Source organism: Pannonibacter sp. XCT-53 (genome assembly GCF_009915765.1).
In the GTDB taxonomy this organism is placed as follows: Bacteria; Pseudomonadota; Alphaproteobacteria; order Rhizobiales; family Stappiaceae; genus Pannonibacter; species Pannonibacter tanglangensis.
This window is the reverse complement of the sequence record NZ_JAABLQ010000001.1, coordinates 3170324-3226560: the sequence shown is the minus strand read 5'-3', so window position 1 is coordinate 3226560 and position 56237 is coordinate 3170324. Positions and strand designations below refer to the sequence as shown.

Here is a 56237-nt window from a genome sequence, read left to right as displayed (position 1 = left end):
GGTCATAGCCGTAACCGCCGGTCGGCGTGTCGATGTCGCCGGCATAGGCGAACCAGAGCTTGGGCTGGGCGGAGGACGGAGAGCTGGTCACGGCAGGATCCCGGAGAGAAGGCAGGCAGGGCCGCACTCTCCACGACGCGGGCCGGAAGGTAAAGCCCGTTGGGCCGGACGCCGGTCTTGCGGCCTGCGGACTGGCCTTTTGACTGGCCTGACGACTGGCCCGAGCGGCCATGAAAAACCCCGCCGGTGGCGGGGTCACTGCAGGTGGTGGCTCTCGACGGTTTGGAGCCGCGGCATCCGGCGTGTCGCGCCGGGCGCGGGGGAGCGCCCCGGCCGGTCAGGCGGCGTTGGACGACGCCAGCGGCTGGGTGAGCAGGGCAAAGGCTGCCTCCGCATCTTCCGCGGAGCGCAGGCCCGCCGCAATCTTCGGGTCGCGCAGCTGGCGGGCAATGCGGGCGAGGGCCTTGAGGTGGTCAGCGCCGGCGCCTTCCGGCGCCAGCAGCAGGAAGATCAGGTCGACCGGCTGGTCGTCGAGCGAATCGAAATCGATCGGCTTGTCCATGCGGGCAAAGACGCCGACGAGACGGGTGAGCTTGATCAGCTTGCCATGCGGGATGGCGACGCCATGGCCGACGCCGGTGGAGCCCAGCCTTTCGCGCTGCAGCAGCGTGTCGAAGACTTCCCGCTCGGTGAGGCCGGTCAGTTCGGCAGCCTTGGCCGCCAGCTCCTGGATCGCCTGCTTCTTGCTGTTGGCCTTCAGCCCGACGACGACCGCGTCCCGCTTAATCAGATCGCTCAGATCCATCTTCTTTTTCCGTTGCTCCCGAACCGGGTTCCGGCGGCCTTAAGCTGCCAGAACCCGTCGCTGTCGGGAAGAGGTCAGCCTAGCTGACTGTCTTCTGTCCAACCAGTGCCGGATCGATCCAACCAATGTTGCCGTCCGGGCGCCGGTACACCACGTTGACGCCGCCATTGGCAGCGTTCTTGAACACCACAACCGGTGCTTCGGACAGGTCCAGCTCCATGACGGCCATGCCGACGGTGAGCGTCTTGATCCTGGCCGAGGTCTCGGCGATCACCAGCGGACTGAAATCCGCCGGCACTTCTTCCTCCTCCTCGGGCGAGGCCAGCACGTAGGAGGCGGCCTCGTAAACGTCGCGGCTGGCGCCGTTCGCGCCATTGTGAGCCTTCAGCTTGCGCTTGTAGCGGCGCAGGCGCTTCTCGATGCGATCCGCAGCGCGGTCGAAGCTCGCGCGCGGCTCGGGGTCCTCGCCGGACACCTGAAGAACGATGCCCGTATCCAGATGGATCGAGCACTCGGTCCGAAAACCGGATCCCTCCCGGCTCACCGTCACGTGGCCATTGAAGCCGCCGTCGAAATACTTCGACAAGGCGTCAGCTATCCGGTCGTTGACGTGGTCGCGCATGGCCGATCCGACGTCGACGTTTTTTCCCGAAATCCGCAATGTCATGGGGACCTCTACCTGTTCATGGACCGAATTGCAGTCGGTGGCCCGACTCTCGGGGCACCAGGTGCCCCGGACGTACCAGCATGAACCACTCGGCGTTCCGGCGCCATACCCCATGACCAACGGTTTCGCGGGCGGTGCTATAGGCTTCGCCCATCCGAAAGTCAATCACTGCGGCATGGCACCACCCGCCATGTGGAGCGGCTGCCTACGCAAATGATTATATAGGAACGCCTTGTCGCTGTTTCAGAAAAGAATGTCGCTGCGCCGTGTTAAGGCTAAAGCCGGCTTACCGGCCTCCACGTTTTTCGCGGCGTCGCTGCACCGAGGAAGAAATGCGGAGGGCTTCGCGATACTTGGCGACGGTGCGCCGGGCGATGTCGATGCCTTCGTCCTTCAGCATCTTCACCAGTGTATCATCCGACAGGATGTCGTCGGGGGACTCGGCGTCGATGAGCTGCTTGATCCGATGCCGGACAGCCTCGGCCGAATGGGCATCACCGCCCTCGGTGGCCGCGATGGCGGAGGAGAAGAAGTACTTCAGCTCGAAGATGCCCCGCGGCGTCGCCATGTACTTGTTGGACGTGACCCGGCTGATCGTCGATTCATGCATGCCGACCGCCTCGGCCACAGTCTTGAGATTGAGCGGTCGCAGATGCTCGATCCCGTAGGTGAGGAAGCCGTCCTGCTGGCGCACGATCTCGGTCGAGACCTTGAGGATCGTCTTGGCCCGCTGGTCGAGGCTCTTGACCAGCCAGTTCGCGGTCTGGAGGCAATCGGTCAGATAGCTGCGCTCGGTGTCGTTGCGCGCCGTGCGCGTGATGCTGGCATAATAGGTCTGGTTGACCAGGACCCTCGGCAGGGTGTCGCTGTTCAGCTCCACCGTCCAGCCGCCGTCCGCCGCGCGCCGCACGAACACATCGGGCACGACCGGCTGCACCAGCGCGGAGCCGTAGGCACGGCCCGGCTTCGGGTCGAGCGCGCGGATCTCGGCGATCATGTCGGCAAGGTCCTCGTCATCGACCCCGCAGAGGCGCTTCAGCGCCGCCAGATCACGCCGCGCCAGCAGGTCGATGTTGTCGATCAGCGTCGCCATGGCCGGGTCGAAGCGGTTGCGTTCCTTCAGCTGCAGCGTCAGGCATTCGGCGAGGGTCCGGGCAAACACGCCGGACGGCTCGAAGGTCTGCAGCACCGCCAGCACGGCCTCGACGCGCGCCACCGGCACGCCGAGCTGTCCCGCCGCCTCGTCGAGCGCCTGGACCAGATAGCCGTTCTCGTCGAGACTGTTGATCAGATGCTGCCCGATCAGCTTGTCGGCCGGATCGGCGAAGGCGAGGTTCATCTGCCCGGTCAGGATCTGCCCGAGCGATTCCTCGGCGGCGACAAAGGCCTCGAGATTGTAGTCCTCGCTGACGCCACCGCCGGAACGCCCCGAATCGGCGGCATAGGCGAGTGCGGTCTCGGGCGCCGGGGCCACGCCGCTCTCGTCCGGAAACACGTTGCCGAGATCGGTGTCCATGCTCGAGGCAATGGTCTCGGCGCTGCTGTCCAGCTGGTTCTTCATCCAGTCGCCGGCCTCGCCGCCGTCGCCGGCAAAGCTTTCCGCCTCGCCCTGGGACGGCGCATCCGGCAGCAGATCGGTGGCGGCCTCTGCCGCGCCCGAAGGCTCGCCGTCGCCCCGCTCGAGCAGCGGGTTGCGCTCAAGCTCCGCATCGACATAGGCGGCCAGATCGAGATTTGAGAACTGAAGCAGCTTGATCGCCTGCATCAGCTGCGGCGTCATGATGAGCGACTGGCTCTGCCGCATCTCAAGCTTGGTCGAGAGTGCCATGGGCGCGTCGCGTGTCCTGCCGGTTCAGCGCATCGGTCCTGCGGGACCGGGGTGCGTCTGCCTGATCTCCATCCTCCCGGGCCGGCCTGATCGGAACGGATCACCCTGGCACGGCCCAGCCGATCACGGATCAGCGGTCAACTGGTCCGTTTCTTGCTTTCCATGCCTGCTTATAGCGCAGCCGGACCGCTTCCATCAAAGCGTAAATTGTTCGCCAAGGTAAAGACGGCGGACATCCGGGTCGGCGACGATCTCGTACGGCGTGCCCTCGGTCAGCACCTCGCCGGCCGCAATGATGTAGGCGCGGTCAATCAGGCCAAGGGTTTCGCGGACATTGTGGTCGGTGATCAGCACGCCGATGCCGCGTTGGGTGAGGTGCCGGACCAGCTGCTGGATATCCCCAACCGCGATCGGGTCGATGCCGGCGAAGGGCTCGTCCAGCAGCATGAAGGAGGGCCGGCTGGCCAGCGCCCGGGCAATCTCGACACGCCGCCGCTCGCCGCCCGACAGCGCGATCGAGGGCGACTTGCGCAGGTGGGTCAGGCCGAACTCTGCCAGCAGCTCGTCGAGATCCGCCTCGCGCTGCTGCCGGTCGGGTTCGACCACTTCCAGCACCGCGCGGATGTTGTCCTCGACGCTGAGCCCGCGAAAGATCGAGGCTTCCTGCGGCAGGTAGCCGATGCCGAGGCGGGCCCGCCGGTACATCGGCAGGCTGGTGATGTCGAAGCCATCCAGCGTGATCGAGCCCTGGTCGGGACGGATCAGGCCGGTGATCATGTAGAAGACGGTCGTCTTGCCGGCGCCGTTGGGCCCGAGAAGGCCCACGGCCTCGCCCGGATGCACCGTCAGCGACACGTACTTGACGACCCGGCGCTTGCGGTAGCTCTTGCCGATGCCCTCGACCGCGAGTGCGCCGTTGCCCTCAAGCGGGGCCTCCTCGAGATCCCGTGCGGATCCGGAGCCGAAGGAAAAGGGCAACCACTTCAAGCGCTGACGTCCCGATAAAACATGGTGACAGGGTCACGAACGCGTCGGCCGGCCCGGCGGGCCCGCCGGAACGTCCGACGGCATCCGGGCTCGGGGGCTCAGTTGCCCGTGCCGGTGCCCTGACCGTTGAGGCTGTTCGGCTGGATCAGGACCTTGACGCGGCCGGACCGCGGCGCCTCGAGATCGGCCTTGCCGGTCTCCAGGTTGATGGTCAGCTTGTTGCCGACCACCACGTTCGGTCCCTGGCTCAGGACGACCTGCTGGCCGGTCATGACCATGATCTTGCGGGTCATGTCGAAGCTGGCCTCGTCGCCGGTTGCCGTCTGGTCCTTCGACGAGATGTAGACCCGGCCGTTGGCCTCCAGGCGCATGATGCGCTGCTGCACGCCGCCGTCCGCCTTGCCGTCGTAGAAGACGCGCAGCTTCTGGGTCTTCATCCGGGTCTCGCCCTGCGACACCAGCACGTCGCCCGAGAAGGTTGCGCTGTTGGTCTTGTCCTCGACCTGCAGCTCCTGGGCCTCGATCTGGATCGGCTCCTTGTCGTTGTCTCCGAACCCGGCAAAGGCGTTTGAAAAGGTCTGCGCGGCTGCGAGCCCGGGAGCCAGAGCAACGAGCGCTGCGGCAGCGAACAGGGAAAGGCCCCTCATCTTCAGTTCTCCGTATCCACGGCGCCCATTCTGGTGGCACCCGGTCGTAACGTCATCTTGATACCATCGGTAAAGCGGACGACACCATTATCCTGATCATATGTGAATTTTCCTGCACTGATGTCGCCCTGCGTCGACCGGACGACCAGCGGATCGGACGTCCGCACCTCGCCGGTCTTCAGGTCGACCTCCACGGAGGAAAATTCCGCATCGTAGTCGCCGCTCCAGTCCAGCTTGATGCCATCCTTGAGAAGCAGCGTCTCGGCACCGTTGTTGTAGGTGCCCCTGTTGGCGGTGATCGCGGCCCGTTCGCCCTCGCCCATCACGATCTCGGCCGTGATCGTCTCGAGATCGATGATACGCGGATCGGTGATGCGCTGGATCGCCCGTTCGGCCGAGACCTTGTAGGAGCGGTCGCCGTCGTGGCCGGACAGCTCCGGCCGGTCCATCACCAGCCCTTCCGTGGTCAGCATCACGTTGCCGATCCCGAGGCTGGTCAGGACGTTGAACAGCACGATCAGCCCGGCCATCACCGCAAGCACGGCCACGCCCAGCACCGGAAAGAGGATGCGAAGGATCCGCACGCGCGTCGTGTGCCGACGCGCATCGCCGCGCGCCCGGGACAGCCGCGCGCCCGCTACATCCTCCCACGCGTCTGAGCTCAAGAGCTGCCTCGCCGGTATGGCCCGTCCCACCAAGGGCCGCTGGATCAAAACTGAACGCCGGACGTCCCCAAGCCCAGCTGCGCTTCCCATATGGGTTGCGCGGCAAACAGAATAAAGTGGCAGGGATCATCCTGCCAATCCTGCCGGTTTTCCGGGGCAGGGCCGTCTTGGTGCCGGCGGAGGTCCGCCGGGCCCGGGGGGACGCACCTGCCCGGGTGCCTTCCGTCAATCGCCGGCCCGTCGGCGCAGGCCTGGCTGCCCGTTCCCCCCGGCTTGCCCGGCCAGGCGGAGAGGGCGGTCGTGCCGGACCTGTCCGGCCCGGTCAGCTGTGCGCGAAGATGTCTTCCTCGTCCCAGCCGATCAGGTCCAGACGGGCCCGGGTCGGCAGGAAATCGAAGCAGGCATTGGCAAAGCCGGTGCGTTCCTCGCGCTCCAGCATCCCCTGAAGCTGCCGCATCAGGGCGTGCAGGTAAAGGACGTCCGATGCGGCATAGGCAAGCTGAGCATCCGTGAGCGTCTCGGCCGCCCAGTCGGAGCTCTGCTGCTGCTTCGACAGCTCGACACCCAGCAGCTCGCGCGTGATGTCCTTCAGCCCGTGCCGGTCGGTGTAGGTGCGCACCAGCTTCGAGGCGATCTTGGTGCAGAACACCGGCGCGACCTCGATGCCGAGATAGTGATGCAGCACCGCGAGGTCGAAGCGGGCGAAATGGAAGATCTTGGTCACGCCCGGGTCGGAAAACAGCCGCTGCAGATGCGGCGCGCTGGTCTGCCCGCGGGCGATCTGGACGACATCGGCCGAGCCGTCGCCGGGCGACAGCTGCACCACGCACAGACGGTCGCGGTGCGGATTGAGCCCGAGGGTTTCCGTGTCCACCGCCACGGCCGTGACCCCCTGATAGTGCGTCAGGTCCGGCAGATCGTTCTTGTGGTAGCGGATCGTCATCGTCGTGAACTCGTTCCTTTGGTGTCGGCGCTCTTACAGCACATTTGAGTGCGCTGCGGCAAGCAAATGGCAGAAAACCGTCACCAAAACGAAAACCCGGTGCGGCGCCCGGGCCCCGGACCGGTCCGGGCTGCGGATCTGCCGGTCAGACTGATCCGAAACGGTGGCGGGCACGAACAAGGAGATCAGGGCGAGACGGCCTGAAACGAAAAAAGGTCCGGCGAACCGGACCTTTTTCGATCGGACCCTGGTAGTGGATCCGAAGCGGATTTGGTGCCCAGGAGAGGACTCGAACCTCCACGCCTTGTGAGCGCTAGTACCTGAAACTAGTGCGTCTACCAATTCCGCCACCTGGGCTGTGAGGAGGGCTTTTAGGGGTCGTTCGGAGGGTTGTCAATCGTCGATTTGAGGAAAAATACGATTGTGTACATCGCGCCTTCACACTGGGCTGGCAAAGGTCTAAGAACCCTGCGTAGGGCCGTCCCCGGACGGTGGAAATTCATCAAGCGACGCGACAAGGAGCGGCAGGCATGTCCAAGGCGCTCAACGGAAAACTCGTTACGGTATTCGGCGGATCCGGCTTCATCGGCCGCCACGTGGTTCAGGCGCTCGCGCGCCGCGGCTATCGGATCAGGGCCGCCGTCCGCCGCCCGGACCTGGCCGAACACCTGCAGCCGCTGGGCGGCGTCGGGCAGATCATGCCGGTGCAGGCCAATCTCCGCTACCGCTGGTCCGTCGACCGCGCCGTGGAGGGGGCCGACGCCGTCGTGAACCTCGTCGGCATCCTTGCGGCCTCCGGCAAGCAGACCTTCGAGGCCGTGCAGGCCTTCGGTCCGCGGGCCATCGCCGAGGCGGCACGCGGCGCGGGTCTCACCGCCATCACCCACCTGTCGGCCATCGGCGCGGACGCCGGTTCCGATTCGGTCTATGCCCGCACCAAGGCCGCCGGCGAGGCCGCCGTGCTGGAGACGCTGCCGGACAGCGTCATCCTGCGCCCGTCCATCGTCTTCGGTCCCGAGGACGAGTTCTTCAACCGATTCGCCGCCATGGCCCGCATCTCGCCGGCCCTGCCGCTGATCGGCGGCGGAGCGACCCGCTTCCAGCCGGTCTATGTCTGTGACGTGGCCGAGGCGGTCGCCCGCTCGGTCGACGGCCAGCTCAAGCCCGGAGCGACCTACGAACTGGGCGGCCCGGAGGTGAAGACCTTCCGCGAATGCATGGAGCTGATGCTGGAAGTGACCCAGCGCCAGCGCCTGCTGCTGCCGATCCCGTTCCCGGTCGCGCGCCTGCAGGCAGCCGTGCTCGAGAAGCTGCCGGGCCAGCTGCTGACCTCCGACCAGGTGCGTCTGCTGCGCAAGGACAACGTCGTTTCGGCAGCCGCCGAGCAGGCCGGGCTGACGCTGGCCGGGATGGGCATCAATCCCTCGTCCCTCGCCGCCGTCCTGCCGACCTATCTCGACCGGTTCCGCGAGCGCGGCCAGTACGACGCCCATCGCGTCGCCTGACTGGACCCTGCCTGACCGGACCCTGCCTGACCGGACCCTGCCTGACCCGATCTCGGCCGACACATCGTCGGCCGATTTCGTTTTGACGGGTCTCTGCCCTGCTTCCGCCGCGGCCCCGGAGGGCCGCGGTCCTGCCGCCGTCTCAACGGCGGCTCCCGTCGCGCTGCCAGCGGCCGTCCTCGCCGCGCATCAGCCCGATATCCCTCAGCATCCGCTCGTCGAGCTGCGACAGCTCGCGCTGCGCCCGGGCCCGGGCGCGCCAGCCTGCGACAGGACGGTGGATCCTGCGAATCACCGCGACGAGGTCGAGGCGGAACGTGCGGATCGATTCGGATGAGGTCTGGTCCATGATCATCTGTGGTCTCCCTGACGCGGGGGATCCGCGTCATCCGGAGACTGACAGACCAATCCTGACAGCTGCGAGTCAGCTTTGATCTCGTTTTGTTCTTGAGGTAATGATTTTTTTGAATCAGCCCGGGAACGACCCGTCATGAACCCGATCGACCGCGCACTTGGCATCCTGCTGCTGTTGTCCGGCGGCAAGCTCGTCAGCGCCACCACCCTGTCCGACCGCTTCGGCGTCTCGCTGCGCACGATCTACCGCGACGTGGAGCGCCTGATCGAGCTGGGCGTCCCGGTCGAGGCCGAGCGTGGCGCGGAGGGCGGATATCGTCTCGCCCGGGGCTACCATCAGCCCCCGGTGGCGCTCACCCGGCGCGAGACCGCTGCCCTTCTGGTGGCCCTGGCCTTCGTGCGCAGCCTGCAGACCACGCCGCTTGCCGGCGATCTCCAGACGGCCGAGCGCAAGCTGGTCGCCGCGCTGCCGGGCAGTGCGAAGGACCTGCTGGGTCGTGCGGAGCGGATCATCGGCATCGAGCCGTTGCCGGTGGACGTGTTCCACGCGTCGACGGAGGCGGCGCCGGCCCGCGAATGGCAGGCGGCGCTTGACGGTTTCATGGACGGGATCCTGTCCGGTTGCCGGGTGCGCTTCGATCACCAGAGTCCCGCCCGCGGCGGGGAGCTGCGGCCGCACGAGGTGGAGCCGTATGGCGTGCTGTTCGACCGGAACCTGTGGTACCTCGCCGGGCGCTCGGTCGATGCGGACGACCTGCGCCTTTACCGCGCCGACCGGGTGCGCAACCTGGTCGTCAGCGGCCTGCGCTTCCGTCCGCCGCGCGAGTTCTCGGTCGAGGCGCTGATGGGGGGAGCGTGGCTCTCCCGGGCGATGCGGCGCTGGGCCGAGGAGGACGGGCTCGCGGAAATCCGGGTCACCGCGGAGCAGGCCCGGCGCCTGTCGCAGGACTGGTACTACCGCCATGCCCTGTTCACGCCCGACGGGACCGGGCGCGTGCGCGTGCGTCTGGCAGCCACCTCCGCCGACCGCCTCTATCCGCTGGTTCGCTGGCTGGGCCCCGGGGCGGAGCTGGTCGCGCCTGAGGACCTGCGGCAGGGGCTGGCGGACGAGCTCGCAGCCCTGGCCGACCGGCACCGGGACACGTCCCGATGACCGGAGCGGCACAGGCACACCGGCGTGGGCTGTCGCAAGCCGGCCTTGCCGTTCAGGCGAGGCTTTCGGCGCGGATCAGCATGGCCACGGCGTGGATCCGGTTCTTCGCCTTCATGCGCCGCACGGCGGAGGCGATGTGGGTCTTCACGGTGGCGACGGAAATGTCGAGGCGATGGGCGATCTGCTTGTTGATCATGCCTTCCGCCAGCATGCGCATCACGTCCTTCTGGCGCTCCGTCAGCAGCGACACGCGCTCTTCCGCGAGGACGACCCCGGCCGGACGCGCCTTGAACTCGGCGTTGCGGTGCCAGCTATCCGAAACAGTATCCAGCATGTCTCTCTCCCGCCTCGATCGGCCGCCCTGTCCGGGCCGCCTCTGCTCCTGTCCCGCCCCGTCGGGTGACGCGGCTGCCGAAACGGTTCCGCGTGCTGTCCCCGCCCCGGGGCGTGATCCATGCCGGGGACCCTAGCCGTTTCGGCGGCTTGTAGCGATATGCAAAAAAGTGATAGGTTAAATTGCGAAGATTTCGCATTTTGAGGGAGTGGCCGATCCGATGGCCAAGAAACTGTTCGCCGGTCATGTGCTGCGCAAGCTGCGCGAGCGCGCGGGCCTGACCCAGGTCGCCTTTGCCAGCCGGCTGGACCTGTCGCCGTCCTACGTGAACCAGCTGGAGAGCAACATCCGGCCCATGTCCGCCTCGGTGCTGATCGCCGTCAGCCGCGAGTTCGGTGCGGATCTGGCGAGTTTCGAGGCCAGCGACCTCGACCGTCTGGTGGCCGACCTCGGCGAGGCCTTCGCCGACACGCGGTTCCACGACGGCACCGTCGGCCTGCAGGATCTCAAGAGCGTGGCCACGCACACGCCGGACTTCGCCCGCGCCGTGCTCGGGCTCTATGGCGAGTTGCGGCGCATGAGCGAGCAGCAGGCCTCGCTTGACGATGCACTGGACTCCCAGGTCGAGCCGGCCGGCAAGGGCGTCCGGATGGTGCCCCCCTTCGACGAGGTGCGCGACCATTTCCACTACATCGACAACTATGTCGATGCGCTGGATGTCGGTGCAGAGGCACTGGCGGACCGGCTTGGACTGGCCTGGAATCCGGATCGCTTCGCCGTGCTGGCAGCCTTCCTGCTGGAGACCCACGGGGTGCGCGTCGACGTGACGGAACGCAGCCGTCCGGACGGTCCCATCGCGGCCTTCAATCCGCGCAGCAAGGCCGTGACGCTGGACCGCGCGCTGCCGCGTGCGGCGATGGAGTTCCAGCTCGGCTGCCTGATTGCCGACCTGACCGCCGACGATCTCATCGCCGGCCATCTGGCCCGCGCCGGGTTCCGCAGCCAGGCCGCGCGCGACATCTGCCGGCTGGCGCTGCGCAATTACTTCTCCGGCGCCCTGCTGCTGCCCTATGGCCCGTTCCTGGCGCTGGCCAAGACCTACCGCCATGATCTGGACCGTCTGATGGTGACGACCGGGGCCAGTCTGGAGCAGATCTGCCACCGGCTGTCGACCCTGCAGCGCTCGGGCGAGAAGGGGGTGCCCTTCTATTTCCTTAAGGTCGACCGGGCCGGCAACGTGATCAAGCGGCACAGCGCCACACGGTTCCAGTTCGCCCGCTACGGCGGCGCCTGTCCGGTCTGGAACGTGCATGAGGCCTTCGAGAACCGGGATGGACGCCTGCAGGCGCAGGTCGGCGAGATGCCCGACGGCAGCCAGTACCTGTGCCTCGCCCGCAGTATCTCCAAGCCGGCCTCGCGCTTTGGCGAGCGGGAGCGGCGCTATGCGCTGGGGCTCGGCTGCGAGCTGAAATACGCCGACATGATTGTCTACGCCGACGAGCTTGGCCTGACGGACCGGGTCAATCCGGCCCGGATCGGCATCAACTGCCGCATCTGCCCGCGCAGCGACTGTCAGGACCGGGCCTTCCCCGCCCTCGACAAGGAACTGCTGGTCGACCAGCGCGCCCGCGGCATCGTGCCCTTTTCCCTGCGCTAGGCGGCGCGGCGGCCGCGCCCCTCCTGGCCGCACCCTGCCTGGCGGGACCTTTCCTGTTCGGCAGGCCGGTCCGGATCAGTCGTCCACGGCCTCCTGCGCAAAGAACTGCATGTGCTCGGCCCGGATCCGGATGATCTGCTTGCGGATGCGCGCCAGGTGGGTGCGCATGCCGGGAACGGCCTCGTCCGGATTGCGCGCCCGGATCGCGTCCATGACCCGCACGTGGTCCTCGAAGGCCTCGTTGGAGGCAAAGGCGAGGGACAGATATCGCACGCGGTCCATGTGGGCCTTGTTCTCGCGGATGATCTCCCAGGCGTGGCCATGGCCGGCGCGCACGCAGATTTCCCGGTGAAACTGGTCATCCAGCGCCTGAAACTCGAGCGGCCGCTTGTCGAGGATCGCCTGACGCTGGCCGTCAAGGATGGCCTCCAGCGCGGCGTGGTCGGCCGGCGTCAGCTTCAGGCAGGCGATGCGCACCGTCTCCGCCTCGATCGCGGTGCGGATGAACTGGGCCTGCAGCACCGCGCTTTCGGAAATCACCGAGACACAGGTGGCGCGCTGGGGCCGGATGGTCAGGAAGCCAAGCTTGGACAGGCGGTAGAAGGCGTCGCGCACCGGCTGGCGCGATACGCCCATCGCCTTGGCCACGTCGACCTCGGAGATCTTCGCCCCCGGCGGCAGGTCGAGCGAGAGGATCTGCTGGTGCAGGGCGTCGAAGACGGCATCGGCGACCGACGGGCGGTTCAGCGTTTCCAGGGCTCGCAGTTGCACTGATCCTGTCATCCGGGCCTCCGTTGACTCAAGATGCATACTAGCATATTAGTTTTCTTGCCGACCACCAAGCGGTCAAAGAACCGCAATAGTCGGCCTCAGGGAGGAGAACAAGAGTGGCACGCCTGAATCCGGACCGGCTGTTCCCGCCAGACCTCGAAGGCCGGGTCATCGCCCGGGACCTTTACGAGGAGATCCGCGGGCTGCCGATCATCAGTCCGCATGGCCACACGGACCCACGCTGGTTTGCGGAAGACGCCCCCTTTCCGGACCCGGCCCGCCTGTTCGTCACCCCCGACCACTATGTGTTCCGCATGCTCTGCTCGCAGGGCATTCCGCTGGCCAGCCTTGGTGTCCCGCGCGCCGACGGCGGCTGGACCGAAGCCGACGGTCGCCGTATCTGGCGCCTTTTCGCCGCCAATTACCACCTGTTTCGCGGCACGCCCTCCCGGCTCTGGATCGATCAGGCTCTCGGGGACGTGTTTGGTGTGACGCAGCGCCTGTCCGCCGACACGGCCGATGCGATCCATGATCAGGTCGCCGACTGTCTCTCCCGCCCGGAGTACCGGCCCCGGGCCCTGTTCGAGCGGTTCAACATCGAGACGCTGGCAACGACCGAAGGCGCGCTCGATGACCTGCGCTGGCACAGGATGATCCGCGACAGCGGCTGGGCTGGCCGCGTGATCACCACCTATCGTCCGGATCAGGTGGTGGACCCCGACATGCCGGGGTTCGCCGAGGCCGTCGAGCAGCTGGGCCAGCTTGCGGGCACCGACGCCACGACCTGGACCGGCTATCTGGACGCGCACCGCCGGCGCCGGCTCTGGTTCAAGGCGCAAGGGGCAACGGCCACTGACCATGGCCACCCCACGGCGCGCACCGAGAACCTGCCGGCCGCTGCCGCCGCAGCCCTGTTCGACAAGGCGCTGTCCGGTCGCTGCTCGCCCGACGAGGCCGACGCCTTCCGCGGACAGATGCTGACGGAGATGGCGCGGATGAGCCTTGAGGATGGTCTGGTGATGCAGATCCATCCCGGCGCCGCCCGCAACCACAGCGCCGAGGTGCTCGCCGCCTTCGGGCGGGACAAGGGCTTCGACATTCCGACCCGCACCGACTACGTGCGGGCGCTGCGACCGCTGCTCGACGCCGTCGGCATGCGGTCCGATCTCACCGTCATCGTCTTCACGCTCGACGAGACGGCCTATTCGCGGGAGCTTGCTCCGCTGGCCGGTGTCTATCCGGCGCTGCGGCTGGGCCCCGCCTGGTGGTTCTTCGACAGTCCGGAGGGGATGTTGCGGTATCGCCAGACGACGACGGAAACGGCCGGGTTCTACAACACAGTCGGTTTCAACGACGACACCCGGGCGTTCTGTTCGATCCCCGCCCGCCACGATGTGGCCCGGCGTGTGGATTGTGCCTTCCTTGCCGGTCTTGTCACCTCCGGGCGGCTCGACGGCGACGAGGCGCGCGAGGTCGCACGCGACCTTGCCTACGGGCTTGCGCGGCAGGCCTACCGGCTCTGACCGGTTCACTGATGGGAGGAGACACGATGACTTTTCTGAAGATGGCGAAAGCCGCGCTGCTGGCCAGCGTTCTCATGACCGGATCGGCCCTGGCGTGCGAGACCACGCTGCGGTCGTCCGACACGCATCCGGACGGCTACCCGACCGTCGAGGCGGTGAAGGCCATGGGCAAGATGCTCGAGGAGCGCACCAAGGGCAAGCTCTGCATCGAGGTGTTCCACTCGGCCCAGCTCGGCCAGGAAAAGGACACGATCGAGCAGACAAAATTCGGCGTGATCGACATGAACCGCGTCTCGATGGGACCGTTCAACAATCTGGTCGAGGAAACCAAGGTCGTCTCGCTGCCGTTCATCTTCCGCTCCACGGATCACATGCACAAGGTGATGGACGGGCCGATCGGGGAGGAGATCCTCAAGGCCTTCGAGCCGCACGGCTTCGTCGGTCTCGCCTTCTTCGACGGCGGTTCGCGCAGCTTCTACAACTCGAAGAAGCCGATCACCTCCATCGACGACCTGAAGGGCATGAAAGTCCGCGTCATGCAGTCCGACATCTTCGTCGACATGATGACCGCGCTGGGTGCCAACGCGACGCCGATGCCCTACGGCGAGGTCTATTCCTCGATCCAGACCGGTGTCATCGACGGCGCGGAGAACAACTGGCCGTCCTATGAATCCTCCGGACATTTCGAGGTCGCCAGGTATTACACCCTCAACCAGCATCTGATGGTGCCCGAGGTTCTGGTGATGTCGAAGGCCTCCTGGGACAAGCTGTCGCCGGAGGACCAGGCCACCGTCAGCCAGGCCGCCCGCGACGCGGTGCCGGTGATGCGCAAGCTGTGGGCCGAGCGGGAGAAGGCCTCCGAGGAGAAGGTGCGCGCCGCCGGTGCCCAGGTCATCACCGACATCGACAAGCAGCCCTTCATCGACGCGATGAAGCCCGTCTACGAGAAGCATGTCACTTCGGACAGGCTCAAGGACCTGGTGGCCCGGATTCAGGCCACCGAGTGACGTGATCCCGCTGCCCCGGGCCGCAGCGGCGGCCCGGGGCGCTTCCTCTGCCTCAAGACACGCGGGACACAATGCGCGCGCTTGCCGAATTCTGCGGGCTGGTCGCCCGTGCCGCCCTCTGGATTGCCGGGGTCGGCCTCTCCCTGATGACCGCGATCATCGCGGCCCAGGTCTTCTATCGCTACGTGCTCAACAACAGCATCGTCTGGAGCGAGCCGTTTTCCGTCATCCTGATGGGCTGGTTCATCTTCTTCGGCGCTGCCGTCGGCATCCGGGAAGGCTATCACCTCAGCTTCGACATCCTGCTCTACGTGGTGCCGACCCGGGTGAAGCTTGCGCTGTTCAGCCTGTCGGACCTGCTCGTCGGCCTGTTCGGTGCGGGCATGGCCATCTATGGCTGGCAACTCTGTGCCTCGGCCTGGGACGTCAAGCTGCCCTCCCTCGGGCTGACCGGGGCCGTGGACTTCATGCCGCTGGTCGGCGGCGGGGTCCTGATCCTGCTGTTCTCGGTGGAACGGCTGCTGCGCCGCGCTGCAGGCCTGCCCACGGCCCGCTTCGGCGAAGTCGACATGGCGGAGGCGTGAGATGGAACTCTGGGTTCTCTTCGGCTCCTTTGCCGTCCTTCTGCTGATCGGCATGCCGGTGGCCTTCTGCCTCGGCATCTCGTCGCTCGCCACCGTGCTCTATCTCGGCCTGCCGCCGATGATCGTGTTCCAGCGGCTGAACTCCGGCGTCTCGGTCTTTGCGCTGATGGCGATCCCGTTCTTCATCTTTGCCGGCGAACTGATGGTGCGCGGCGACATCGCCCGCCGTCTCGTGGCCCTCGCCGGAGCCGCCGTCGGGCACATGCGCGGCGGTCTGGGACAGGTCAACATCGCGGCCTCCGTCATGTTCGGCGGTATCTCGGGGTCGGCCGCGGCGGATGCCTCCGCCATCGGCGGCCTGATGATCCCGCAGATGAAGGAGCGTGGCTACGGCGTCGACTATGCGGTCAACGTCACGGTGGTCTCCTCGATCATCGCGCTGCTGATCCCGCCGTCGCACAACATGATCATCTATTCGATCTCGGCCGGCGGCCGCATCTCGATCGCCGACCTGTTCACCGCCGGCATCCTGCCCGGGTTCCTGCTCGCCGGCTGCCTCATGGTTGCGGCCTGGTGGGTGGCGCGCAGCCGTGGCTATCCGACGGAAGCCTTCCCGGGCTGGGGCGCGCTGGCCGGTCTCTTCGCCAATGCCATCCCGGGGCTGCTGCTGATCGCGATCATCTTCTTCGGCGTGCGCTCCGGCGTCTTCACTGCCTCGGAAAGCTCCTGCATCGCGGTCGTCTACGCCCTGCTCGTCACCGTGATTGCCTATCGCACCATGACCTGGAGCAATTTCGTTGCCTCCACCATGGCGGCCGTGCGCACCACGGCGATGGTGCTGATGGTGATCGGCTGCGCGGCGTCCTTCGGCTGGCTGATGGCCCTGCTCAAGGTGCCGACCGAGATGGTGACACTGCTGCAGGGGATCTCGGACAACCCGATCGTCATCCTGCTGCTGATCAACGTGATCCTCCTGTTCCTCGGCACCTTCATGGACATGTCGCCGCTGATCGTGATCACCACGCCGATCTTCCTGCCGGTCGCCACCGCCTTCGGCGTCGACCCGGTGCATTTCGGGGTGATCCTGATCCTCAATCTCGGCATTGGCCTCTGCACGCCACCCGTCGGGGCCGTGCTGTTCGTCGGCTGTGCCGTGGGCCGGATCACCGTCTGGGATGCGGTCAAGACGATCTGGCCCTTCTATGGCGCGGCCTTCGCAGCCCTGATGCTGGTTACCTATGTCCCGGCGTTGTCGCTGTGGCTGCCCTCCCTGTTCCGGTGAGGCCGCCATGCTGAAGACCTACCCGACCGTTGCCACGGACCCTGGCGTGACGCGCCAGGTCCTCAGCCACAGCCCGGAGCTGATGGTGGTCGCGTTCCGCTTTGACCACGCCGGGGCCGAAGGACGGCTGCACAGCCATCCCCACATCCAGTCGACCTATGTCGAAAGCGGCCGGTTCCGCTTTTCGGTCGCAGGGCAAGCCCTCGAGGTGGCACGCGGCGACAGCTTCGTCATTCCATCCGGGGCGGAGCACGGCTGCATCTGCCTCGAACCGGGCACGCTGATCGACACGTTCACGCCCCGCCGCGACGATTTTCTCTGACCTTTCGCCTTGCCAAGGACACGCCCATGCTGACCGTCGAAACCCGCCACGCCATTGATCCGGACGCCGCCAAGCGCATGGATACCGCCGAGCTCCGGCGCAACTTCCATCTGGGCGAGCTGTTCCGTGACGGCGAAATCCGCCTGGTCTACACCCACTATGACCGGATGATCGTCGGCGGTGCGGTGCCGGCCGGTGCCCCGCTGACCCTCGACCATGTGAAGGAATGCGGCACGGCGAGCATTCTCGACCGCCGCGAGATGGCCATCGTCAATGTCGGCGAGGCAGGCACCGTTGCGGCCGGCGGCGTGACCCATGCGCTGGATCGCGGCGACGTGCTCTACCTGCCGCTTGGCTCGGGGCCGGTCACCCTGGACGGCAAGGGTCGTTTCTACCTCCTCTCGGCCCCGGCCCACAGGGTCCATCCCGCGCGGCTGATCCGTCTCGACGAGGCCGCCGTGGTCAAGCTCGGGGCGGCCGAGACGTCCAACGACCGCACGATCTACCAGTTCGTCCATCCGGCCGTGATGACCTCCTGCCAGCTCGTCGTCGGTTACACCAGACTGCACAATGGCTCGGTCTGGAACACCATGCCGGCGCATCTGCATGACCGGCGGATGGAGGCCTATCTCTATTTCGACATGAAGCCGGAGCAGCGCGTGTTCCACTTCATGGGGCGACCCGACGAGACGCGGCATCTGGTGATGAAGAACGAGGACGCCGTCGTGTCCCCGCCCTGGTCGATCCATTGCGGCGCAGGGACCGGCAGCTACACCTTCATCTGGGCCATGGCCGGTGACAATGTCGACTACAAGGACGTGGAGATGGTGGCCATGGAGGACCTGCGGTGAACCCGTTCTCGCTGGAGGGCCGGCGGGCGCTCGTGACCGGTGCCAACACCGGCATCGGTCAGGCCATCGCCATTGCCCTGGGGCGCGCCGGAGCCGAGGTTCTCTGCGCCGCGCGCTCCTCCGCGGCGGAAACGGTTGCCCTGACCGGCCGCGCGCGCGAACTCCGGCTCGACCTGTCCGATCCGATGGCGGCACAGGATCTCTTCGCCCGGGAGGCCATCGACATTCTGGTCAACAACGCCGGCATCATCCGCCGGGCCGATGCGGTCGACTTCTCCGAGGCCGACTGGGACGAGGTGATGGACATCAACCTGAAGGCGGTCTTCTTCACGTGCCAGGCCTTTGCCCGGGCGGTCTTTGCCCGGGGCTCGGACGGCAAGGTGGTCAACATCGCCTCGCTGCTGTCGTTTCAGGGGGGCATCCGCGTGCCCTCCTACACCGCTTCCAAGCACGGGGTGGCCGGGCTGACCAAGCTGCTGGCCAACGAATGGGCCGAGCGCGGCATCAACGTGAATGCGGTGGCACCTGGCTACATCGAGACCAACAACACGGCCGCCCTGCGCAGTGATCCGGAGCGCAACCGGGCGATCCTCGAGCGGATCCCGGCCGGGCGCTGGGGCAAGGCCTGCGACATCGGCGAGGCGGTGGTGTTCCTGGCGTCTCCGGCTGCCGGTTACATTCACGGGGCCGTGCTGAATGTCGACGGCGGCTGGCTGGCGCGCTGAGCCTGCCTGTCCGGCACTGCGGTTGAGCATCCTGGAAGTGGAGACGCGTCATGAGCGCCCTGATCGTTCTCAATCCCGACGACAGTGTCGGTATCCTGCGCGAGCGGTTGTCCGCCGGCGCCGACCCGCTGGGCCTCGGCAGGCCCTTGCCGATGCCCTTGACCGCCGGCCACAAGATCGCCTTGCGGCCCGTTCCGGCCGGCCAGCCGGTCTACAAGTTCGGGCAGATCATCGGCCAGGCGACGCAGGACATTGCGGCAGGCGACCATGTCCACAGCCACAACTGCGGCTTCGGGGCGCATGACCGCAGCTATGCCATCGGGGCCGATCTTGCCCGGGCCCGGGCGGCCATTCCCCGGCTGGCCCCGCGCCAGTTTGCCGGCTATGTGCGCTCCGGCGGCCGGGTCGGCACGCGCAACTTCATCGCGCTCTGCGCAACGGTCAATTGCTCGGCCACCGTCATCCGCCGCGCCGCCCTTGAGCTGGAAGCCTCCGGCGTGCTGGCGGACTTTCCCAACGTCGACGGCATCGTCGCCTTTGCCCATGGCACCGGCTGCGGCATGGCCGGCGAAGGGCGCGGCTTCGACCTTCTCCAGCGCGTCCTCTGGGGCCATGCCACGCATCCGAATGTCGGCGCGGCGGTGTTTGTCGGTCTCGGCTGCGAAGTGATGCAGATCGCGCGCATGAAGGCGATGGCCGGCGCAGCCGGGGCGGATCATGTCCACGGGCTGACGATCCAGGACAGCGGCGGCACGCGGAAGACGATCGACGCGATCAAGGCCAGGGTGCTGGAGATCCTGCCCGCCGTGAATGCGGTCCGGCGCGAGCCGGTGCCCGTCGCCGCGCTCAAGGTCGCGCTGCAATGCGGCGGTTCGGACGGCCTGTCGGGCATCACCGCCAATCCGGCGCTGGGCGCGGCCTGCGATCTTCTGGTGGGGCTCGGCGCCACCGTGATCCTGTCGGAAACGCCGGAAATCTACGGGGCCGAACAGCTGCTGCTGCGCCGGGCCGTCAACCGGGAGGTGGCTGACCGGCTGATCGCCTGTCTCGGCTGGTGGGAGCGCTACACCGAGATGAATGGCGGCAGCATGGACAACAACCCCAGTCCCGGCAACAAGGCCGGCGGCCTCACCACCATCCTCGAAAAGTCGCTCGGCGCCGTTGCCAAGGGGGGCTCGACGCCGCTCACCGCCTTTTACGACTATGCCGAGCAGGTGACGGCACCTGGCCTCGTGTTCATGGACACGCCCGGTTACGATCCGGTCTCGGCAACGGGGCAGATTGCCGGCGGGGCCCAGATCGTCGTCTTCACCACCGGGCGCGGGTCCGCCTTTGGCTCCAAACCCGCCCCGACCGTGAAACTGGCCACCAACGATGCCCTGTTCGCGTCCATGCCGGAGGACATGGACCTCACCTGCGGTGACGTGCTGTCGGCCGGCGTGCCACTCGCCGACAAGGGCGCAGAAATCCTGGAGTGCCTCCTCGCCGTTGCATCGGGCGAAAAGTCGAAATCCGAGCTGCTGGGCCTTGGCGACAATGAATTTGTGCCGTGGCAGGTCGGTGCGGTGATGTGAGGCTCAGAAGCCGGTGCTGCGCCGCAGCAGTGTCGGTGTCGTGCCGGTGAGTCGTCGGAAGTCGCGCGAGAAGTGATAGGGGTCGCCATAGCCGCAGCGCCGCGCGATCACGGCCACCGGATCGCTCGTTGCCGTCAGCAGACGCCTCGCCTCGGCGATCCGCTCCTGGCGCAGGTAACTCATCGGCGTGCTGCCGCTGGCCGCCTTGAAGGCCCGGAACAGCTGCGAGGCGCTGAGGCCGGCGAGGCGCGCAAGATCCTCGATGGTCCAGGCGCGGGCGAGATCCTGCCGCAGCAGCTCGGCAATCCGCGCAATCTGGGGGCTGTGCTGCAGCCCGGACAGGCCGCCGTCCCGCGCACCCGCCAGCACGGCGAGGAGCGCGGCCACCGCAGCATTGGCGCGGGCATCGGCCTCCGGCGCGGGATTTCCGGCCAGCGCGCAGACCTCCCGGAACACGGTCTTAAGGTCATGCGCGGGCTCGGGCCGGAACAGCGGCCGTCGGCTCACGTCCAGCAGCCCGTACAGCGCATCGAGGCCGGTGCCGCGCAGGCCCATCCAGAGATAGCGCCAGGGCTCCGCCCCTGATGCCCCATGCGCATAGGGGCGCGAGGTGTCCAGCCAGAGCACCTGGCCCGGCTCGACCACATGCACCGCGCCGCCGGTCTCGACACGGCCCTGTCCCGCAAGTGCAAGGAGCAGCACGTGGTCATGGTAGCGCTTGCGCACCGGCTCCTGGCCGGGATGCGCGAGCCCCAGTCCGGCCACCTGCAGCGCATAGGGCAGGGCTCCGGCCAGGCGGCCGGGCGTGTGGAACAGGATCTCCTCGTGCTCGAGGTCGCCGCGTGCGTTCACCATGTCCGGCACAATCACCCGATATGCGAGTTTTGTCCATCTCGTGCGAGATGACGGCATTTTCCCTGATGAAAGCCCACGCTATCTTTTGGCAATCGAGGGAGAGTTCGACCATGCCGCACACAACTTCTGCCACGCCGGGCGCCGGTGAGACCGGCGACGATCAGGTGTTTGCGCCGCTGGATCCGGCCTTCGCTGCCGATCCCTATGCGGCCTATGCGAGGCTGCGTGCGCGGGATGGGCTGACCTATTTCGCGGATTTCGACATTCATCTCGCCTCCCGCTTCGAGGATGTCTCGGCCATCGTGATGGACAAGACGATGGTGCGCTCGCTGGACGGGCTGGTGCCGCCGGAGGAGATCGAGGCGCAGAAGCGGGCTGGAAACTGGCACGACATGCCGCATCACTCCCGCTTCGTCCAGTTCAGCCTGCTCGACAGCGACGGCGAGGTGCACGACCGCCTGCGCAAGGCGGTGTTCCGCCTGTTCACGCCGGCGATGGTGGCAAGGCTCCGCGATGACATTCAGGCCTATGTGACGCGCCTCCTCGACCGGCTGCTCGACCAGCGCGACATTGACTTCGTCGAGGATCTGGCTGCCGAGGTGCCCGGCCACATCATCGGTCGCCTCATCGGCGTGCCGGACGAGGACTGTCCGAAGCTGCGCATCTGGTCGGAAAACATCGTCCAGTTCTTCGACATCGACCGCTCGGACGCGCGCAAGCAGATCGCCGAGACCGCGACGACGGAGTTCTATGAGTATCTGACCGCGCTGAAGGCGGAGCGGCTGAAGGCCCCGCGCGCGGACCTCATCTCCGAGCTGATCAAGGCCGAGGCCGCCGGCCTGTTCAGCGAGGACGAGTTCATCTCCACCTGCATGCTGATCCTGATGGCCGGCCACGGGTCGACGATTGATGTTCTGGGATCGGGCATGCATTGCCTGTTGAAGTTCCCGGACCAGGCGGCCCGGCTGAAGGCCGACCCGGCGCTGCTGCCGACCGCGGTGCAGGAGATGTTCCGCTATGAATCGCCGCTGCCGTTCTTCCACCGCTACGCCACCGAGGATGTGACCATCGCCGGCACGCCCTATCCGCGCGGCACCAAGTTCGGCCTGCTTTATGGCGCCGCCAACCGCGACCCTTCCGCCTTCGAGGCCGCGGACCGCTTTGATGTGGGACGCAAGCCGAACCGGCACCTGGCCTTTGGCGGCGGGGCGCATTTCTGCCTCGGCAATCACCTCGCCCGCCTCGACATGGAAATCATCTTCGGCTCGCTGCTGGCCCGCACCCGCGCGATCGAGCTGGCCGATCCGGCCGTGACCTACAAGCGCGGCCTGTCGGTGCGCGGGCCGAAGCGGCTCGACCTGCGGCTGGTGCCCGCATGAGACCGGCCAGCGCAGCAGGCCCATGATCGGGACCGGACCGGGACACCGGGCAGCGGCCTCCCCCGCGGCCCAGGCGGCATCCCACCTGCCTGCCTTGCCCTGTCCGCCCCTTTTGCGCGGCAGGGGGCCTCCAGCCTCCTGCCGCGTACAGTTTCGCAAGCAAACAGCCACCAGACCCGGGAAAACGGAGCCAGAGACCCATGCCCCGCATCACATTCATGTCCGCAGACGGCACGCGGCAGGACGTCGAGGCCACGGAAGGCCAGACGCTCATGGCCGCCGCCGTGGCCCACGGGATCGAGGAAATCGCGGCCGAATGCGGCGGTGCCTGTGCCTGTGGCACCTGCCATTGCTACATCGAGGCCAGCCAGCTCGCCCTGCTGCCCCCGCCCGACGAGGCGGAAGCGGCAATGATCGAGTGCGTGATCGACCCGCGCCTCGAAAGCCGGCTGTCGTGCCAGGTGAAGCTCACTGCGGCCCAGGACGGGCTGGTGGTGCACCTGCCCGCCAGCCAGCACTGATGCCGGCGCGCCCCGGGGTCAGCCAAGCAGGCGGTAGCCGACGCCCGGCTCCGTGACGATGAAGCGCGGGCTGGCCGGGTCGTCATCGAGCTTGCTGCGGATGTGGCCGATGGCGATGCGCAGGTAATGCAGGTCGTCGGCGTGGGCCGGGCCCCAGATCTCCGTCAGGATCTGCCGGTGGCTGACCAGCCGGCCGCCATGGCGCGCGAGCAGGGCCAGCACGTCGAATTCCTTGCGCGTCAGCTTGATGTCCTGCTCGCCGACGCTGACCAGCCGCCGCGCCAGGTCGACCGACAGCGGCCCGACCTGAACGGTCGAGGGTTGGGCCTCGCTGTCGCCCCGCTTGCGCAGCAGCACCCGCAGCCGGGCCAGCAGTTCTCCGGTGGCGAAAGGCTTGGTGACATAGTCATCGGCCCCGGCGTCGAGGGCCGCGATCTTCTCGCCCTCGCCATCGCGCACCGACAGGATCAGGATCGGCACCCGCGACCAGCTGCGGATCTCCCGGACCACGTCCTTGCCGTCCATGTCCGGCAGGCCGAGATCGAGAATGACGAGATCGGGCGCAGCCGTGACGGCCTGCTCCAGCCCCTCGCGGCCGTTGCCGGCCTCCACGGTCTCGTGACCGGCGCTGCCAAGCGCGATCCTGAGAAAGCGGCGGATCGGTGCCTCGTCCTCGATCAGCAGGATCCGCGCGGGCGCGGAGGTCGGGATCATGTCTCGGTCTCCAGTTCCGAGGCCTGCGGCGTGGCCAGCGGCAGTGTCATGACCAGGGCTGCGCCCTTGCCGTCCGGGCCCGAGGTCGCGCGCACGGTGCCGCCATGGGCCGCGACCAGGCCGCGCACGATGGCAAGGCCCATCCCTGTCCCCGCCGGGGCGCCATCGCCGCGCGCGGCCCGGTGAAACAGGTCGAACACCTTTTCCCGGTCGCCAGCCGGAATGCCCGGCCCTTCGTCGATGACCTGGATCTCGGCCCCCCCTTCGGCGGCAAGCCCGGCCCGCACGGAAATCTCGGTGCCGGCCGGAGCATACTTGGCCGCGTTTTCCAGAAGGTTGATGAGCGCCTGGCCGATCAGCACCGGATCCACCTGCAGCATCGGGAAGTCACGCGGAACCTCGACGTTGAGCCGGTGCCGCATCAGCGTGCGGGCCAGATCCGAGCGGACCCTGCCGATGATTTCGCGGATGTCGACGGCACCTTGCCGGGGTTTCAGTGCGCCATGTCCGAGGCGGGTCATGTCCAGCAGGTTCTGCACGTAGCGATCCAGCCGCCGGGCCTCGTCCAGCGCGGTCTCGACCAACGCCTGCCGGTCCTCCCGGGGCAGGTCGGTGTCCGGATCGGCAAGGCTCGACATGGAGCCGATGACGGTGACCAGCGGCGTGCGCAGGTCATGACTGACGGAATTGAGCAGGGCGGCGCGGAGCTGGTCGCTTTCGGCGGCAACCCGGGCGTTCGACAGTTCCTCGGCCAGCCGGTTGCGCTCGATGGCCACGGCGACCTGGTCCTCGACCGCCAGCAGCAACCGCCGTGTCTCCGGATCGGCTGCGCGCTGCGGATCGGCGAAGGCGACCCCGAACACGCCGAAGGGCTTGCCGGCCGTCGCCAGCGGCACGAACAGCCAGTCACTGCCCGGCAGGGTGCCGGTTCCCGTCCCTGCGGCCTCGGCCTTCTCGAACGCCCACTGGGCCGCACCTGCGGCCCTGGCATCGAGATGTTCCTCGATGGTCGGATGCCCCTGCACCTGCTGCAGTGCGCCACCGGCGTCCGGTGTCAGGATCAGGGTGCGGGCATTCAGGGCCTTGGCGCCATGCGCCGCCGCCGCCCACAGGACATCGTCGAACTTTGTGGCCGAGGCGATCTTGCGGGCGAAGGTGTAGAGCGTCTCGATCCGGGTCTGGGTCGCGCGCATGCTTTCGATCTGCGCCTTGAGCCGGCTGGCCAGATTGCCGGTGAACAGGGCGCCGAGCAGGAACACCGACAGCGCGACCACCTCCGACGGCTGCGCGATGCTCAACGTCAACGTCGGATGGATGAAGAAGAAATTGTAGCAGAGGAAGGCCAGGACACTGGCAAACAGGGACGGCCCGAGACCGTAATGGGCGCCAACCAGCATGACGCCCAGCAGGTAGAAGACCGTGAGCGCGCTGCTCGGAATGAGGTCGACGCTCTCCACCGGCAACCCCAGAACCGTTGCAACGGCAGTCACGACCACCGCCGCGACATAGCCTTTCGGCTGCGTGTCGATGCGGGGCCGCGCCACCGCCTTGCGCCGCTCGTTGCGCACATTCGGCGTGACGACGGTCACCTCGAAATCGGTGGCTCCGTCCAGAAGCCGGTCGGACACCGGCTCGCGGAACAGCGCCGTCACCCGCCGCCAGGGGCTTTTCTGCCAGCGGGGACGGCCGATCAGCAGGCGGGAGACATTGCGCGAGCGGGCAAAGCGCAGCAGCTCCCCGGCCACGTCGGACTCGGCTCTCAGCGTCACGGGTTCCGCGCCGAGCGTCTCGGCCAGCCGCATCGCATCCTGCATCTGCTGCTGTGCGTCCGCGCCCAGGGCCTCATGCGTCGGCGTCACGACGGTGACGACCAGCCATGGGATCTTGGCCCGCTCGGCCATGCGCTTGCCGGAGCGGACGAGGGTCTTGGCGACCGGTGCCTCGTTGATGCAGACCATCAGTCGCTCGCCGCTGGGCAGCGGCCCGCGCGTGGCCTTGGCCTGCATCAGCGACAGGATCTCCGCGTCGACCTGCCCGGCGGTGGTGCGCAGCGCCATCTCGCGCAGGGCCGTCAGCTTGTCGCGGGTGAAGAAGTTCTCGAGCGCCTGACCGGCCTGGGCCGGGCGATAGATCTTGCCGTCCTTCAGCCGGTCGATCAGCTCGTCCGGCGGCAGGTCGATCAGCTCGATCGCGTCCGCCTCGGCCACCACCGCATCCGGCACCGTCTCCTGCACGCGCGCACCGCTGATCCGGGTCACCGCATCATTGAGGCTCTCGATGTGCTGGATGTTGAGCGTGGTCAGGACGTCGATGCCGCTGTCGAGCACCTCCATCACGTCCTGCCAGCGCTTGGGATGGCGCGAGCCGGGCGGGTTGCTGTGCGCCAGCTCGTCGATCAGGGCAAGCTGGGGCCGGCGCTCGATCAGGGCGTCAACATCCAGCTCGGTCAGGACCTGGCCCCGGTAGGGCACGCGCCGGCGGGGCAGGAGGGCAAGGCCGACCAGCTCCGCCGCCGTTTCCATGCGGCCGTGGGTCTCCACCAGGGCGGCGACCACATCCACGCCGGCGCGGCGGCGCAGATGCGCCTCCTCGAGCATGGCGTAGGTCTTGCCGACCCCCGGTGCGGCGCCGAGGAAGATCTTCAGCTTGCCGCGCTTCTGGGGCGGCTCGCTTTCGGCCCGGGCGACCTCAAGGAAGGTTTCCGGAGCGGGACGGTCATCCTCGGCTGGCGTCACGGCGCGGGATCCTTACTGGTAGAGGGCGTCGAGCGCCATGTTGAGCTCGAGAACATTGACCCTTGGTTCACCGACGAGCCCGAGATGCCGGGGCTCCACAGTCTGGGTGACGAGCGCCCGGACCTTGGCCGGATCAAGACCGCGGGCGGCCGCAACGCGGGCGGCCTGGGCCAGCGCCGCGTCGGGGCTCACGTGCGGGTCGAGACCGGAGGCCGAGGCGGTCACCAGATCGGCCGGCTGCCGGCCGCCGCCGAGAGCCATCACCCGCTCCGCCACCGCCGCCTTGAGGGCGGCACTGGTCGGGGCAAGGTTGGAGCCCGACGACGACGATGCGTTGTACGGGTCGCTTGTGGCCGAAGGACGGCCATGGAAGTACCGCTCCGCCGTGAAGGCCTGGCCGACGAGGGCCGAGCCCACGACGGCGCCGTCCCGCGTGACCAGCGACCCGTTCGCCTGGAACGGGATCACGGCCTGGGCGATGCCCTGGATCGCCAGCGGATAGGCGAGCCCGAGAAGCCCGGTGAAGAGCGCCACGAGATAGAGCGCAGGGCGCAGATGCTGCAACATGTTCCGTCTCCCGGATCAGACGAGGGCCAGCGCGTCGACGACGAGGTCGATCAGCTTGATGCCGAGGAAGGGGGCGACAAGGCCGCCGATGCCATAGACGGCCAGATTGCGGGTGAGCAGGGCGGCTGCCGAGGCGGGGGTGTAGCCCACGCCCTTCAGCGCGATCGGGATCAGTCCGATGATGATCAGCGCGTTGAAGATGATCGCCGACAGGATGGCGCTCGCAGGCGTGCCGAGCCCCATGATGTCGAGGACCCCCAGGCCCGGATAGGCCGCCACGAACAGCGCCGGCAGGATGGCGAAATACTTGGCAACGTCATTGGCGATGGAGAAGGTGGTCAGCGCCCCGCGCGAGATGAGCAGCTGCTTGCCCACCATGACGATCTCGATCAGCTTGGTCGGATCGCTGTCGAGGTCGATCAGGTTGCCGGCCTCCTTGGCCGCCGGCGTGCCGGAGTTCATGGCCACGCCGACATCGGCCTGGGCCAGTGCCGGGGCGTCGTTGGAGCCGTCGCCGCACATGGCCACCAGCCGGCCTTCGGCCTGCTCGCGCCGGATCAGCTCCAGCTTCTTCTCCGGCGTCGCTTCCGCCAGGAAGTCGTCGACACCGGCCTCTGCGGCGATTGCGGCCGCCGTCAGCGGGTTGTCACCGGTGATCATCACCGTGCGGATGCCCATGCGCCGCAGTTCGGCGAAGCGTTCGCGGATGTTCGGCTTGACGATGTCCTTGAGGTGGACGACGCCGAGCACGCGGCTGTCGCGCAGCACCACCAGCGGCGTGCCGCCCGTGGTGGCGATCCGCTTCACGGACGCCTCCACCTGCGGGTCCAGCGCCCCGCCGACCAGCGCGCGGACGGCATCGCCGGCCCCCTTGCGGATCCGCCCGCCGGACGGCAGGTCGACGCCCGACATGCGCGACTGCGCCGTGAAGGGAACGAAGGTGCCGCGCAGCGCCTCGTCCAGGTCGAAGCTGCCGAACTTGCGCGTGGCGAGCTGCACGATGGACTTGCCTTCCGGCGTCTCGTCGGAGAGCGAGGCGAGCACGGCGGCATAGGCAAGATCCTTCTCGGCAACGCCCGGTGCCGGCACGAAGGCGTCGGCCATGCGGTTGCCGAAGGTGATCGTGCCGGTCTTGTCGAGCAGCAGCACGTCGATGTCACCGGCCGCTTCCACGGCGCGGCCTGACTTGGCGATGACATTGGCCTTGATCAGCCGGTCCATGCCAGCGATGCCGATGGCCGAGAGCAGGCCGCCGATGGTGGTCGGGATCAACGTCACGAACAGCGCGATCAGATAGATCGGCGGGATCGTTGCCCCGGACCAGGCCGCGAAGAACGGCAGGGTCACGACGACCAGCAGGAACACCAGCGTCAGCGCGGCCAGCAGGATGTCGAGCGCGATCTCGTTCGGCGTCTTGGCCCGCTTGGCGCCTTCCACCAGCGCGATCATCCGGTCGAGATAGGTCTCGCCCGGCTTGGCGGTGACGCGGATGACCAGCCAGTCGGACACGACCGTGGTGCCGCCGGTGACCGACGACCGGTCGCCGCCGCTTTCGCGGATCACGGGGGCGGATTCGCCCGTGATCGCGCTTTCGTTCACCGAGGCAACGCCCTCGACGATCTCGCCATCGGTGGGGATGACATCTCCGGCCTCGACCAGGATCACCTTGCCCGGTTGCAGGAAGTCGGCGTTCTCCAGCGTGAAGCTGCTGCGGTCGGCCGCATCCTTCAGGACCTTGGCCGTCACGGCCGACTTGGTGGCGCGGAACGAATCGGCCCGGGCCTTGCCGCGTCCCTCGGCCAGCGCTTCGGCGAAGTTGGCGAAGAGGACGGTGAACCACAGCCAGACGGTGATCTGCAGGCCGATGGACACCGCCGGCCCGCCGGTCAGCGCCTCGCGCAGGACCAGGACGGTCGCCAGCGCCGACACGGTGGCCGTGGCGAAGATGACCGGGTTGCGCACCAGATGGCGCGGGTCGAGCTTGGTCAGGGTCTGCCACAGCGCCGGCTTGAGGATGGCGGGCGAGACCAGGCCGATCTCGGACTTGGAATGTTTCGACATGGGAGGTCCTCAGAAGGTCTGTCCGGCCTGCATCGCGATGAATTCGGCGATCGGGCCAAGGGCGAGAACCGGAAGGAAGGTCAGGGCACCGACGATCAGGATCGTCACCAGCAGGAGGACGACGAAGACGGTGCCATGGGTCGGGAACGTGCCGGCGGTGGCGCTGGCCGGGATCTTGGCCGCCATCAGCCCGGCTATGCCGAGGATCGGCAGGATGTAGCCGAAGCGGCCCAGCAGCATCGCGAGGCCAATGAACACATTGTGCCACGGCGTGTTGGCGTTGAAACCGGCAAAGGCAGAGCCGTTGTTGCCCGTGGCGGAAGAGTAGGCATAGACCAGCTCCGACAGGCCGTGCGGTCCCGCGTCCTGCACCGAGGTCGCCGCCGTGCCGGCCCAGATCGCCAGGGCGCTGAACACGAGCACGCCGACCGGCATCACGAGCAGCGACAGGGCGGCCAGCTTGATCTCCGGCGCCTCGATCTTCTTGCCGAGATACTCCGGCGTGCGGCCGACCATCAGCCCGGCCAGGAACACCGTCAGCACCACGAAGAGCAGCATGCCGGTGAGGCCGACGCCGGCACCGCCATAGATGATCTCGCCGAGCTGCATGTTGAGCATGGCCACCATGCCGCCAAGCGGCGTCAGGCTGTCATGCATGGCATTGACCGAACCGTTCGAGGCGGCCGTCGTGGCCACCGACCAGAGCACGGAGCCGACGAGGCCGAACCGGACTTCCTTGCCTTCCATGTTGCTGCCGGCCGGCGTGACAAACTCCGAGAGGATCGGGTTGCCGGCCCGTTCGGCGGAATAGAGTGCGGTAAAGGACAGGACGAGCAGCACTGCCATCGCGGCAAACAGCGCCAGGCCCTGGCGACGGTCGCCGACCATGCGGCCATAGGTGAAGCAGAAGCCGACCGGAATGACGAGGATCGCCAGGATCGACAGGAAGTTGGTGAGCGCGTTCGGGTTCTCGAGCGGATGGGCCGAGTTCACGTTGAAGAAGCCGCCGCCATTGGTGCCGAGCTGCTTGATGGCAAGCTGCGAGGCGACGGGGCCGACGGAGATGGTCTGCTGCGCGCCTTCGAGCGTGGTGGCCGTAACCGAGGCGTCCAGCGTCTGCGGCACGCCGAGGGCGGCCAGCACCAGCGCCAGGACCACCGCGCCCGGGACGAGGACATAAAGCACGGCGCGGGTCATGTCGGTCCAGAAATTGCCGAGCAGCCGCGTCTTGCGGGCCGCAAGGCCGCGGGCAACGGCCGCGGCGACCGCCATGCCGGTGGCGCAGGACAGGAAGTTCTGTGTCGTCAGGCCGGCCATCTGGCTGAAATGCGACAGCGTCGTCTCGCCGCCGTAGGACTGCCAGTTGGTGTTGGTCATGAAGGACACCGCCGTGTTGAAGGCAAGGTGCCAGCTCAGACCGTCAAAGCCCTGCGGGTTCAGCGGCAGCAAATGCTGCAGCATCAGGATCGCGAACAGGATCGCGAAGCCGACGGCATTGAACACGAGCAGCGAGAGGGCATAGGCGCTCCAGCGCTGGTCGGCGAGGTGCTGGCGGCCCACGGGCGCCAGGATGGCGCGCTCCAGCGGGGCGAGGAAGCGGATGTCGCCGGAGAAGACGGCGGCCATGTAGGCGCCGAGCGGCACCGCGAGGCCGACAAGAACGAGCAGATAAAGCCCGGCCTGGAGGAGATCAGCTTGCATCGCTGCCCCCTCAGAACCGCTCGGGCGCGAGGAGCGCGGCGAGAAGATAAACGAAGAGGCCGGCGGCCAGCGCCAGCCCCAGTGCAACATCAAGTGTCATGGACCTGCCACCCTTGTTGAAAGGACGGCCTATCCATTAGGCCCGCGATGCGTAAAGGCGCGATGCCGGATGCGGCGGGTCAGCGTAAAGTTTGCGTAAAGCCGGGTCTCCGCATCTCCGGCCAGCCCCGTTCAGGGCAGGGGAATGGGCCTGACGACCATCTCCGGCGCGGCCTGCGCCAGCGTCGGTGCCACGGCTGCCGCAGGGCCGACGCTCCCCTTTCCTCCGGTTGCCTGGCCATCTCCGGCCTGCCCGCCTCCGGCCGTGGCGGACGGAAGCGGCACCCGGACCGGAGCCGCCGCAGCAGCTGCCGCCGGCTGGGCGACGGCATGCGGCAGGGGCACGGTCGGCGTGGTCCGAAGGGGGGCGGTCTGCCCGGGCGACGGCGTGGTCGCCGGGTCGGGAAGCGGAATGGCCACGGCTGTCGCGGCCGGAGCGACCACCTTCGGGGCTGCTGCACCAGCCGGCCGCACAACCGGGGGAACAGGCCGGCTGGCCGTCGGGGCAGGCGCCAGAGCTGGCTCCATGCGAGATTCCATGTGAGGTTTCGGGCGTATGTCGGGGCGCATCCCAGGGGCGCCGAGCAACGTGTCGACGCGCGCCAGCGCCGGAGCGAGCGGCTGACCGGGCGCGGCGAGGCTGGACAGAAGGTTGGCCGAGGAAATCCCCGGTATGGCAAGTTGCAGGCGCTGCATCAGATCCACGGCTGCCGTCTCGGTCAGGCCCGCACGGCACAGCCGGACACGGATCTCGGCCATGTCATGGCTGCGCGGTCGGAACAGGCCACTGTCGCCGGTTGCCCGCTGCACGTCCTGCCACAGATAGGCACAGCCCCGCCCGTCGCTGGCGACGCCGAAGGGGCCATAGGCATTGACCGGCAACCGGTTCGACAGCCCGAGGCTGCGGCCAGGAAAGGCCGTCGCCATCTCGCTCCGGATCACGGCGGCCGAGGGCGCCGGACCGGTGCCGCGCTGGGTCAGACGGATCTCGATCGCATTTTCGCCGCTGGTGGCGGGATCGCCCGCAAGGGTGATCCGCTGCCGCTCGACACCGCCCGAACGGCTTTGCGTGACCCGGATGACCTGTCCGGCCGCCTCGGGCAGGCGGGCGAGGGCCATCGCCGCCCCGACCTCGCGGGGCGCGCTGTCCGTCAGCACCGACAGGGCCGCATCGTGGTAGGCCGTGACGGCAGGGGGCACCTGGCTGCAGCCCGCAGCGGCCAGCGCTGCGAGGCCCAGGACGAGGCTGCGGGCATGTCCGGTGTGCGTCATCATTCCCTCCCGAGCACCAGGATCGGGTCCAGTTCCTGCAGGCCGGCGCGGGTTTCCTTGGAGGAAAGCTGCCGGTCGAGCAGGGTGAAGACCTCGCGGGCGGCGGTCTTCTGGCCGGTGTGGATCAGGGCCCAGCCGCGCAGCAGCATCAGGTCGCGCGGTTCGGGCACCAGCAGGCGACGGCGGTCGAGCGCTGCCAGCGTGCCGGCATAGTTGCCCGCCTCGAAGGCGCTGGCCGCCGCCTGCGCCAGTGCGGCGCTCGCCACCTCCTGGCGACGTTCGACCGGCTGGTCGACGCTCTGTGCCGCTTCCACGGCGTCGAAGGACCGCCCGACCCGCAGCATTGCCAGAGACCGGCCATAGGCGGCATCGCGCGAGGTCTTGCGATCGCCCGACAGGGCGGCGTTGAAGGCAAGGGCTGCTTCCTCCGGCCGGTCGAGATCCATCAGGCACCAGCCGCGCAGCAGGGCGGCTTCGGCCCCGGCAACCGGTCCGGCCAGGCGCAGGCAGCCGGCCGGGTCACCGGCCTTGCGGGCCTTCTCCGCCTTGGCCAGGGCACCGCCACCGCTCCGCCCGGGTGCGGCACCTCCGGTCCGTGGCGCGGTCAGCGTCAGGCTGGCGAGGCGCGGATGCCGCCCGGTGTAGGTTGCCAGAAGCGCGGTCGCCGCCGTCCGGTCGCCGAGTGCAAGGGTCGCCAGCACATGCCCCTCCGCCGCCTTGTCATCGCCCCCCCAGGCGACGGCGGTCTCGAACCAGGCTGCGGCGGCCGCATGCTGCTTCAGCGAGAAGGCGTACCAGCCGAGCGCGGAGGCGCCGGCCGCAGACTGGCGGTTTCGCACCGCCTCGGCAAAGGCCTCGAGCCGGCCTTCGGCAGCCGGACGCGGCGTCGCCGACGTCAGGTCCTCGGCGACAAGGCCGATGAAGAGATCCTCCAGCGCCGACGAGATCTGGCGGTTGTCGCCGGCAATCTGTTCGGCCTCCGCTCCCCGCCCGAGACCGGCGAGCGACAGGGCGCGCCCGAGCAGGGCGTCGGCTGCAGCCGCCCCCGTCGTCCCGGCGCTGGCCTGCTCGAACAGCCGGAGAGCCTCGCCATGACGTCCGGCGCGACGGTGCAGCCAGCCCAGCAGGCGGGCGTTGATCATCTCGCGGTCGGCCTCGGCTCCGGCGCCCGCAGGACGGGCGAGGATTTCCAGCATCGCCTGGGACGGGGCCACGTCCTGCCGCAGCTCGAGATAGTCCGAGGCCCAGCGGCGGGCGAGATCCCGCTCCACGTCGGAGACATCGAGACCCGGCGTGGCTCCGGCCCGGCGCAGATCCTCGAGAAGGCGCTGTGACTGGCTGAGCGGCAGCACCGCAACGGCCTTCTGCGCCGTCGCGCGCTTGTCGGTCGCCGCGACCTCCCCGGCCGAAAGCGCCAGCGCGTAGAGATCGAAGGCCTCGGCGGTCGCGCCCGAGGCGGCATAGGCGGCCGCCACGCGCCACAGCACGTCGAGATCGGCCACGGTGAGCAACATCGGATCGGTCTCGATGGCGGCGATGACATCCGCATGCCGGCTGGCCTCGGAGGCCTGGATCAGCCGCAGCCGCGTTTCCTTCCGCGCCATCTTTTCCAGAAGCTCTGCCGGAGGTTGCCAGCCGGCATCGCCGGCCTGGCGCCGGGCGATCTCGGTCCGGAGCAGGTCGAGACGGTCCTGCGCGAACAGGTCCCAGAGATCCTGGTTCGGGTTGGCCCGGGCCGCGCCGGTGAAAAGATCCTTCGGCGGCACCCAGCCGGGATGCAGCGTCCGCAGGCGACGGATTTCCGCCTCCACCCGCTCGCGGTTGTTCTGGGCGGCGTAGTAGCGCAACGCGCTTTCGTCGACGCCCGGCTGGGCGAGCGCGGCACCTGCGCCGGCCGCAACCGGATCCGGCAGGGTTTCCGGGGCGGAGGCAAAGGTCTGTGCCAGGGCGGCGCTGCCTCCGCCGAGGCCGTGAACGAGAAGCGCAGCTCCGAGGAGAAGACGGGGTCTCACCAGCATTCGGGATACCTCTGCTTGACGGCGACGAGGGCGAGGGCCCTCAGGGTGGCGGGGTAGTAGGGCTCGTCGGACGGCACCCGCAGGTCCGCCGGCATCGGCGTGCCTTCCATGACGCAGCGCACCAGATCGGCGATGGCGCGGTAGCCGCGGTCGGTCAGGCGGTCGCCCGGTGTGCCTGTGGTCAGGTCCACGACCTCGGGCACGCGGCTGCTCCAGGCGGCTGCAAAGGGCGCAAGCTGCTGCCGCTCGCTCGGTCCCGCCCAGGCGAGATACAGCGGCACGCGGATGGCGTTGTAGCCGAACAGGGGCGGAAAGCCCTCGGCAGGCCTTGGCGCCTCGCCACCGAGGGCGACCCACTCGGCCGGCAGGTGCTGCGCGCCGAAGCGGCTTTCGGCCAGCAGCGCCAGACCGCTCATCGAAAGCGCCGTCCAGTCGACGGCACGGCGCGGGCCGCCGTCGAGCGCGGCCAGCACCGGAAAGGCCGGGAACACCCAGTAGGACGGATTGACAACGGGACCGTCCGGCCGGTCGTCTGCCGTGAAGCCGGAGGCCCCCGGCAGAAGCATCGGACGACCGTTCCTGTCCTCGATGACAAGGTCGCGCAGGGCCCGCGCCCGCGCCCGGGCCGCATCGGTCAGGGTTGCGTCGGCCCAGTGACGCCCGGCCTCGGCAAGGGCCCAGGCGATCAGGAGGTCGCCGTCGCTGGCGTTGTTGCGGTCCGTCACGGCCGGACTTGCGCCGGGCTCCCAGCGCCATGCGGCAAGCCCGTCATCCCGCACGTCGAGATTGGCCTGTGTCCACGACCAGATCCGGTCGAACACCGGCCGGTCATCGGCGGCGACAGCCAGGAGCATGCCGTAGCCCTGGCCTTCGGAATGACTGATGCCGCCGTTGGCCGTGTCGATGACCCGCCCCTCGGGCGACACGAAGCGGCGGGTGTAGTCCGCCCACAGCTCCGGTGCCGCGAGGCTGCCGGGCAGCGGTCTCGGCAGCACCTTCACGCTGGCCGCCGAGGTCGGCGCCAGGGTCGCAGCCACGGTTGATGCAGGGGGCGCCCCTTCGCCCGCTCCCTGCGGCGCCACGGGGAGAGGTCCGCCGGCCGGATGGGCCATGGAAGCGCCCACAAGCAGCGGCTGGCGTCCCTCGGGCGCGGACGGGGTGAAGTCGGTCACTGCAATCCACCCTGCCAGAGCCGTTCCGAACACGACCACGCCTGCAAACCGGATGATCCCGCGCCGCATCAGGAGCGCACCTGTCCGCCCGGGCGCAGCGCCCGGCCCGTGGCCAGAGCCAGGCAGAGCGCTGCTGCCAGCAGCAGCCCTGCATAGGCAAGCGGATTGCCGGACAGCCAGCCCGCGGCAACCAGTCGCCAGTTTGCCGCCGACTCCGGCGCGGTCACGACATGGAAGTCCGGCGCGCCCGCATCCGTCGTCACCAGTCCGGTCTGCATGTCGTACCGCGCCTCGTGCCCGGCGAGCTGACGCCACATCCCGGGGGCCACGATGTCCTCGACGGCAATCGACAGTGCCGCCGGGCTTGGTGCGGTGACGACCGTCCAGAAGCCTCCGGTCTCGGCCATCGGTCGCCCCTGGGCAATGACCAGCGTCGTGCCCGGCGTCAGCGGCTGGCGCGGACTGTCGGGCCGCACGAATAGCCCCGTGACCGCCGTCTCGACGCGGGAGAGGGTGCTGCGCAGCAGGTCGCGGTCCTCATGCGCCTGCAGCCAGCGCTGCATCACCTCGTCGCTGGATCCCGGCGTGGCGGTCAGGGATCGCTCCGGCTGCGCGGCGGCTGCCTCCTGCGGCGTGCGGATGGAGCCCGTCATCACCGGATCGGACCGGCTGATCGACTGCAGCGAGACGACACGCCGCTGCAGCGGGTTGGAGGCATTGACCATCTGCGGCGTGCTGCCGTCGAGGGTCGGCGCGCTCCAGGCCGCGCGCAGGCGTCCGGCATCCAGTCCGGCCGCCGCCAGGGCTGCCGGCGACAGGTCACCGAAAGCGCCGACCAGCACCGCGGCAGGTTCATCCGGCTGCGGGCGTCCCACCCGGATCGAGACGCTGCCCTGTCCGTCCATGTCCATCCCGAGCCGGACGGCAAGCGTGGCCGCCGCCGACAGCATGTCGGGCGTGGCGAAGGGCACGTAGACCGGCACGTCGCCGCCGGCCTTGCGCGCGAGCCCGCCCGTCAGGCTGGCGTTGAGCGAGGGCAGGCCGAGCAGGCGCGGATAGGCCGGAATGTCCAGCCGCGTCTCGTCAACCAGCAGAAAGCGCGGCGGCTCGTGCAGGGCTGCGAGCGTGTCGCACTGCCGGTCGGCGGCGGTCTCGGTCTGGGTCGTGATCTCGACGCTGTTGAGCCCCGGTCGGAACGCCTTCAGCGACAGGCGCAGGACCTTGTCGGCGAAGACGTCGCCGGCCGGATCCGACAGCGGCAGGCCGGCGGCCACCTCGCCGTTGACACGCACGACGATCTGGCTGGAGGGATCCAGCCCTGCGGCATAGCCGCCTGCCAGCGACAGGTTGATCGTGCCGGTCTCGGCCGGGAAGAAGTCGTCGGGGAGCCGCAGGTCGAACCGCGTGCGCTGCAGGCGGCCGTTGAACTCGCTGGTCCGGGCGCCGAGATCGGCAAGGGTCAGCGTCGTGCCCGGCTCCACGGGGCGCGGCAGCAGGCGGTCCAGCGCGGCCGCGCCGTCCGCAGACCCGCTGCGCGCTGCCAGCGACAGGTCGCCCGACCCGATGCGGGCCGCGAGGGCATCCAGGCCGTCCTGGTCCTGCTCGGCCACGACCAGCGTCACGCCGCCCTCGCCCTCGACCAGGGTCAGGTTGCCGGGTTGCGGCAGGGCCGGGCTGCCGAGCGCACGCAGCTCGGTCGGGGTGCCGAGGATCAGCGTCAGGCCGGGGGCCGGTCTGGCACTGCCGCTCACCTCGACGATCGGATGCGAAATGCCGGTTTCCCGGGCGATGCGCGTCAGAACGCCGACGGCGCGCGTCAGGGCGAGCGTGTCGGTCAGGTCCCCCTGCACGATGCGCAGGCGCTGGGCCCCGCGGCTGTCGGGGGCGAGCGCTGCCAGATCCGGCAAGGTCTCGAGGCCGAGTGAAGCGTCGGCAAAGCGCAGGCCGGTGCGGGCCGGGTCGATGTCGCTCCACAGCTCGTAGGTGGAGGGTGTGTCGCAGGCCACCCGGTGACGCTGGCTGACCGTCAGCCGCAGCGCATTGAGACCGGGTTGCAGCGCACCGGGAGGCAGATCGAACCGCAGGAGCTGCGGCTGGCCGAAGGCCTTGATCGGCTGTTCGCCGAGGGTCTGGCCATTGACGGCAAGGCGCAGCGTCGAGCCCTCCGGCATCACGGACACGGCCGAGGTCAGCACCAGCTCGAAGACCCCCGGCTGCGCAGCCTGGGTGCGGGTCAGATAGACGGGCCACTCGCGGTGATCGCTTTCGCCGGACAGCCGCAGTCCGCCGGCAAGCGCGGGCAGGGGGCGGAAGGTGCGGTCGGGCGCGGGCTCGCTCGCCACCGGCTCGGACGCGACGACCGGGGCGGCGGCGGGAAGGACCACGCCGGCGAGGAGCATGGCGGCAAGGGCCGTGCTGCGCAGCAGCCAGACGCCGGCCTGGGATGTGGTCGGGCGGACGGGAGAGGTCATCGCTCAGCCCTCCGCCGTCTTGAACGGAGCCACCGTGCCGCCGGTTTCCGGCGCCCGTGGCGGCACGACCGGCTGGTCGGAGGCATCCGGTTTCGGCTGGCTGAGCGCCAGCCAGCCGAACTGCAGGCCACGCACCATCTGGCCGAGCGACATGCGCAGGAACATCAGCGTGCCCCTGAGCAGGCCCTTGCCGGCGCGGCGCAGGTTCCAGAAGTCCGACAGGGGCTTGCCCTGGCCGTACATGAGCTCGGCAATCACCGTGTAATGCTGCGGCGTCGGTTTCAGATACTGCAGGCCGATGGCCATGCTGTCGGGCTCGCTGATCGTGCGCCGGACGATGACCGGAATGCCGCCGGTTTCCGTCTTGCCGTCGAGCGTCGCGACATGCAGCCAGCCGACCGGAAGGCCCTCCCCGCCGGGCAGGTCGACCCCCGGCGTCAGCAGCTTGACGCGCGCGCCGGTGGTCGAGGCGTCCTGGATCTGCACCGGCAGGCTGCCGCCATGCAGGTCGAGACGGCCGCAGCGGTTGACCGCAAGGCGCTGGTTGCGCCGCCGTTCCGAGCGTTCCGAAACGACACCGAGCGAAACGGCCGCGAGCGCGAGGTTCAGCGCATTCCAGATGCAGACGACGACCAGGAGGTCATTGTCGAGCGTCTGGGTCGCATAGCGCCAGCCGGCATAGCCCATGGCAACCACGAGCACGGCAAAGCTGACGAAGTAGGGCGTTGCCAGCGACGACAGGAAGTCGCGGTTCGTGGTCACGCCCTTTTCCGTCACGTTGAAGCTCGGCTTGCGCGGATTGAGCAGGACCGACAGCATGGCGGGCGCGAGATAGAAGGACTGGATGTATTCGTAGAGCTCGGACACCCAGGGCCAGCGCACCCGTCCATAAAGATAGTTCTGCAGGATCATGTTCGCGATCAGGTAGGTCACCGCGAAGGCGACGAATTCCTGGCTGTTGGCGATGAAGATCTTCAGGTCGAAGAAGATGAACAGCAGCGGCGCCACGAGGAACGTGAGTCGCGGGAACGGGAAGGCCCAGAACAGCGCCGACGACAGGTAGCAGAGCCGCTGCGGCAGGGAGAGACCGCGCTTGAGCAGGGGATTCTTGAGCAGCAGGATCTGCATCATGCCCCGGCACCAGCGCGAGCGCTGGCCGATGAAGGAGGCGAAGGTTTCCGGCTGCAGTCCGGCGATCATGGGACGGTCGACATAGCGGCTGTTCCAGCCGCGCGCGTGCAGCTCCAGCGCCGTCTCGCAGTCCTCGGTGATCGAGACGCCGGAGAAGCCTCCCGCCTCCACCAGGGCCGCCCGGCGCAGGACCGCGGCCGAGCCGCAGAAGAAGGCCGCATTCCACCGGTCAAGACCACGCTGGATGACCGAGTAGAACATCTCGTTTTCCGAGGGCATCCTGAGCCAGGTCGACAGGTTCTTTTCCACCGGATCCGGGTTCAGGAAGAAATGCGGCGTCTGCACGAGGAACAGGCGGGCATCATCACGGAAATGGCCAACGGTCTCGCGCAGGAACTCGCGCACCGGCGCATGGTCGGCGTCGAACACGACGACCAGTTCGCCGGTGGAATGGGCAAGGCCGTTGTTCAGGTTGCCGGCCTTGGCGTGCTCGTTGCGCGCCCTGGTCAGGTAGGTCGCACCGAGGTCGCTGCACAGGCTCATCAGCTCCGCCCGCCGGCGCCGTGCGGCGGCCGCGAGCGAGACATTCTCCTGCGCGCATTTCTGGTCGGTGCCGCCGTCATCGAGAAGATAGACGCGCAGCCGGTCGGCCGGATAGTCGAGGGCTCTGGCCGCCGCGAGCGTTGCCGAGAGCAGGTGGACATCCTCGTTGTAGGTCGGAATGAAGACGTCGACGGTTGGCAGCTCGTCATCGGCAAGCCGCCGCGCCGGCTTGCGCTCGAGCGGGCTGGCCACCACGAAAAGGCTGATGAACAGCATGCCGATGCAGAACAGTTCGGCGGCAAACAGGATCATGCCCGGAATGAAATCCGCCATGTCGCTGGTCGAGGGCAGCGTGCTCGTCGCACGCCAGTACAGGTAGCGCAGGACCAGCAGCGTGCCGATCGCCATCATGACCAGCCGCTGGTGGGGGCCGGGCCAGAATCGCCACACGAGCAGCAGCGCACCGATGAGCACGATGCCCAGCACCAGCTGGGACTGGGTGCCGATCGGCAGCGTGACCAGGAAACCGACGAGGCAGGCCGTGACGAACCAGGGAAGAAGACGACTGAACGAGGTCATGATGCGCACTTTCGCGATGGCGCCCGGAGTGCTCCGAGCGTTAACGCAGACTTGCCCGAAAATGTAAAAATCGACCCAATAAACGAAGTTAATGCAACATTAAAACCTGAGTTTTTGTAGGAAAAATCGACCCAGGCAAAAAATTCATCAGAAATATATTGAAAAGAAGCCTGTGTTTTTTGAGTCTTTCCAAGAAAGACATGGTTTATCGACTGTTAAAGACAACGGCATGCGGCACTGCAAAAAGGTTAAGATTGCCGTATGGTGAGTTTTTGACGGCCCTGCAAATAATGCTTAGGTGACGAAACCGGTGTCGACGTGCGGCATGTTCCCGGATCGCGCATGAGACCTGACCAGGGATTGTCCGTCGCCGCCCGCCGTCTCGACCAATGTTGAAAGTGACAGGGTCGGGTTGCAGCGACACCGGGGGTATGTCGGCAGGCCGCGCCGTGCCGGCGGTCGGGTCCGTGCCCGCAAGCCCGATGGCGTCGGTCGCTGCGGAGTGGTACCGATGGCGCGTGCGGGCGCACCCGGGTGACACGCCCGCCCGAAGCTTGCGCGCGAAGCGTGGAAGGAGTTGGCGATGGCGAACGGAGCGGAACAGGGGCGAACCGGCATCCGCCTGGTAACCGCAGCGGACCGGGCGGCGTTGCTGGATTTCCTGAAGGCCCACTGGTCGGCGCAGCATGTCTTCGTGCGTGCTCCGGACCTGTTCGACTGGCAATACGCCGGCGAGGCGGATGGCTTGAACATGATCCTCGCGCAGAACGGGACCGCGATCCACGCCGTGCTCGGCTTCATTCCGATGGGGCGCTTTGATCCCGACCTCGGCCAGGCCGATGTCATGCTGTCCGTCTGGAAAGCGCAACCCGAGGCCCCTCCGGGGATCGGCCTCTTCCTGCTCAAGACCCTCGCAACGAAGCTGAAGTCCCGCCTCATGGGCGCCATCGGGATCACCGAGGAGGTGAAGCCGCTCTATCGTGCGCTGGGCTTCTCGCTTGGCGATCTGCACCAGGCCGCCCTCTTCAATCCGGATGCGCCGCAGCAGCGCATTGCCGCGGGCGTGCCGGCGGCAGCCTTTGCCGGGTCTCCGGGGTCAGCCGGACACTGGAGCCTGCGCCGCTGCACGGCATCCGAGGTCGTGGCCCTCGCGCCGGTGCTCGACCGGCTCGGCCGCAGTGGCCTGCCGCAGAAATCGGCCGCCTACGTGACCGCCCGTTTCCTGCAGCATCCCTGGTACGACTATCATTGCGGTCTCGTCTGCCGCGACGGTGAACCCGACGCGCTCTGCGTCTGGCGCGAGGTGAGGGCCGAAGGCGCGTCCATCCTGCGCATCGTCGACATCATCGGGGACACCGGCTGGCTTGCAGCCGGCAAGGCCCTGCTACAGCCGCTCCTGCGGGAGACGGGGGCCGACTACATCGACCTGATGCAGCTCGGGACGCCGGCAGAGGTGCTGTCGGCCGGCGGCTGGCTGTCGCCCGACACATGCCCGGGGCTCGTGCTGCCGAACTATTTCGCGCCGTTCGAGCGGCGGACGATCACGATCAGCTGCGCCTGGAAGCTCCGCGAGCCCACCGACCTGCCCCTGCGCCTCTATCGGGCGGATTCGGATCAGGACAGGCCGAACGAGGTGCCGCTGCCCCGCCGGCAGGGCTAGCCCCGAGGGGGCCGGCGGCCGTCCTCCGTCCGGGTGGATGCGGTCGCCCGGGGCCTGACCCGGCGCGGCCTACCGGATCACGATCTTGCGTGTCATGTGCTCGAAGAGGTCGATGCCGTCCCAGGTCGGGTCGAACTGCAAGGCTTGCCCCGTCGGCACGATCCGGTAGCCGCCGCGTCCGCTGATGCTGCGGGCAAGGGCGGCGACCTCGGCAGCCGACAACCCGAATTGCGTCAGCGTCTGCACCTTGCGGCTGACGAGTGCGGCCACATCCTCGACCCCGGAGGCGACCCAGTCGCACAGGAAGCCGCCACCGTGACGACGCTCAAGAACGGCTGCCGCGTCGAGCGCACGGCAGATGTCGAGCGCGTTCGACCGGTGCCGGTAGCTCTCGACGAGGCCTTCGGCGAGCAGATCGTTGGCGAGCCCGCGCTTGCCGAGGGCAACACCCGTGTCGACCGTGTAGCCGCGCTTCCGGATGACACCGTCGAGACGTCCGTAGAGATCCTCGGCAAGCGAGCCGGGATCCCCCAGCCAGACCAGCAGCCGTGGCGAGCCGCAGCCCATCTGGTTGAACCAGTAGATGTCGTTGTAGAGGTCGTGCGCCAGGGCATCGCGCGTCGCGTCGGTCGCCGCGCGATAGGGCCCGGATGCAACGATGGCGAGGGAGGTCCGGTCCGGAAACCCGATCGACAGGCCGTCCGGCCGGATCGGCACCCGCGATGCGGTTTCGACCTTCAGGTCGCCGCCCCAGACCAGCCGGAGATCGACCCCGCGGGCCAGGGCCAGATCGGTGCTCCCGCCATGGTCATAGTGACAGAACAGCTGCCGGTCGCTCTGGCCGTGGTCGGCCACGATGCGGCTGACGGCGGCGACGAGCCATTGCGTGTCCGGCGCGAGCGATGTGCCCAGCCGCACGACGTTGGCATTGCCCGCCAGAACCGACATGGCCCAGGAATAGACGAAGATCGTGTCGACATTCGCGGGCGGCAGATGCAGCGCCACGCCGCGCGGCACACGCAGGACCCCCGTCTCGCCCGCGGGCGCCAGCCGGTCGACGAGCCGCGTCAGCGCAGCCGGCCTCAGCCAGTAGGCCAGGGCGACATACTGGGGCAGGCGGCGACTGCCCGGATCGGACAGGATCTGCCGCGACAGGTCGCCCAGCATCGCCGTCAGCTCCTGCGCCCCCGGCGGCTGCCCGGCATAGGTCATCGCCGCGACCCGGTCGAGCAGGGCGGCATCCGAGATCGTCTGGCGGGTGGGGGACCAGATCTCGGCCATCAGGCAGCACTCGCAATCACGTCGCTGCAGCCGCGCAGGTCCGCGCGTGCAACCCGGCCGAGGATGCGGATCCCCTTGCCCATCCAGCCCCCGTGGCCGGCATCGACGGCCTCCACGACGCCGAGATCCTCGGTCAGGAGGCTGTGTCCGGGATAGGACCGGGGCAGCAGGGACAGCACCTGAACCACGCCGGGCCGCCCGAGCGGTGCAGGCTCCCATGTTTCGGGGTCGCGGATGATGACATCGCTGAAGTTGGGCGGATAGAGCAGCCCGTCCGGGCCCTCGAGACAGATCGAGCCGAGTTGCTCGACCATGCCGTAGAAATTGTGGATCCGCGTCAGATTGAAGGCCTCCGCCAGGGCCTTGCGGAAGGTGCCCTGGTCGACGGACCGCTCGGTCATCTTCTTCCAGCCGCCGGAATGCAGGAGGATGCCATTGGACAGGTCCAGGCCGGCGGCCCTGAACTGTTCGTAGAAGCTGAGCCAGACCATGAAGGTGAAGCCGAACAGGAAGAACGGGCCGCCGCCATGCGCCTCGAGGAAGCCGCGCACCGCGGCCAGATCCGGCCTGAGCTGCGGATCGAGCGCGAAGGCATGGTTGCGGCCATAGCGCATCAGGCCCAGAACCCCGGCCCCGCGCGCGCTCATCATGGTCGGGTCCTTGAAGACCGCGTCGGTGTCGATGACGAGCATTGGAAGCCGCTGCCGTCCAAGGACATGCATCAGGCAACCCGACAGCGCCCGCTGCTGCAGCGTGGAGGTTTCCGCATCGAGGCGGATGCGGCTGACGCTTTGCCCCGTCGTGCCGGAGGAGGTCAGGGTGATGCGGATCTCGCTGTCCGGCACGGATTGCAGTGTCTGGGTCTTGAACAGGGAAACCGGCAGATAGGGAACGTCGGCCAGCGAGCTTGCCGGGGCGGCCCCGTTCCAGGCTCCGTCAAGGATGCGGGCGAAGGCCTTGCAGTGGAGATGGTGATGCTGCGTCAGGGCATTGAGCCCGTCCAGCAGCAAGGCCTCCCGCTGCGGCTGGGGCAGGGCATACGGGGCGGCGGCGAGGGCCTGCGCCAGCGCATCGCTCATCGGGGCGTCTCCAAGTGGGCATAGTCGATCTTGCCCCGGTCCGTTCTGGGAATGTCCGCCACGATCCTGAACCGGTAGCTCGTGAGCGGCAATGTGAAACGCTGCTGCAGGCGGGCCAGGATCGCCCGGGTCAGCTCGCCATCCTGGTCCGTGTCGCCGCGCGTGGCCACATGAATGGTGAGGCTGTCGCCGGTCTGGGTCACGGCCGCCACGCCCGTTTCGTTGGCGAGAGCCTCCACTTCGTCGAGGTTGACCCGCAGGCCGTAGATCTTGGCGACCCGCTTGACCCGCCCGGTCAGCACGAGGCGTCCGGCCTTGTCGAGATACCCGACATCCCCCGTGTGCAGGCGGCCCTGCAACACGTCCCCGCGGCCAAGATCCGCGCGGGTTTCGGCATAGCCCAGCATGACGTTGGGGCCGACGAAAACCACCTCGCCCTGTCCCGCCGCATCCGGATCAAGGATCTCGATGCGACAGCCGGGCAAGGGGCGTCCGACCGACGCCGGCGCCTCCGGAAACTCGTCATGTGGCAGCGTGGTCATGCGCGGGCTGGCCTCGGTCTGCCCGTAGAGAACGAAGAACCTGCCGCCCGACGCCGCCATATGGGCATGCACCCGGGCGCGGAGCGCGGTGTCGAGCGCGCCACCCGCCTGGGTCATGCTGCGCAGTCGGGACAGGCCGAGGCGGGCCAGGCCTAGCCGCAGCATGACCTGATAATGGAAGGGGACACCCGGCATGTGGGTCACGCCGGCGTCCCGCAGGGCCGGCCAGAAACCGGCTTCCATCAGCCCCGCCTCCGTCAGCCGGATGCCGGCGCCACGCACCAGATGGCTCGTCAGCACTGACAGGCCGTAGGAGTAATGCAGCGGGAGGTATCCGGCCGCGACATCATCGCATCGGATGTCCAGCACCTCGGCGATGCCAAGGGCATTGGCCGTCAGTGCGGCAAGCGACAGGCGGACCAGCTTGGGGCTGCCGGTGGACCCGGAGGTCGACAGCAGCAGCGCCAGGTCCGGATGCAGCGGGCCCTCGCCGCCCGGGTGGTCGAGCTGGCCGGCGCTGCGACCGATGATCCAGGTCGGCTGGTAGAGGGCTTCAAGATCTGCCCGGGTCTCCTCCGGCAGGCGGGGGTCCAGCAGCGCGACCGCATGGCCGGCCGCCAGCGCGCCAAGCAGGGCCGCAACGCTTGCGATGTCGTTGCGGGCGTAGAGCAGGACGAGGCCGCGCGGTCCCGGCATCCGGGCCGCCCACCCCCGTGCTTCAGCCGTCAGGCCGCCGTAACTCAGCCACTGCCCGCCGGCGTCGTCCAGCAGCGCCGGACGGTCGGAGGCAATGCCGGCAAGGAACGGAAGCTCCGTCATGAGGTCAGCGCCATCCCCCCGTCAACGCCGAGGACCTGCCCGGTGATGTAGCGCGACAGGTCGGACACGAGAAAGAGCACCGCATTGGCCACGTCCTGCGGGTCGCCGATGCGCCCCATCCGGATCGACGCGGCCCGCGCCTCCAGCTTCTCCGGCGGAACATGGGCGACAAGGCCCGTGTCAATGAGCCCCGGTGCGACCGCGTTCACCCGGATGCCCTTCGGCGCGAGTTCCTTGGCGGCCGACAGGGTGGCGCCGATGACCCCGGCCTTCGAGGCGCCGTAGGCCATGTGTCCGCTCATGCCGACCTGACCGATGATCGAGGTCATGTTGACAATGGAGCCGCCGCCGCTGCGGGCCATCAGCCGCGAGGCGGCCTGGGTTCCGTGCAGCGTCCCGGCCAGGTTGACGGCCAGCGTCCGCTCGATGTCGGCGGTCGGCGTCATGCCGATGAGACCGTCCAGAAGGATGCCGGCATTGTTGACCCAGACATCCAGCCGCCGGTGCTGCCCGAAGGCCTGGCGGGCCAGATCGGCCGAGGTGGCGGGATCCGAAACATCACCGGAAACGGTGTCGATCCTGACGCCATGCCGCGCCGTCAGTGTCTGCGCCAGCTCCGCGAGGGTTTCACCGCTGGCCCCCGCATTCAGGACGAGATCCATTCCATGCCGGGCCAGCGTGTCCGTGATGGCCGCGCCGATGCCCCGGGACGCTCCGGTGACGACCCCGACGCGGCCGGTCAGATCGAGCGGATCAGCCATAGCGTGCCATGATCTCCACGGTCTTGTCGAAATCGCTCATGTTCAGGATGTCATCCATCTCGAGCATGCAGTCGAACTGCTCTTCCAGCGCCGCCACCAGCGCCATGTGCGCCACCGAATCCCAGCCTGGAAAGTCGTTGTAGACCAGGGTGGCCGTCGGCACGTCGTCGGGAACGCCCAGCACGGTCCCGAATGCTGCCAGCACCTTTTCCGACACGGTCTTCATCGACGGACCCTTCCTGATCTTCCGCACTCCGGCGAGGGCACCCGGCCTCGCCTCGCTATATGCCTGCCTGCTCGCCTTGCCCCGGCACCGCGACCCGTCCGTCCGTTACAGGACCGAATCGCCGGACCCTCGGGCAGGGGCTTCTGGCACTATCGGCGGAAATCGCGCGTCCGTCACGGGCGGTGTCACCAGGAAGGGCCGGAGCCGCGGGACGGGATGTCCGGCTGCGGGTCCGTCATTGCGGCAGGTCGTTGGTGTCCAGCCGCGGCAGCAGCAGAGGGTCGCGGGTGGCCAGATCGGCAAGTGCCGGCTCGACGGTGAAGCCGAGGCTGCAGCCGCGCGCCCGCAGCACATCCAGCAGCCCCTCGTTCCAGCCGCCATAGGGATAGGCGATGAGCCAGTGGTCCTCGACCGGTGCGCCGATCCGTTTCAGGAAGGCAAGGCTCGCGTCGATTTCCTGCTCCTGCCGGTCGCGCGGAACCTGGTTCAGCCAGCAATGGCTTGCCCCATGCGCACCGAAGGCCATGCCGCAGTCGCGCATCAGCCGCGCCTGCGCCTCGCTCATGTAGAGCTCGGCCGCAAAGGTGGCCTCGTCGGCACTGACGAACCGCGCGAACAGCTGTCCCGCGATCCGGTTGCGCAAGGTCTCCGGCAGGGCCGTCTGCAGCATCCGCTTGATGTAGATTGTCCAGGCATCGTCGAAACGGCTCGGATGGGCCCAGGTCGCGCGGTAGGTGTCGAGCGGCTCCAGATCGAAGTCGCCGCGTGCATCCTCGACCGCAGCTTCCACCAGACCAACCAGCTCGTCCACCCGTCCGGGTGCTGCCGCCAGCACGAAATGCACGCGGTTCACGTCGAGCAGGCGGCCGTGACAGACCGGATCGACCGGGGCGAAGAACACGCCCTGCAGACCGCGCGCATGGAGCTCGGGGAACACCAGCGCATAATGTTCGGCATAGGCGTCGTCGAAGGTGAGCAGGGCTGCGGTGGCGGGCAAGGGGCGCTCGCCACGCCGGGCGGCCAGCACGTCGGCGACGGTCACCACCGTGTAATGCGCCTGCAAGTGGTCCAGCTGACGGCGGAAGCCGGCAAGATCCAGCCCGCGGATGCCGGGATGGCGCGTCCGGGAGAAGTCCCGGACATAGTGATACATGACCACCGTCAGCATGACTGGTTCCCGGTTGCCCCGGCGTGCCGGGGGCTGCGACCTCACCCGTTGCAAGGCTAACAGCCCGGCATCGGCCACGGCAAGCACGGCCGCGCCGGGCAGCCGACGCGGGAGATCCGCATCACGGCACCTCCGCCATGGCCCAGAGCCCGACCGTCAGGCTCTCCTGCCGGCCCCGGATGGGCACGGTTTCCTCACGTGGTGGCGCAAGCGGACGAGGAAGGTGCGGCGTTGCCGCCCGCAGGACCTCGCATGACACGGTGATTGCAGACCCGAATCCCTTGCCGACCTCCATCAGCCGGCTCGCGACATTGACGCAGTCGCCGGTTACCGTGATCTGCTCCTGGTTGTCATGCCCCAGCCGCGACAGGATCACGGGCCCGCGATGCAGTCCGATGCGCACGCTGTTGGTCTCCTCCGACAGGCCGCTCTGCGCCACCCAGTCGGCCACCCCCCGGGTCAATGCGAAGGCGCAGCGGCAGGCGTTGGCCGCATCCTCGGCGCGCGGGTCGGGAATGCCGAAGCCGATCATCGCCCCGTCGCCCATGAAATTCAGGACCACGCCGCCGTGCTGCCCGGAGAGATCCACGACCAGCGTGTGGAAGGTCTTGAGCACGGCCCGGGTGCGCGCCGGTCCAAGCCGTTCGCTGAGGCCCGTGTAGCCGGCGAGGTCGATGAAGAGGATCGCCGCCTCCCGCTCGACCGGCTCGGCCAGAAACGCCGGATCCTCCGCGATCCGCCGGGCCAGCGCCGGGGCCTGCAGCCGTCCCAGCGCCTCGCCGGCCGCCGTCAGCCTGCGCATCCGGTGCCGGTCCAGGATCTGCCGGGCAAGGGCGACTGCTGCCACCGGCGGCAGGCTGGCCACAACCGGCAAGGCAGCGGCCAGCCAGAGGCCTGCCCCGTAGGCGAGGACCACCACCGCAAGCCAGGCGGCCACAAGGACCAGCGAGATCACCGAGGCAACGGCCGGCGGGCAGAGTGCGAACGCAGCCACGCCGGCAAGCCCAAGCCCCACGGCTGCTGCCGCATCGACCATGCGGACCGTCTGGTCGCGGCGCAGGACGGAACCATCCAGCAGGTTGGCAACGCCGGTCGCAAGAACCTCCACGCCCGGCAGGACCTGGTCGAAGGGTGTACTGAAGCGGTCGCCCACGGCTGTGGCGGTGACCCCGAGCAGGACAAGCTTGCCCCTGACGGCGCCGTCGTCCGTGTCCGGCGGCCGCGCTGCGCTCGCGCTCGCCGGCATGCCCTCTGAGCGGAGGAAGGACGCGGCGCTGACGGTGCGGATCGTCCCGCCGGGCCCGTAGTAGCGAAGCGGCAGATGCCAGCCGAGGTCGAGCGGCTGCAGCGTCGCACCGATCCTCAGTCCCTCCGGCGTGATGGCCGGATCCTCGCCGCGCGCCAGTCCCGTGCCGCGCAAAACCAGCGACGGCGCCGGCCCCGCGCCCGTGAGAAAGACCAGGGGAACATGACGGGGCGTGCCGCCGGCATCCGTGGCGACATTGACGAGCCCCACCGATGCCGACTGCCCCAGCAGCGGCAGGGGACGCAGCTCGCCGACGGTCCGGGGCACGCCGACGACGGCGGGCCGGTCGGTGGCAAACCGTCCTGCCGCGGCAATCACCGCCGGCATGGCCGCAAGCGACCTGGCCAGACGGGCGTCCGCTTCGGCGGTGGTCGCATCCACCAGCAGCATGTCGACGGCAACTGCCGCAGCGCCGGCAGACCGGAGGCCGTCGATCACGTCGGCCAGCTGGCTGCGGTCGAGCGGATAGCGACCGGCCGCGGCGACCGTCGCATCGTCGATGGCCACGATCATCACGTCGTCCGGCGCCGGGCGAGGCCCATGGGCCAGCACCCGCAGGTCCAGCAGCCCCGCCTCCGCCCTGTCCAGAAGACTGGCCGCACCAGACCGGTGGCCAGCCCCGAGCCACACCGCCCAGGCCCCGCCGGCCAGCAGCGCCGCGAGCGCCAGCCACGGCGGGAGTTGCAGTCTCATCGGCCGAAGCGGGCCATCAGCCGGTCGACCTTCTCCTGCGGCCAGCGCTTGACCTCGAGCGCGGCGCCGGGGGTCACCTCGACCCCCTCGCCGGGCCCGAGCGTGACCGCTGCGGCGCTGCCGGCGGCCGCTGCCACCGTCACGGCACCACGTTCGACGAAGACCGCCGTCTTCGTGGCCTCGACATCGACGGCATAGACCGTGCCGCGCACCGAGGCGATGGCATGGGGCGTCAGGATCTGGAACGGACCGCTGCCCGACGGCAACTCCACCAGCACCGCATCCTCCGTGAGCCGGAGCGTGTCGGGACGCGGGGTGCCCCCGGTTGTCCCGCCCGAGAGGACCGCCGCAGCCTCCGCCTCGATGACAAGGCCGTTGGCGCAGGTGAAGACCACGCGGGCGGGATCCGTCCGCTCCGACCGGGTGCAGCCGTCAAGGGTCTGCGCCGGCACGGGTGTTGCGGCAAGCCCGCACAGCACCAGGACACCGACCGCCAGCAGACCGGACCCATGTGAACACCGCACCGGCATGTTGCCCCCTCTCGTGCCTCTGGCGGCTCCGGGAGCCGTGCCATCCATCCTGCAGTTGTGCCTGCGACCCTATGCCGGATTTCGAGGCTCGTCGAGCCTGCTCCGCCCCGCAAGCCGCCCCGGAGCCCCGGCTGCGGGCCTTGCGCCGGATGCCGCGTGCTCCGCCGGTCGGGCCTTGCTAAGGTCACGGCGCCATCCGGCCGCCGGCGGCTGGCGGCACACCCGGGCAGGAGCCTTGCGCATGAGCGACGCCGACACGTTGAAGAAACAGAAACTGCTCGACCAGAGCTTCATCTTCCAGGCGCTCGACGAAGCCAGCCGGCGGGACCTGGCCCAGGCTGCCCACACGCGGCGCCATGCCTCGGGCGAGGTGATCTTCACCATGGGCGCGCCCGGTCACAGCCTGATGGCGATTGCCGAAGGGCACGTGCGCATCAGCATGCTGTCCCCCACGGCCCGCGAGGTGACGCTTGCCGATCTCGGCCCGGGCGAGGTCTTCGGCGAGATCGCCCTGCTCGATGGCCGGGAACGCTCCGCCGACGCCCGCGCGCTGACCAACTGCACTCTGGTGGTGCTCGAACGGTCCGCCCTGTTCGAGCTGCTGCAGCGCAGCCCGAAGCTCTCCATCCGGCTGATCGAGCTTCTGTGCGAGCGCATCCGCCGGTCGGACGAGCGCATGATGGAAATCGCCTTCCTCGACCTGCCGCCGCGCCTGGCGCGGATGGTCCTGCGGGTCACGGTGGCCGCCCCCGGGTCCGAGGCCCGTCCGCTCCCGCGCCTGTCGCTGTCCCAGACCGAAATCGCCAACATGATCGGCAGCTCGCGCGAGAACGTGAACCGCTGCCTGCGCAAGTGGCAGAAGGCCGGGCTGATCGACCTGAAGGACGGCTGGCTCGTGATCCTCGACAGGGCCGGTCTGGCGCGCGTGGCCAGTCTGGACTGACTGCCGCCTCGCGCGCGCCGCAGGGGGCCGGGACACCTCTCGAGGCCGGGTGCCTGAAGTCCGATCCTGTCATGGACCGTTAGGTCCTTGGACCGTGTCGTGGGGCCAGAGTTGAGGGGGCCACAGTTGAGGGGGCAGAGTTGAGGGGCCAGAGTTAAGGGGCAGGCGTCGCGGGGCGCTCTCGTCGGGCTGGGCCTGGTCTGGCTTGGCCTGTGTCTCGCGTCACAGGTCCCGGGCCCGGGCCGTTGCTAGGGTCTGCTCATCGGCGCCGCGCCAGCGCGCCACCAACCCGGAGCACCCGACCATGTCCCCCTTTGTCCCCCTTGGCCCGATCAGCAACCAGATCCCGGATTTGATCCCCGGCTCCATCGTCATCGTGCACGAGGATGCCCTGCGCGACGGCTTCGAGAACCTGACCTTCAACGCCGACACCTACCGGTCTCAGCAGGCCTTCGAGGTCAACGGCCAGGTGTTCGAGTTCAGCCGTGACCTGTTCGTCAACGGTCGGGGCGGCAACGACACGATCACCACCAGCGCCGGCGATGACGTCGTCTATGGCGGCTCCGGCGCCGATATCATCACGACCGGCAAGGGCAACGACACGCTGGTCGGCGGCTCCGGCCATGACCGGCTCCTTGCCGGGGACGGCCAGGACCTGCTGGAGGGCGGATCGGGGGATGACCTGCTCGACGGGGGCGCGGGCGACGACCGCCTCTCGGCCGGCTCCGGCAACGACATCCTGAAGGCCGGCAGCGGCAATGATGCCCTGTTTGCCGGCGCTGGCAACGACACGCTCGAGGGGGGAGCCGGCACCGATTTCCTGTCCGGCGAGGCAGGTCTCGACACGCTCACCGGCGGCCAGGGCTCCGACAGCTTCGTCGTCGCCTTCGGCACCGGCCTCGACACCATCACGGACTTCACCCGGGGCCAGGACCGGCTCTATCTCGACCACAGCGTCACGTCGCAGCTGGCCCGGCAGCCGTTCTCGGTCGAGTTCGACATTGCCGGGTCGCTGGTCACGCTGCGCTCCGACATCGGGCTCTACAGCGGCGGCCGCTCCGACGGCCGGGCCGAACTGGTCTTCGACGTGACGACCGGCAAGCTCTTCCTGGACGCCGATGGCATGCAGGGCAGTGGCGCCGCCGTCGAGCTGGTCCAGCTTGTCGGGGTGACCCAGCTCACCGCCGCCGACTTCATCTACGCCTACCAGGCGGTGTGACAGGAGGTCTCGCGCAGGGTCCGCGGCAAGGCTGCAGGCATGTGGCCGGCCGATCCGTGGCCCTGACGATCCGGATGCGACCCGGGCGCGCCCGCGCCCGGGGGCCTCAGCGCCCGCCGCCGGCAGACTGTCCCCGCGCGCAACAACCCGCCCGACGCGAACGTCAGGGGCTGCAGTCCGGATGACGGAAAGGAAACTGTCCCGAACCCGTCGCGGCGATCACCAGTGGATCCGGGCGGAAATGGCGGAGAGGGTGTCCGCCGAACTGAAATCCCAATACTTCCCGACAGTCCAAAATTCAGCCCGTAATTCGGTCATTCTCAAACATCATGCGTCCAGATGTTTCCATTGTGTTCCTTTCAAATCCAGCGCATAATTTAGGGACGATTTTAGGGGCGTATAGGGAGGCGTTACATGGACGACATGCAAAAAGTCGCTGGACGGCAGAACAAGCGGACGGCCCAGCGCCGGTCCAAGGTCGTCAATCCGCTCCAGAGGGCGAAAATCCTGGGCCTCATGAGTCGTGAGGAACTGCACGCCCAAATGGCTGGGGGTGTGGAGGCGATGGTCTGGGGGCGCGTGATACCCACCTGCATCCTTATCAACGGTCGGCAAAAGACCTTCGGGGCCTTGAGGGAGGCATTCGGGGCTGAGTTGACGGAGCGTGTTGAACGAGCGTGTTGCCAAGGCTTGGGCCTAGATGCAGATGACCTAGCTGACGACAACGTTGCCGATGCGGCTGAAATCCGCGCTGCGCTTGGTTGGGATGCATAGGGAGGGCTTCGCATGAGCGATATCGATGCGCGCATCATCGAGCTTTATCACAAGCTTGGCCCAAAGCGTGCGTGGGAGGCGTTAGTGCTGTTTGAGTTTGAGCGGATGCGCCGCGCGGAACTGGCAGCAGACGCGGGCAACGATGCCTCTGACAATGCTGCTGGGGCTGCAACGGTACGTATTCCGCTTGGCTCGGGGGAACGCAGCTAATGGCCCGTGGTGCAAACCGGCTAAGCGCGCGCAAAGTGGACGCCCTGAAGGAATCGGGCATGCATGCGGATGGGGATGGGCTTTACCTGTGTGTGAAGCCCTCCGGTGCCAAGTCGTGGGTGTTCGTCTTCCAGTGGCACGGCAAGCGCAAGGAAATGGGCTTGGGCTCTGTATCCGTCGTTACGCTGGCTGAAGCACGCCAAGCCGCCAATGAGGCGCGACGTACGGTCGCCAACGGAACCAACCCGATTGACCAGCGCAAAGCTGAGCGGGCAAAGCAGGCGGAACATTCCTTCGGCTCGTTCGCTGATGAGCTGATTGACGGGCTGGAGCCGGGTTTCAAGAACGCCAAGCACATTGCCCAATGGCGCATGACGCTTCGCACCTATGCCGCGCCCTTGCGCGACAAACGCCTTGACCAGATTGAGACGCAGGACGTGCTGACGGTGCTGAAGCCGATATGGCAGCAGAAGGCAGAAACGGCCTCTAGAGTGCGTGGCAGGATTGAACGGGTGTTGGACGCTGCCAAGGCCAAAGGCTTGCGTACGGGCGAAAATCCGGCACGGTGGCGCGGTCATCTGGACAATCTCTTGCCCAAGCGCGACAGGCTGACACGTGGCCACCATGAAGCGTTGCCCTATGCAGGGCTTGCCGACTTCATGGCCAAGCTTCGCGCTGTTGATAGCCTTTCCGCCCTAGCGCTGGAATGGGCCATCCTGAGTGCCTGCAGGTCTGGCGAGGTGCTGGGGGCAACATGGTCTGAAATCGACAAGGAAGGCGCTGTTTGGGCTATCCCGGCCCAGCGCATGAAAGCCAAGCGTGAACACCGCGTGCCTCTCACAAGGCGCATGCTGGAGCTTCTGGACCGGCTGGAGCTGCTGCGCACGGAAAGCGACTATCTGTTCCCCGGCACCAAGCGTGGCAAGCCCTTGTCTGGCATGTCGATGACGATGCAGCTTCGCCGTATGGGCTTTGGGCATGTGACGGTCCACGGCTTCAGGAGCGCCTTTCGGGACTGGGCAGGCGAGGAAACAAGCTTTCCCCGAGAAGTGGCAGAAGCCGCGCTTGCCCATGTGGTGGGGGATGCGACGGAGCGGGCTTATCGCCGTGGGGATGCTCTTAAAAAGCGCCGTGAGCTGATGGAGGCGTGGGCGCAATGGTGTGAACGCTCGACGGCGGCTGACGTTGTGTCGCTTCAGGGCCGAAAGCGTGATGCCAGCTAATTCCTGTGTATTCCGCATAGTGCCGTGTCCGGTTCCGTTTACGAACGGCGAATCTCATGCAATTGTCATTCTCACCATACTTGGATAACTGCGAGAGAAGGAAAGGCCCTCCCCAATGGTGGAGGGTCTTTTGCTTTCTGGTCTGACGTGTCGTCTTGTGGAAAACTGAATCGTCCGGGTGCGTCCGCCCTTGTCTTGCTGAGGCAACCGGCTAGATTGTCAATCTGACAATACTTGGAATCGTGTGTCCAAGTACCCGTATAGAAAAAACACCTATCGCCGCTCCGCATTTCGCTGGGCGGCTTTTTTTGTGCCCGAAAGGAGGGCCAGAGGAATGAAAGACAGAGTAATGCGCCGTAAAGAGGTTGAGGAAGCTACGGGTTTGAAGCGCTCATGCCTGTATGCCGCGATAGCCGCAGGCCAGTTCCCGCGCCAAATCAGGCTGACGAACAAGTCTGTTGGCTGGCTTGAAAGCGAAATACTTGAGTGGATTCGCGCCCGGCAACGCGTCGACGTTCAGGAGGGCTGAACATGGTGGCAAACTGGGACTATCGGAAATTCGACCCGTTGCGAACGGCGGACGAGTACCACGCCAGCTTCGGGCAGGAGCAAGCGGCTTATGCGCCCTATGCGCAATCTAGGGACGCCTTGAACCAACAGTTTCAGAACCCCGGCAGCTACTTGCCGACTCTGGACCAAATCAATGCGGGCTATGCTGGTCAGGCAACAGACTGGAGCCTCCTTCCTAAGGGATACGCCCAATTCGACCAGCAGTATGGCGCAAGGCTAAACCTGCCCAGTTCGACCGTTACCGGGATGAACGCGCCTCCCCAGCCAAACGGAGCGGCTCTTAACGCAAACCTGGCCCAGCTTCATGGGAACCAGCAGCTTCAGCAGGGGAATTACAACCGCATGATGGGCGGCGGTTGGGCGGGGGGTGTTCTCCCCGACAACATGATGCAGACGTACCAGTCAGGCGGACAGTTCGGCGCTGACAGTCGCGGCATACGGCCTGCCAATCCCTTCGCCCAGTCCCCGTCTTACGGTCCTGCACAGGCGGCAAGTGCCTCCTATGGCCCTGCCGACGCGGCAAACGCTGCCTATGGAAGGCAAGGCGGGTTAGGCGGACTCGGGGGATTTGGGGCATTCGGAACAACGGAGGTATTTGACGTATGAGCCAGGCAACCAAGCGACAGCTCGAACGCGCTTTCTTCAAATATACGGCCCCCAGTGGGCGCGTTGTTTCGGCAATGGTCAAGGGGCGGGAGCTGGAGACGCTAAAGGCATTGATTGCCAGCCCGGCAGGCGTCGACGTGCTTAGCTTTCCCGGTGGCCCCGCCTATCGCCTAGCGGCCTATGTTCACAGGCTTCGCGCGCTGGGCCTGCTGATTGAAACAGAGGCGGTTCCCCATAGGGACGGCTGGCATGCCCGATATGTGCTGCAAGGCAGCGCGGAGTTTCTGGACGGGCACAATGCGAGGCTGGCAGCGCCACGCAAGGCCGGATGACGCGGTTAGCTTGGCGGGGGAACGAACAGTGAACCTCGTTTCCCCGCGTCCTCACGGTCCGCATTACTGGGTGGGTTAATGACGAAATACACAAACAAGCATGGGCGCATACAGCCGCACGCCCGCATTTTCACCGAATGGATGGACCTTCCGGCTTGGCGGGAACTGGGCTGCCCAGCGCGGGCGCTAATAGTTGAGCTTACGGCCAAATACAGGCCAAACGGCCCCGGCTCAAACGTTGTCCCGATTACCAGCAGAAGTGCAGCGGCTATGCTGGGGTGTTGCCGGGCAAC

General features: G+C 67.8%; 53 protein-coding genes and 1 tRNA gene (1 of these 54 cut by a window edge). 22 read left to right on the top strand and 32 right to left on the bottom strand.

Going from position 1 to position 56237, the window contains the following annotated elements:
• The 9 genes from GWI72_RS14455 to GWI72_RS14415 form a co-directional block, all read right to left on the bottom strand.
• Nucleotides 1-91 carry the start of a glycosyltransferase family 4 protein gene (locus GWI72_RS14455; RefSeq protein WP_209000118.1) on the bottom strand. It extends 980 nt beyond the left edge of the window, so only the first 91 of its 1071 coding nucleotides appear in the window; its start codon is at nucleotides 89-91; its stop codon lies off the left edge, out of view.
• 246 nt (nucleotides 92-337) lie between these two features.
• Nucleotides 338-805 carry a PTS IIA-like nitrogen regulatory protein PtsN gene (gene ptsN / locus GWI72_RS14450; RefSeq protein ID WP_161676898.1) on the bottom strand — a complete coding sequence of 156 codons (468 nt, stop codon included), beginning with the start codon at nucleotides 803-805 and terminating at the stop codon, nucleotides 338-340.
• Between the two features lie 79 nt (nucleotides 806-884).
• Nucleotides 885-1472 carry a ribosome hibernation-promoting factor, HPF/YfiA family gene (hpf, locus tag GWI72_RS14445; RefSeq protein WP_161676897.1) on the bottom strand — a complete coding sequence of 196 codons (588 nt, stop codon included), beginning with the start codon at nucleotides 1470-1472 and terminating at the stop codon, nucleotides 885-887.
• A 286-nt stretch (nucleotides 1473-1758) separates the two neighbouring features.
• Nucleotides 1759-3300: an RNA polymerase factor sigma-54 gene (rpoN, locus tag GWI72_RS14440; RefSeq protein ID WP_161709022.1), complete on the bottom strand. Its 1542-nt coding sequence runs from the start codon at nucleotides 3298-3300 to the stop codon at nucleotides 1759-1761.
• Between the two features lie 195 nt (nucleotides 3301-3495).
• Nucleotides 3496-4278 carry an LPS export ABC transporter ATP-binding protein gene (gene lptB / locus GWI72_RS14435; RefSeq protein WP_161677038.1) on the bottom strand — a complete coding sequence of 261 codons (783 nt, stop codon included), beginning with the start codon at nucleotides 4276-4278 and terminating at the stop codon, nucleotides 3496-3498.
• A gap of 107 nt (nucleotides 4279-4385) precedes the next feature.
• Nucleotides 4386-4934: an LptA/OstA family protein gene (locus GWI72_RS14430; RefSeq protein WP_161676895.1), complete on the bottom strand. Its 549-nt coding sequence runs from the start codon at nucleotides 4932-4934 to the stop codon at nucleotides 4386-4388.
• 2 nt (nucleotides 4935-4936) lie between these two features.
• On the bottom strand, nucleotides 4937-5599 hold the full coding sequence (gene lptC, locus GWI72_RS14425) for an LPS export ABC transporter periplasmic protein LptC (RefSeq protein ID WP_208995864.1): 663 nt from the start codon (nucleotides 5597-5599) through the stop codon (nucleotides 4937-4939).
• Nucleotides 5600-5921: 322 nt separating this feature from the next.
• Nucleotides 5922-6542 carry a ribonuclease D gene (locus GWI72_RS14420; RefSeq protein ID WP_161676893.1) on the bottom strand — a complete coding sequence of 207 codons (621 nt, stop codon included), beginning with the start codon at nucleotides 6540-6542 and terminating at the stop codon, nucleotides 5922-5924.
• 271 nt (nucleotides 6543-6813) lie between these two features.
• Nucleotides 6814-6899 (bottom strand) — tRNA-Leu (locus tag GWI72_RS14415).
• Between the two features lie 173 nt (nucleotides 6900-7072).
• Here GWI72_RS14415 and GWI72_RS14410 point away from each other — a divergent pair.
• Complete coding sequence (locus GWI72_RS14410; protein WP_161676892.1) at nucleotides 7073-8047, top strand: complex I NDUFA9 subunit family protein; 975 nt, start codon at nucleotides 7073-7075, stop codon at nucleotides 8045-8047.
• A gap of 142 nt (nucleotides 8048-8189) precedes the next feature.
• On the opposite strand, the gene GWI72_RS14405 is transcribed toward GWI72_RS14410, so the two are convergent.
• Nucleotides 8190-8402, bottom strand: a complete 213-nt coding sequence (locus GWI72_RS14405) for a DUF1127 domain-containing protein (RefSeq protein WP_244314244.1) — start codon at nucleotides 8400-8402, stop codon at nucleotides 8190-8192.
• Nucleotides 8403-8537: 135 nt separating this feature from the next.
• Here GWI72_RS14405 and GWI72_RS14400 point away from each other — a divergent pair, with 135 nt between their 5' ends.
• On the top strand, nucleotides 8538-9554 hold the full coding sequence (locus GWI72_RS14400) for a helix-turn-helix transcriptional regulator (protein WP_161709021.1): 1017 nt from the start codon (nucleotides 8538-8540) through the stop codon (nucleotides 9552-9554).
• Nucleotides 9555-9606: 52 nt separating this feature from the next.
• Here the strand turns inward: GWI72_RS14400 and GWI72_RS14395 are convergent, their stop codons facing one another.
• Nucleotides 9607-9888, bottom strand: a complete 282-nt coding sequence (locus GWI72_RS14395) for a LuxR C-terminal-related transcriptional regulator (RefSeq protein WP_161676890.1) — start codon at nucleotides 9886-9888, stop codon at nucleotides 9607-9609.
• 220 nt (nucleotides 9889-10108) lie between these two features.
• On the opposite strand from GWI72_RS14395, the gene GWI72_RS14390 reads away from it, so the two are divergent.
• Complete coding sequence (locus GWI72_RS14390; RefSeq protein WP_161676889.1) at nucleotides 10109-11545, top strand: helix-turn-helix domain-containing protein; 1437 nt, start codon at nucleotides 10109-10111, stop codon at nucleotides 11543-11545.
• A 75-nt stretch (nucleotides 11546-11620) separates the two neighbouring features.
• Here GWI72_RS14390 and GWI72_RS14385 read toward each other — a convergent pair whose 3' ends face one another.
• A complete protein-coding gene (locus GWI72_RS14385) occupies nucleotides 11621-12316 on the bottom strand; it encodes a GntR family transcriptional regulator (RefSeq protein ID WP_348272682.1) in 696 nt (231 codons plus the stop codon).
• Between the two features lie 116 nt (nucleotides 12317-12432).
• Here GWI72_RS14385 and uxaC point away from each other — a divergent pair, with 116 nt between their 5' ends.
• The 8 genes from uxaC to GWI72_RS14345 all read left to right on the top strand — a co-directional run bounded on the left by uxaC (nucleotide 12433) and on the right by GWI72_RS14345 (nucleotide 20184).
• Nucleotides 12433-13839, top strand: coding sequence for a glucuronate isomerase (gene uxaC / locus GWI72_RS14380; RefSeq protein WP_161709020.1), 1407 nt, complete (start codon nucleotides 12433-12435; stop codon nucleotides 13837-13839).
• Between the two features lie 26 nt (nucleotides 13840-13865).
• Nucleotides 13866-14846: a TRAP transporter substrate-binding protein gene (locus GWI72_RS14375; protein ID WP_161709019.1), complete on the top strand. Its 981-nt coding sequence runs from the start codon at nucleotides 13866-13868 to the stop codon at nucleotides 14844-14846.
• Nucleotides 14847-14917: 71 nt separating this feature from the next.
• Complete coding sequence (locus GWI72_RS14370) at nucleotides 14918-15430, top strand: TRAP transporter small permease (protein ID WP_161709018.1); 513 nt, start codon at nucleotides 14918-14920, stop codon at nucleotides 15428-15430.
• 1 nt (nucleotide 15431) lies between these two features.
• Entirely contained in the window at nucleotides 15432-16712 is a 1281-nt protein-coding gene (locus GWI72_RS14365; protein WP_161676884.1) for a TRAP transporter large permease, read from the top strand.
• Nucleotides 16713-16719: 7 nt separating this feature from the next.
• Complete coding sequence (locus GWI72_RS14360) at nucleotides 16720-17034, top strand: cupin domain-containing protein (protein ID WP_179956080.1); 315 nt, start codon at nucleotides 16720-16722, stop codon at nucleotides 17032-17034.
• 26 nt (nucleotides 17035-17060) lie between these two features.
• Nucleotides 17061-17885 (top strand): 5-dehydro-4-deoxy-D-glucuronate isomerase, encoded by an 825-nt coding sequence (gene kduI, locus GWI72_RS14355; protein WP_161709017.1) that lies wholly within the window; start codon nucleotides 17061-17063, stop codon nucleotides 17883-17885.
• Entirely contained in the window at nucleotides 17882-18610 is a 729-nt protein-coding gene (kduD, locus tag GWI72_RS14350; protein WP_161709016.1) for a 2-dehydro-3-deoxy-D-gluconate 5-dehydrogenase KduD, read from the top strand. Before kduI ends, kduD begins: the two co-directional genes overlap by 4 nt.
• 50 nt (nucleotides 18611-18660) lie before the next feature.
• A complete protein-coding gene (locus GWI72_RS14345; protein ID WP_161709015.1) occupies nucleotides 18661-20184 on the top strand; it encodes a UxaA family hydrolase in 1524 nt (507 codons plus the stop codon).
• Between the two features lie 3 nt (nucleotides 20185-20187).
• Here the strand turns inward: GWI72_RS14345 and GWI72_RS14340 are convergent, their stop codons facing one another.
• Nucleotides 20188-21039, bottom strand: a complete 852-nt coding sequence (locus GWI72_RS14340; protein WP_161709014.1) for an AraC family transcriptional regulator — start codon at nucleotides 21037-21039, stop codon at nucleotides 20188-20190.
• A 110-nt stretch (nucleotides 21040-21149) separates the two neighbouring features.
• Here GWI72_RS14340 and GWI72_RS14335 point away from each other — a divergent pair, with 110 nt between their 5' ends.
• A complete protein-coding gene (locus tag GWI72_RS14335; RefSeq protein ID WP_161709013.1) occupies nucleotides 21150-22418 on the top strand; it encodes a cytochrome P450 in 1269 nt (422 codons plus the stop codon).
• A 200-nt stretch (nucleotides 22419-22618) separates the two neighbouring features.
• Complete coding sequence (locus GWI72_RS14330) at nucleotides 22619-22939, top strand: 2Fe-2S iron-sulfur cluster-binding protein (protein ID WP_161709012.1); 321 nt, start codon at nucleotides 22619-22621, stop codon at nucleotides 22937-22939.
• Between the two features lie 18 nt (nucleotides 22940-22957).
• On the opposite strand, the gene GWI72_RS14325 is transcribed toward GWI72_RS14330, so the two are convergent.
• The 11 genes from GWI72_RS14325 to bcsA all read right to left on the bottom strand — a co-directional run bounded on the left by GWI72_RS14325 (nucleotide 22958) and on the right by bcsA (nucleotide 40002).
• Nucleotides 22958-23653, bottom strand: a complete 696-nt coding sequence (locus tag GWI72_RS14325; RefSeq protein ID WP_161676878.1) for a response regulator — start codon at nucleotides 23651-23653, stop codon at nucleotides 22958-22960.
• Nucleotides 23650-26388, bottom strand: a complete 2739-nt coding sequence (locus GWI72_RS14320) for a DUF4118 domain-containing protein (RefSeq protein ID WP_161709011.1) — start codon at nucleotides 26386-26388, stop codon at nucleotides 23650-23652. Before GWI72_RS14320 ends, GWI72_RS14325 begins: the two co-directional genes overlap by 4 nt.
• A gap of 12 nt (nucleotides 26389-26400) precedes the next feature.
• A complete protein-coding gene (gene kdpC, locus GWI72_RS14315; protein WP_161676876.1) occupies nucleotides 26401-26955 on the bottom strand; it encodes a potassium-transporting ATPase subunit KdpC in 555 nt (184 codons plus the stop codon).
• Nucleotides 26956-26970: 15 nt separating this feature from the next.
• Nucleotides 26971-29016, bottom strand: coding sequence for a potassium-transporting ATPase subunit KdpB (kdpB, locus tag GWI72_RS14310; RefSeq protein WP_161676875.1), 2046 nt, complete (start codon nucleotides 29014-29016; stop codon nucleotides 26971-26973).
• Nucleotides 29017-29025: 9 nt separating this feature from the next.
• On the bottom strand, nucleotides 29026-30717 hold the full coding sequence (kdpA, locus tag GWI72_RS14305) for a potassium-transporting ATPase subunit KdpA (RefSeq protein ID WP_161709010.1): 1692 nt from the start codon (nucleotides 30715-30717) through the stop codon (nucleotides 29026-29028).
• Nucleotides 30718-30727: 10 nt separating this feature from the next.
• Nucleotides 30728-30817 (bottom strand): K(+)-transporting ATPase subunit F, encoded by a 90-nt coding sequence (gene kdpF, locus GWI72_RS14300; protein WP_161676873.1) that lies wholly within the window; start codon nucleotides 30815-30817, stop codon nucleotides 30728-30730.
• A 131-nt stretch (nucleotides 30818-30948) separates the two neighbouring features.
• Nucleotides 30949-32088: a cellulose biosynthesis protein BcsN gene (gene bcsN / locus GWI72_RS14295; protein ID WP_161709009.1), complete on the bottom strand. Its 1140-nt coding sequence runs from the start codon at nucleotides 32086-32088 to the stop codon at nucleotides 30949-30951.
• Entirely contained in the window at nucleotides 32088-34106 is a 2019-nt protein-coding gene (locus tag GWI72_RS14290; RefSeq protein WP_161709008.1) for a hypothetical protein, read from the bottom strand. Before GWI72_RS14290 ends, bcsN begins: the two co-directional genes overlap by 1 nt.
• Nucleotides 34097-35347: a glycosyl hydrolase family 8 gene (locus tag GWI72_RS14285; protein ID WP_161709007.1), complete on the bottom strand. Its 1251-nt coding sequence runs from the start codon at nucleotides 35345-35347 to the stop codon at nucleotides 34097-34099. Before GWI72_RS14285 ends, GWI72_RS14290 begins: the two co-directional genes overlap by 10 nt.
• Nucleotides 35347-37749: a cellulose biosynthesis cyclic di-GMP-binding regulatory protein BcsB gene (locus tag GWI72_RS14280; protein WP_161709006.1), complete on the bottom strand. Its 2403-nt coding sequence runs from the start codon at nucleotides 37747-37749 to the stop codon at nucleotides 35347-35349. The genes GWI72_RS14285 and GWI72_RS14280 overlap by 1 nt, the downstream gene beginning before the upstream one ends.
• Before the next feature lie 3 nt (nucleotides 37750-37752).
• A complete protein-coding gene (gene bcsA, locus GWI72_RS14275) occupies nucleotides 37753-40002 on the bottom strand; it encodes a UDP-forming cellulose synthase catalytic subunit (protein ID WP_161709005.1) in 2250 nt (749 codons plus the stop codon).
• Nucleotides 40003-40585: 583 nt separating this feature from the next.
• Here bcsA and GWI72_RS14270 point away from each other — a divergent pair.
• Nucleotides 40586-41662, top strand: coding sequence for a hypothetical protein (locus GWI72_RS14270; protein WP_161709004.1), 1077 nt, complete (start codon nucleotides 40586-40588; stop codon nucleotides 41660-41662).
• Between the two features lie 69 nt (nucleotides 41663-41731).
• On the opposite strand, the gene GWI72_RS14265 is transcribed toward GWI72_RS14270, so the two are convergent.
• From GWI72_RS14265 to GWI72_RS14230, 8 genes are all read right to left on the bottom strand, one after another.
• Nucleotides 41732-42943, bottom strand: coding sequence for an acyl-CoA reductase (locus tag GWI72_RS14265; RefSeq protein WP_161709003.1), 1212 nt, complete (start codon nucleotides 42941-42943; stop codon nucleotides 41732-41734).
• On the bottom strand, nucleotides 42943-44022 hold the full coding sequence (locus GWI72_RS14260) for a LuxE/PaaK family acyltransferase (RefSeq protein WP_161709002.1): 1080 nt from the start codon (nucleotides 44020-44022) through the stop codon (nucleotides 42943-42945). Before GWI72_RS14260 ends, GWI72_RS14265 begins: the two co-directional genes overlap by 1 nt.
• Nucleotides 44019-45383 carry an AMP-binding protein gene (locus GWI72_RS14255; RefSeq protein ID WP_161709001.1) on the bottom strand — a complete coding sequence of 455 codons (1365 nt, stop codon included), beginning with the start codon at nucleotides 45381-45383 and terminating at the stop codon, nucleotides 44019-44021. Before GWI72_RS14255 ends, GWI72_RS14260 begins: the two co-directional genes overlap by 4 nt.
• Complete coding sequence (locus GWI72_RS14250; RefSeq protein ID WP_161709000.1) at nucleotides 45380-46144, bottom strand: SDR family NAD(P)-dependent oxidoreductase; 765 nt, start codon at nucleotides 46142-46144, stop codon at nucleotides 45380-45382. The genes GWI72_RS14255 and GWI72_RS14250 overlap by 4 nt, the downstream gene beginning before the upstream one ends.
• Complete coding sequence (locus GWI72_RS14245) at nucleotides 46137-46370, bottom strand: acyl carrier protein (RefSeq protein ID WP_161708999.1); 234 nt, start codon at nucleotides 46368-46370, stop codon at nucleotides 46137-46139. The genes GWI72_RS14250 and GWI72_RS14245 overlap by 8 nt, the downstream gene beginning before the upstream one ends.
• 235 nt (nucleotides 46371-46605) lie before the next feature.
• A complete protein-coding gene (locus GWI72_RS14240) occupies nucleotides 46606-47538 on the bottom strand; it encodes a polysaccharide deacetylase family protein (protein ID WP_161708998.1) in 933 nt (310 codons plus the stop codon).
• Nucleotides 47539-47659: 121 nt separating this feature from the next.
• Entirely contained in the window at nucleotides 47660-49537 is a 1878-nt protein-coding gene (locus tag GWI72_RS14235; RefSeq protein WP_161708997.1) for a CHASE2 domain-containing protein, read from the bottom strand.
• On the bottom strand, nucleotides 49534-50067 hold the full coding sequence (locus GWI72_RS14230; RefSeq protein WP_161676860.1) for a FecR domain-containing protein: 534 nt from the start codon (nucleotides 50065-50067) through the stop codon (nucleotides 49534-49536). Before GWI72_RS14230 ends, GWI72_RS14235 begins: the two co-directional genes overlap by 4 nt.
• A 241-nt stretch (nucleotides 50068-50308) precedes the next feature.
• On the opposite strand from GWI72_RS14230, the gene GWI72_RS14225 reads away from it, so the two are divergent.
• The 8 genes from GWI72_RS14225 to GWI72_RS14190 all read left to right on the top strand — a co-directional run bounded on the left by GWI72_RS14225 (nucleotide 50309) and on the right by GWI72_RS14190 (nucleotide 55944).
• Nucleotides 50309-51010, top strand: coding sequence for a Crp/Fnr family transcriptional regulator (locus GWI72_RS14225; RefSeq protein ID WP_161676859.1), 702 nt, complete (start codon nucleotides 50309-50311; stop codon nucleotides 51008-51010).
• A 304-nt stretch (nucleotides 51011-51314) separates the two neighbouring features.
• A complete protein-coding gene (locus GWI72_RS14220; protein ID WP_161708996.1) occupies nucleotides 51315-52229 on the top strand; it encodes a calcium-binding protein in 915 nt (304 codons plus the stop codon).
• 414 nt (nucleotides 52230-52643) lie between these two features.
• Nucleotides 52644-53003: a hypothetical protein gene (locus GWI72_RS14215; RefSeq protein WP_161708995.1), complete on the top strand. Its 360-nt coding sequence runs from the start codon at nucleotides 52644-52646 to the stop codon at nucleotides 53001-53003.
• A 12-nt stretch (nucleotides 53004-53015) separates the two neighbouring features.
• Nucleotides 53016-53213 (top strand): hypothetical protein, encoded by a 198-nt coding sequence (locus GWI72_RS14210; RefSeq protein ID WP_161708994.1) that lies wholly within the window; start codon nucleotides 53016-53018, stop codon nucleotides 53211-53213.
• Entirely contained in the window at nucleotides 53213-54436 is a 1224-nt protein-coding gene (locus GWI72_RS14205) for a tyrosine-type recombinase/integrase (RefSeq protein ID WP_161708993.1), read from the top strand. The genes GWI72_RS14210 and GWI72_RS14205 overlap by 1 nt, the downstream gene beginning before the upstream one ends.
• 334 nt (nucleotides 54437-54770) lie before the next feature.
• Entirely contained in the window at nucleotides 54771-54965 is a 195-nt protein-coding gene (locus tag GWI72_RS14200) for a helix-turn-helix transcriptional regulator (protein ID WP_161708992.1), read from the top strand.
• Between the two features lie 2 nt (nucleotides 54966-54967).
• Entirely contained in the window at nucleotides 54968-55612 is a 645-nt protein-coding gene (locus GWI72_RS14195) for a hypothetical protein (RefSeq protein ID WP_161708991.1), read from the top strand.
• Nucleotides 55609-55944 (top strand): winged helix domain-containing protein, encoded by a 336-nt coding sequence (locus GWI72_RS14190; RefSeq protein ID WP_161708990.1) that lies wholly within the window; start codon nucleotides 55609-55611, stop codon nucleotides 55942-55944. The genes GWI72_RS14195 and GWI72_RS14190 overlap by 4 nt, the downstream gene beginning before the upstream one ends.
• Nucleotides 55945-56237: the final 293 nt, after the last annotated feature.

Bases quoted from the DNA above. Each gene is read 5' to 3' on its own strand.
- ptsN (WP_161676898.1), bottom strand. From the start codon at position 805: ATGGATCTGAGCGATCTGATTAAGCGGGACGCGGTCGTCGTCGGGCTG.
- hpf (WP_161676897.1), bottom strand. From the start codon at position 1,472: ATGACATTGCGGATTTCGGGAAAAAACGTCGACGTCGGATCGGCCATG.
- rpoN (WP_161709022.1), bottom strand. From the start codon at position 3,300: ATGGCACTCTCGACCAAGCTTGAGATGCGGCAGAGCCAGTCGCTCATC.
- GWI72_RS14430 (WP_161676895.1), bottom strand. From the start codon at position 4,934: ATGAGGGGCCTTTCCCTGTTCGCTGCCGCAGCGCTCGTTGCTCTGGCT.
- GWI72_RS14420 (WP_161676893.1), bottom strand. From the start codon at position 6,542: ATGACGATCCGCTACCACAAGAACGATCTGCCGGACCTGACGCACTAT.
- GWI72_RS14410 (WP_161676892.1), top strand. From the start codon at position 7,073: ATGTCCAAGGCGCTCAACGGAAAACTCGTTACGGTATTCGGCGGATCC.
- GWI72_RS14405 (WP_244314244.1), bottom strand. From the start codon at position 8,402: ATGATCATGGACCAGACCTCATCCGAATCGATCCGCACGTTCCGCCTC.
- GWI72_RS14400 (WP_161709021.1), top strand. From the start codon at position 8,538: ATGAACCCGATCGACCGCGCACTTGGCATCCTGCTGCTGTTGTCCGGC.
- GWI72_RS14395 (WP_161676890.1), bottom strand. From the start codon at position 9,888: ATGCTGGATACTGTTTCGGATAGCTGGCACCGCAACGCCGAGTTCAAG.
- GWI72_RS14390 (WP_161676889.1), top strand. From the start codon at position 10,109: ATGGCCAAGAAACTGTTCGCCGGTCATGTGCTGCGCAAGCTGCGCGAG.
- GWI72_RS14375 (WP_161709019.1), top strand. From the start codon at position 13,866: ATGACTTTTCTGAAGATGGCGAAAGCCGCGCTGCTGGCCAGCGTTCTC.
- GWI72_RS14370 (WP_161709018.1), top strand. From the start codon at position 14,918: ATGCGCGCGCTTGCCGAATTCTGCGGGCTGGTCGCCCGTGCCGCCCTC.
- GWI72_RS14365 (WP_161676884.1), top strand. From the start codon at position 15,432: ATGGAACTCTGGGTTCTCTTCGGCTCCTTTGCCGTCCTTCTGCTGATC.
- GWI72_RS14360 (WP_179956080.1), top strand. From the start codon at position 16,720: ATGCTGAAGACCTACCCGACCGTTGCCACGGACCCTGGCGTGACGCGC.
- kduI (WP_161709017.1), top strand. From the start codon at position 17,061: ATGCTGACCGTCGAAACCCGCCACGCCATTGATCCGGACGCCGCCAAG.
- GWI72_RS14345 (WP_161709015.1), top strand. From the start codon at position 18,661: ATGAGCGCCCTGATCGTTCTCAATCCCGACGACAGTGTCGGTATCCTG.
- GWI72_RS14340 (WP_161709014.1), bottom strand. From the start codon at position 21,039: ATGGTGAACGCACGCGGCGACCTCGAGCACGAGGAGATCCTGTTCCAC.
- GWI72_RS14335 (WP_161709013.1), top strand. From the start codon at position 21,150: ATGCCGCACACAACTTCTGCCACGCCGGGCGCCGGTGAGACCGGCGAC.
- GWI72_RS14330 (WP_161709012.1), top strand. From the start codon at position 22,619: ATGCCCCGCATCACATTCATGTCCGCAGACGGCACGCGGCAGGACGTC.
- GWI72_RS14325 (WP_161676878.1), bottom strand. From the start codon at position 23,653: ATGATCCCGACCTCCGCGCCCGCGCGGATCCTGCTGATCGAGGACGAG.
- kdpC (WP_161676876.1), bottom strand. From the start codon at position 26,955: ATGTTGCAGCATCTGCGCCCTGCGCTCTATCTCGTGGCGCTCTTCACC.
- kdpB (WP_161676875.1), bottom strand. From the start codon at position 29,016: ATGTCGAAACATTCCAAGTCCGAGATCGGCCTGGTCTCGCCCGCCATC.
- kdpA (WP_161709010.1), bottom strand. From the start codon at position 30,717: ATGCAAGCTGATCTCCTCCAGGCCGGGCTTTATCTGCTCGTTCTTGTC.
- kdpF (WP_161676873.1), bottom strand. From the start codon at position 30,817: ATGACACTTGATGTTGCACTGGGGCTGGCGCTGGCCGCCGGCCTCTTC.
- bcsN (WP_161709009.1), bottom strand. From the start codon at position 32,088: ATGACGCACACCGGACATGCCCGCAGCCTCGTCCTGGGCCTCGCAGCG.
- GWI72_RS14290 (WP_161709008.1), bottom strand. From the start codon at position 34,106: ATGCTGGTGAGACCCCGTCTTCTCCTCGGAGCTGCGCTTCTCGTTCAC.
- GWI72_RS14285 (WP_161709007.1), bottom strand. From the start codon at position 35,347: ATGCGGCGCGGGATCATCCGGTTTGCAGGCGTGGTCGTGTTCGGAACG.
- GWI72_RS14280 (WP_161709006.1), bottom strand. From the start codon at position 37,749: ATGACCTCTCCCGTCCGCCCGACCACATCCCAGGCCGGCGTCTGGCTG.
- bcsA (WP_161709005.1), bottom strand. From the start codon at position 40,002: ATGACCTCGTTCAGTCGTCTTCTTCCCTGGTTCGTCACGGCCTGCCTC.
- GWI72_RS14270 (WP_161709004.1), top strand. From the start codon at position 40,586: ATGGCGAACGGAGCGGAACAGGGGCGAACCGGCATCCGCCTGGTAACC.
- GWI72_RS14265 (WP_161709003.1), bottom strand. From the start codon at position 42,943: ATGGCCGAGATCTGGTCCCCCACCCGCCAGACGATCTCGGATGCCGCC.
- GWI72_RS14260 (WP_161709002.1), bottom strand. From the start codon at position 44,022: ATGAGCGATGCGCTGGCGCAGGCCCTCGCCGCCGCCCCGTATGCCCTG.
- GWI72_RS14255 (WP_161709001.1), bottom strand. From the start codon at position 45,383: ATGACGGAGCTTCCGTTCCTTGCCGGCATTGCCTCCGACCGTCCGGCG.
- GWI72_RS14250 (WP_161709000.1), bottom strand. From the start codon at position 46,144: ATGGCTGATCCGCTCGATCTGACCGGCCGCGTCGGGGTCGTCACCGGA.
- GWI72_RS14245 (WP_161708999.1), bottom strand. From the start codon at position 46,370: ATGAAGACCGTGTCGGAAAAGGTGCTGGCAGCATTCGGGACCGTGCTG.
- GWI72_RS14240 (WP_161708998.1), bottom strand. From the start codon at position 47,538: ATGCTGACGGTGGTCATGTATCACTATGTCCGGGACTTCTCCCGGACG.
- GWI72_RS14235 (WP_161708997.1), bottom strand. From the start codon at position 49,537: ATGAGACTGCAACTCCCGCCGTGGCTGGCGCTCGCGGCGCTGCTGGCC.
- GWI72_RS14230 (WP_161676860.1), bottom strand. From the start codon at position 50,067: ATGCCGGTGCGGTGTTCACATGGGTCCGGTCTGCTGGCGGTCGGTGTC.
- GWI72_RS14225 (WP_161676859.1), top strand. From the start codon at position 50,309: ATGAGCGACGCCGACACGTTGAAGAAACAGAAACTGCTCGACCAGAGC.
- GWI72_RS14220 (WP_161708996.1), top strand. From the start codon at position 51,315: ATGTCCCCCTTTGTCCCCCTTGGCCCGATCAGCAACCAGATCCCGGAT.
- GWI72_RS14215 (WP_161708995.1), top strand. From the start codon at position 52,644: ATGGACGACATGCAAAAAGTCGCTGGACGGCAGAACAAGCGGACGGCC.
- GWI72_RS14210 (WP_161708994.1), top strand. From the start codon at position 53,016: ATGAGCGATATCGATGCGCGCATCATCGAGCTTTATCACAAGCTTGGC.
- GWI72_RS14205 (WP_161708993.1), top strand. From the start codon at position 53,213: ATGGCCCGTGGTGCAAACCGGCTAAGCGCGCGCAAAGTGGACGCCCTG.
- GWI72_RS14200 (WP_161708992.1), top strand. From the start codon at position 54,771: ATGAAAGACAGAGTAATGCGCCGTAAAGAGGTTGAGGAAGCTACGGGT.
- GWI72_RS14195 (WP_161708991.1), top strand. From the start codon at position 54,968: ATGGTGGCAAACTGGGACTATCGGAAATTCGACCCGTTGCGAACGGCG.
- GWI72_RS14190 (WP_161708990.1), top strand. From the start codon at position 55,609: ATGAGCCAGGCAACCAAGCGACAGCTCGAACGCGCTTTCTTCAAATAT.